This is a genomic window from Psychrobacter sp. 1U1 (assembly GCF_051847535.1).
In the GTDB taxonomy this organism is placed as follows: Bacteria; Pseudomonadota; Gammaproteobacteria; order Pseudomonadales; family Moraxellaceae; genus Psychrobacter; species Psychrobacter saeujeotis.
In genome coordinates this window covers 57,672-115,342 of sequence record NZ_JBPYDD010000006.1, presented here as the reverse complement: position 1 = coordinate 115,342, position 57,671 = coordinate 57,672, and the positions used below count along the sequence as shown (strand labels likewise).

Annotated in this window: 44 protein-coding genes, 1 tRNA gene and 1 other RNA gene (2 of these 46 cut by a window edge); 33 read left to right on the top strand and 13 right to left on the bottom strand. The window is 42.7% G+C overall.

From position 1 onward, the window contains the following. Positions 1-98, bottom strand: the beginning of a protein-coding gene (locus ACS8FB_RS10545; RefSeq protein ID WP_439262782.1) for a DUF4298 domain-containing protein. Its footprint begins 202 nt before the window's first position; the window shows 98 of its 300 coding nt (coding positions 1-98); it begins with the start codon at positions 96-98; the stop codon falls past the left edge of the window. A 139-nt stretch (positions 99-237) separates the two neighbouring features. Here ACS8FB_RS10545 and ACS8FB_RS10540 point away from each other — a divergent pair, with 139 nt between their 5' ends. The 4 genes from ACS8FB_RS10540 (at position 238) to ACS8FB_RS10525 (ending at position 8,921) form a co-directional block, all read left to right on the top strand. Then, a complete protein-coding gene (locus tag ACS8FB_RS10540; protein WP_439262780.1) occupies positions 238-4,194 on the top strand; it encodes an AAA family ATPase in 3,957 nt (1,318 codons plus the stop codon). Between the two features lie 216 nt (positions 4,195-4,410). Next, positions 4,411-5,430: a cell division protein ZipA gene (locus tag ACS8FB_RS10535; RefSeq protein ID WP_439262779.1), complete on the top strand. Its 1,020-nt coding sequence runs from the start codon at positions 4,411-4,413 to the stop codon at positions 5,428-5,430. 180 nt (positions 5,431-5,610) lie between these two features. Beyond that, positions 5,611-7,716, top strand: a complete 2,106-nt coding sequence (gene ligA / locus ACS8FB_RS10530; RefSeq protein WP_439262777.1) for an NAD-dependent DNA ligase LigA — start codon at positions 5,611-5,613, stop codon at positions 7,714-7,716. A gap of 341 nt (positions 7,717-8,057) precedes the next feature. Further along, positions 8,058-8,921, top strand: a complete 864-nt coding sequence (locus ACS8FB_RS10525; protein WP_439262775.1) for a MauE/DoxX family redox-associated membrane protein — start codon at positions 8,058-8,060, stop codon at positions 8,919-8,921. A gap of 170 nt (positions 8,922-9,091) precedes the next feature. Here the strand turns inward: ACS8FB_RS10525 and ACS8FB_RS10520 are convergent, their stop codons facing one another. The 3 genes from ACS8FB_RS10520 to ACS8FB_RS10510 all read right to left on the bottom strand — a co-directional run bounded on the left by ACS8FB_RS10520 (position 9,092) and on the right by ACS8FB_RS10510 (position 13,091). Next, positions 9,092-9,631, bottom strand: a complete 540-nt coding sequence (locus ACS8FB_RS10520) for a hypothetical protein (protein ID WP_439262773.1) — start codon at positions 9,629-9,631, stop codon at positions 9,092-9,094. A 260-nt stretch (positions 9,632-9,891) separates the two neighbouring features. After that, the gene (locus ACS8FB_RS10515; RefSeq protein WP_439262771.1) at positions 9,892-10,332 is read right to left on the bottom strand and encodes a hypothetical protein; all 441 of its coding nucleotides are present in this window, start codon (positions 10,330-10,332) and stop codon (positions 9,892-9,894) included. A gap of 320 nt (positions 10,333-10,652) precedes the next feature. Next, positions 10,653-13,091 (bottom strand): YgiQ family radical SAM protein, encoded by a 2,439-nt coding sequence (locus ACS8FB_RS10510; protein WP_439262769.1) that lies wholly within the window; start codon positions 13,089-13,091, stop codon positions 10,653-10,655. A 241-nt stretch (positions 13,092-13,332) separates the two neighbouring features. Between ACS8FB_RS10510 and ACS8FB_RS10505 the strand changes: the two genes are divergently transcribed. After that, the gene (locus ACS8FB_RS10505; protein ID WP_439262767.1) at positions 13,333-13,641 is read left to right on the top strand and encodes a hypothetical protein; all 309 of its coding nucleotides are present in this window, start codon (positions 13,333-13,335) and stop codon (positions 13,639-13,641) included. 8 nt (positions 13,642-13,649) lie between these two features. Here ACS8FB_RS10505 and ACS8FB_RS10500 read toward each other — a convergent pair whose 3' ends face one another. Next, positions 13,650-14,117 carry an Lrp/AsnC family transcriptional regulator gene (locus ACS8FB_RS10500; RefSeq protein WP_439262765.1) on the bottom strand — a complete coding sequence of 156 codons (468 nt, stop codon included), beginning with the start codon at positions 14,115-14,117 and terminating at the stop codon, positions 13,650-13,652. Positions 14,118-14,385: 268 nt separating this feature from the next. Between ACS8FB_RS10500 and rarD the strand changes: the two genes are divergently transcribed. Continuing rightward, positions 14,386-15,384 carry an EamA family transporter RarD gene (rarD, locus tag ACS8FB_RS10495; protein ID WP_439262763.1) on the top strand — a complete coding sequence of 333 codons (999 nt, stop codon included), beginning with the start codon at positions 14,386-14,388 and terminating at the stop codon, positions 15,382-15,384. A gap of 83 nt (positions 15,385-15,467) precedes the next feature. Here rarD and smpB read toward each other — a convergent pair whose 3' ends face one another. Beyond that, positions 15,468-15,944, bottom strand: coding sequence for an SsrA-binding protein SmpB (smpB, locus tag ACS8FB_RS10490; RefSeq protein ID WP_299218160.1), 477 nt, complete (start codon positions 15,942-15,944; stop codon positions 15,468-15,470). Positions 15,945-16,225: 281 nt separating this feature from the next. Between smpB and coaD the strand changes: the two genes are divergently transcribed. From coaD to ACS8FB_RS10395, 19 genes are all read left to right on the top strand, one after another. Then, positions 16,226-16,816 (top strand): pantetheine-phosphate adenylyltransferase, encoded by a 591-nt coding sequence (gene coaD / locus ACS8FB_RS10485; RefSeq protein WP_439262760.1) that lies wholly within the window; start codon positions 16,226-16,228, stop codon positions 16,814-16,816. A gap of 26 nt (positions 16,817-16,842) precedes the next feature. Continuing rightward, a complete protein-coding gene (locus ACS8FB_RS10480; RefSeq protein WP_439262758.1) occupies positions 16,843-17,091 on the top strand; it encodes a YfhL family 4Fe-4S dicluster ferredoxin in 249 nt (82 codons plus the stop codon). A 281-nt stretch (positions 17,092-17,372) separates the two neighbouring features. Then, positions 17,373-18,677 carry an adenosylmethionine--8-amino-7-oxononanoate transaminase gene (gene bioA / locus ACS8FB_RS10475; protein ID WP_439262756.1) on the top strand — a complete coding sequence of 435 codons (1,305 nt, stop codon included), beginning with the start codon at positions 17,373-17,375 and terminating at the stop codon, positions 18,675-18,677. 43 nt (positions 18,678-18,720) lie between these two features. After that, the gene (gene bioD, locus ACS8FB_RS10470) at positions 18,721-19,458 is read left to right on the top strand and encodes a dethiobiotin synthase (RefSeq protein WP_439262754.1); all 738 of its coding nucleotides are present in this window, start codon (positions 18,721-18,723) and stop codon (positions 19,456-19,458) included. Positions 19,459-19,540: 82 nt separating this feature from the next. Further along, an RNA gene (gene rnpB, locus ACS8FB_RS10465) (RNase P RNA component class A) lies at positions 19,541-19,902 on the top strand. Positions 19,903-20,038: 136 nt separating this feature from the next. Then, positions 20,039-20,115: transfer RNA gene (locus tag ACS8FB_RS10460), tRNA-Met, on the top strand. A gap of 250 nt (positions 20,116-20,365) precedes the next feature. Further along, entirely contained in the window at positions 20,366-21,178 is an 813-nt protein-coding gene (locus tag ACS8FB_RS10455; protein WP_439262752.1) for an ABC transporter permease, read from the top strand. A 62-nt stretch (positions 21,179-21,240) separates the two neighbouring features. Further along, positions 21,241-21,912, top strand: coding sequence for an ABC transporter ATP-binding protein (locus ACS8FB_RS10450; protein ID WP_075103441.1), 672 nt, complete (start codon positions 21,241-21,243; stop codon positions 21,910-21,912). Then, positions 21,890-22,996 (top strand): capsule biosynthesis protein, encoded by a 1,107-nt coding sequence (locus ACS8FB_RS10445; RefSeq protein ID WP_299218151.1) that lies wholly within the window; start codon positions 21,890-21,892, stop codon positions 22,994-22,996. Before ACS8FB_RS10450 ends, ACS8FB_RS10445 begins: the two co-directional genes overlap by 23 nt. Positions 22,997-23,147: 151 nt before the next feature. Further along, positions 23,148-24,929 (top strand): polysaccharide biosynthesis/export family protein, encoded by a 1,782-nt coding sequence (locus tag ACS8FB_RS10440; RefSeq protein WP_439262749.1) that lies wholly within the window; start codon positions 23,148-23,150, stop codon positions 24,927-24,929. A gap of 55 nt (positions 24,930-24,984) precedes the next feature. Continuing rightward, complete coding sequence (locus ACS8FB_RS10435) at positions 24,985-27,420, top strand: capsular polysaccharide biosynthesis protein (RefSeq protein WP_439262747.1); 2,436 nt, start codon at positions 24,985-24,987, stop codon at positions 27,418-27,420. A 131-nt stretch (positions 27,421-27,551) separates the two neighbouring features. Further along, positions 27,552-28,781, top strand: a complete 1,230-nt coding sequence (locus ACS8FB_RS10430; RefSeq protein WP_439262745.1) for a capsule biosynthesis protein — start codon at positions 27,552-27,554, stop codon at positions 28,779-28,781. A gap of 439 nt (positions 28,782-29,220) precedes the next feature. Then, positions 29,221-31,020, top strand: a complete 1,800-nt coding sequence (lepA, locus tag ACS8FB_RS10425; RefSeq protein WP_439262743.1) for a translation elongation factor 4 — start codon at positions 29,221-29,223, stop codon at positions 31,018-31,020. 103 nt (positions 31,021-31,123) lie between these two features. After that, positions 31,124-32,026, top strand: a complete 903-nt coding sequence (gene lepB / locus ACS8FB_RS10420; RefSeq protein ID WP_439262741.1) for a signal peptidase I — start codon at positions 31,124-31,126, stop codon at positions 32,024-32,026. A 176-nt stretch (positions 32,027-32,202) separates the two neighbouring features. After that, positions 32,203-32,598 (top strand): DUF4845 domain-containing protein, encoded by a 396-nt coding sequence (locus ACS8FB_RS10415; RefSeq protein WP_439262739.1) that lies wholly within the window; start codon positions 32,203-32,205, stop codon positions 32,596-32,598. A 54-nt stretch (positions 32,599-32,652) separates the two neighbouring features. Next, positions 32,653-33,447: a ribonuclease III gene (rnc, locus tag ACS8FB_RS10410; protein WP_439262737.1), complete on the top strand. Its 795-nt coding sequence runs from the start codon at positions 32,653-32,655 to the stop codon at positions 33,445-33,447. A 291-nt stretch (positions 33,448-33,738) separates the two neighbouring features. Further along, on the top strand, positions 33,739-34,806 hold the full coding sequence (gene era / locus ACS8FB_RS10405; protein ID WP_439262911.1) for a GTPase Era: 1,068 nt from the start codon (positions 33,739-33,741) through the stop codon (positions 34,804-34,806). Positions 34,807-34,852: 46 nt separating this feature from the next. Then, positions 34,853-35,599: a DNA repair protein RecO gene (gene recO, locus ACS8FB_RS10400; RefSeq protein WP_439262735.1), complete on the top strand. Its 747-nt coding sequence runs from the start codon at positions 34,853-34,855 to the stop codon at positions 35,597-35,599. 110 nt (positions 35,600-35,709) lie between these two features. Then, on the top strand, positions 35,710-36,483 hold the full coding sequence (locus tag ACS8FB_RS10395) for a pyridoxine 5'-phosphate synthase (RefSeq protein ID WP_439262733.1): 774 nt from the start codon (positions 35,710-35,712) through the stop codon (positions 36,481-36,483). Positions 36,484-36,545: 62 nt separating this feature from the next. On the opposite strand, the gene ACS8FB_RS10390 is transcribed toward ACS8FB_RS10395, so the two are convergent. After that, the gene (locus ACS8FB_RS10390; RefSeq protein ID WP_439262731.1) at positions 36,546-37,088 is read right to left on the bottom strand and encodes a GspH/FimT family pseudopilin; all 543 of its coding nucleotides are present in this window, start codon (positions 37,086-37,088) and stop codon (positions 36,546-36,548) included. 705 nt (positions 37,089-37,793) lie between these two features. Here ACS8FB_RS10390 and ACS8FB_RS10385 point away from each other — a divergent pair. Further along, complete coding sequence (locus ACS8FB_RS10385; protein WP_439262729.1) at positions 37,794-39,089, top strand: OmpA family protein; 1,296 nt, start codon at positions 37,794-37,796, stop codon at positions 39,087-39,089. Between the two features lie 355 nt (positions 39,090-39,444). Next, positions 39,445-41,295, top strand: a complete 1,851-nt coding sequence (gene typA, locus ACS8FB_RS10380) for a translational GTPase TypA (protein WP_299218133.1) — start codon at positions 39,445-39,447, stop codon at positions 41,293-41,295. An 82-nt stretch (positions 41,296-41,377) separates the two neighbouring features. Here the strand turns inward: typA and ACS8FB_RS10375 are convergent, their stop codons facing one another. From ACS8FB_RS10375 to cysM, 6 genes are all read right to left on the bottom strand, one after another. Then, positions 41,378-41,821 carry a hypothetical protein gene (locus tag ACS8FB_RS10375; RefSeq protein WP_439262727.1) on the bottom strand — a complete coding sequence of 148 codons (444 nt, stop codon included), beginning with the start codon at positions 41,819-41,821 and terminating at the stop codon, positions 41,378-41,380. Positions 41,822-42,011: 190 nt separating this feature from the next. Then, positions 42,012-42,920, bottom strand: a complete 909-nt coding sequence (gene mutM, locus ACS8FB_RS10370) for a bifunctional DNA-formamidopyrimidine glycosylase/DNA-(apurinic or apyrimidinic site) lyase (protein WP_439262725.1) — start codon at positions 42,918-42,920, stop codon at positions 42,012-42,014. A gap of 52 nt (positions 42,921-42,972) precedes the next feature. Next, positions 42,973-45,531: a RelA/SpoT family protein gene (locus ACS8FB_RS10365; protein ID WP_439262723.1), complete on the bottom strand. Its 2,559-nt coding sequence runs from the start codon at positions 45,529-45,531 to the stop codon at positions 42,973-42,975. Between the two features lie 364 nt (positions 45,532-45,895). Next, positions 45,896-47,437: a 23S rRNA (uracil(1939)-C(5))-methyltransferase RlmD gene (gene rlmD, locus ACS8FB_RS10360; protein WP_439262721.1), complete on the bottom strand. Its 1,542-nt coding sequence runs from the start codon at positions 47,435-47,437 to the stop codon at positions 45,896-45,898. 71 nt (positions 47,438-47,508) lie between these two features. Further along, the gene (locus ACS8FB_RS10355; protein WP_439262719.1) at positions 47,509-48,333 is read right to left on the bottom strand and encodes a 3'-5' exonuclease; all 825 of its coding nucleotides are present in this window, start codon (positions 48,331-48,333) and stop codon (positions 47,509-47,511) included. A 41-nt stretch (positions 48,334-48,374) separates the two neighbouring features. Beyond that, positions 48,375-49,340, bottom strand: a complete 966-nt coding sequence (gene cysM, locus ACS8FB_RS10350) for a cysteine synthase CysM (RefSeq protein WP_439262717.1) — start codon at positions 49,338-49,340, stop codon at positions 48,375-48,377. Between the two features lie 456 nt (positions 49,341-49,796). Here cysM and ACS8FB_RS10345 point away from each other — a divergent pair, with 456 nt between their 5' ends. From ACS8FB_RS10345 to ACS8FB_RS10320, 6 genes are all read left to right on the top strand, one after another. Then, a complete protein-coding gene (locus ACS8FB_RS10345) occupies positions 49,797-53,360 on the top strand; it encodes a hybrid sensor histidine kinase/response regulator (protein WP_439262715.1) in 3,564 nt (1,187 codons plus the stop codon). Positions 53,361-53,566: 206 nt separating this feature from the next. Then, entirely contained in the window at positions 53,567-54,379 is an 813-nt protein-coding gene (locus ACS8FB_RS10340) for a crotonase/enoyl-CoA hydratase family protein (RefSeq protein ID WP_439262713.1), read from the top strand. Positions 54,380-54,681: 302 nt separating this feature from the next. Then, the gene (locus ACS8FB_RS10335) at positions 54,682-55,905 is read left to right on the top strand and encodes a multidrug effflux MFS transporter (RefSeq protein WP_439262910.1); all 1,224 of its coding nucleotides are present in this window, start codon (positions 54,682-54,684) and stop codon (positions 55,903-55,905) included. 347 nt (positions 55,906-56,252) lie between these two features. After that, a complete protein-coding gene (locus ACS8FB_RS10330; RefSeq protein WP_439262712.1) occupies positions 56,253-56,765 on the top strand; it encodes a substrate-binding periplasmic protein in 513 nt (170 codons plus the stop codon). 81 nt (positions 56,766-56,846) lie between these two features. Beyond that, complete coding sequence (locus tag ACS8FB_RS10325; protein ID WP_439262710.1) at positions 56,847-57,140, top strand: substrate-binding periplasmic protein; 294 nt, start codon at positions 56,847-56,849, stop codon at positions 57,138-57,140. Between the two features lie 505 nt (positions 57,141-57,645). Next, on the top strand, positions 57,646-57,671 hold the start of the coding sequence (locus ACS8FB_RS10320) for a substrate-binding periplasmic protein (RefSeq protein WP_299218112.1). 856 nt of this gene lie beyond the right edge of the window; only the first 26 of its 882 coding nucleotides appear in the window; it begins with the start codon at positions 57,646-57,648; the stop codon falls past the right edge of the window.

Sequence of the window (57,671 nt, the reverse complement as noted above, 5' to 3'; positions counted from 1 at the left end):
GCTTTTAAGAACTGCTGTTGCGCCTCAAGCTGTTGACGATGTAGCTCACACCATTCTTCATATTTTTGTTGTAGTTCTTGCGGGTTATAATCAGTCATCTGAATTTCCTTAATTTTTAGTGTTTATATGAATTATATAGATTTTAAGCCATATTATAGCATTCCTCACAAACCCTAAAAACTCGTCACAATTTCAGGTAGAATAGCCGCCTGTTTTCGCTAAGTTCACTGACCATTCATGCGTTTAAAATCTCTTAAGCTGGCAGGCTTTAAATCCTTTGCCAATCCAACGACTTTTACCTTCCGTCATGGTATCACCGCCATCGTCGGGCCGAACGGCTGTGGCAAATCCAACGTCATCGATGCCATTCGCTGGGTGCTGGGTGAGACCTCTGCCAAGCAGTTACGCGGCGGGGCAATGAGTGATGTCATCTTTGCTGGTACGCAGGATAAATCTGCCAAAAGTGTCGCCAGTGTCGAGCTGACTTTTGAGCACACCCAAGATGAGCAGACGGGCATTCGCCATGAGTTTAACCTCTATCAAGAACTGTCTGTACGCCGGCAAGTAAATAAAGAGGGACGTTCAGACTATTTCATCAATGGCACGCGCTGTCGCCGCCGTGATGTGGTCGATGTGTTCTTGGGCACGGGGCTTGGCGCGCGCAGTTATGCAGTCATTGAGCAAGGTATGATTGGGCGAATTGTAGATTCTAATCCGATGCAGCTGCGTGAGTTTATAGAAGAGGCGGCAGGGGTGTCGCGCTATCAAGCGCGCCGAATAGAGACGCAAAAAAAGCTCGAGAAAACCAAAGACAATCTTGCACGCCTGCACGATATGCAAAGCGAGCTGGTCAGCCAACAAAGGCGCTTATCTAAGCAAGCTGCTAGCGCTGAGCGTTATGAAGAGTTAGCCTTAACGCTTGCTGATATCAAGCAACAACTAGCGATTCAGCAACTGTATCAAGCTAAGCATACTCAGCAGCAGCAAAAAATCGCCCATGAGCGTAGCGCTAATGAGGTCATCACACTACAAGCAAGTTATGACGCGCTAAAAGTCAAGCAAGATAAGCTTGCTGCGCATATCAATCAAGAACAGTGGCTAAAAGACGATGCGCAAAGCAGCCATTATCAGCAGCAGCTAAGCTACCAGCAAGCCGAGCACCAGCTAAGTGATGCCAAGTCACAGCTAACCGTTATTGAACAGCAACGAGTCGGCTCAGAGCAGCAGCGTGAGCAAGCAGTCGATGAGATTGAGCGTTTAAAAGCTGAGCAAGCCACGCAGCAGAATGTGCTAGAAGAACTGCGTCCGCAGCTCGATGAGCTGAGCAGTAAGCGTGAAGCACATAAACGCAATGAGCAACCCTTGCAGCGCGCCTACCATGATGCGCAAAATAAGCTATCACGACTGCAAGATAGTCATCGTGCGCTTGAGCAGCAGCAAGCTATTAATGCTCAAGCGCAAAAACGGCATCAGCAAAACCATGATAAGTGGCAGCGCCGCCAGCAAAACTGGCAGAATCTATGGCAGCAGCTACAGCAGTCATTATCACCAGTTGCCAATACTGACAGAGCTAATGGTAATGGGCAAGAGCAGACTGATGCGAATAATTTGCAGCGCACGTTAGACACGCAAGTTGCTAAGCTAAACAAACAGTTGCAGCAAATTGAGCGCCAATACGATAGCGTCGATGAGCGGCTGTCTGAGCTACAACCACAAGCGCATGATTTACAGCAACTTTTAAACAAGCAGCAGCGCGAGTTGAGCGAGCATGAAAAACGTCACGCAGTTTTAGCAAGTGAGTACGATACTCTACACCAGATATTACATCCTAAGCCTACGCCAAAATCGCAACAGCAAGCATCTATTTCAGGAACTGACAATTTAAAAACTGATTTAGAAAGTGAAATAGCCAACGACTATAATAACTTAGCTATCACCACCTTGCGTGAGCACATTGAGCTCAGCACCAAAGGTCAGCAGTACGCAGAGCTACTCGATAGCGTATTGGCATTATGGCTGGATAGTCATGTGCTGGTCTCTAAGCAGTCAAGTACTAAAAAAGTTAACGTCGACGTTCAAGAAGCGAATAACTTATGGCAAGCGCTTGAGCATGACTTAACGGATTTGTTTACTTATCAGAATGTGCAAAACGAACAGATTAATAAACAGGACAATTCTTCAATAGAAAATGGCCATAGCTTGTGGCTATCTACTAAACAAAATGATGTAAACGCAAAGCCAATTATCAACGAAGTGCCAAGCACTTTGATTAATAAAGTATTGCCTTTATCACAGCTGATTAGCGCCCCCAAATTAGCACTTTGGCAGCACTGCTATTTATATAGCGCTCAACCTGAAATTAATACTCAGCAAACGTTAGAAGACTTGACTGAGATTTTAAAAGTGTTGCCATCATCCGCTATTTTACTAACCTCGGACGGCTGGCTTATCAGTCGCCAAGGTACGATGAATCTTAGTAAATTTATTGGTGCGCAAGATGGTCAAAATGATAGCAATAGTCAATTCTTAAGCCAGCGTTTACAGCAGCGCAGCCGTCTACAAGCGTTAGAAGATTTGCTTGATGAGTTTGAAAGCAAAATACAAGCGCAGCAAAAGACCATCGCTAATAACCAGCGCAACTATGATGCGTTAACGGTCAGCTTAGAAGAAACCCGCGCGCAAGCGGAGCAATTAACGCGTGATAAATACAACTATCAGCAGCAGCTCACCACGCAGCGTGCTACTGCTGAGCGCTTGCAAGCGGATAGCCTGAGGCTAAATGCGGATAAAGTTTCCCTTGAGCAGGAACAACAAGAGCTGGCACAAGAGCAGCAAACCCTCAATCATGAACAGCAGCATATCCAAAGTGAGATAGCGGCGCTGACACCAAAAATAGCGGATGCTCGGGCATTGAGTCAGCAATTGCAGTCCGAACGCAGTGAGCTAAATCGGACGCGTCAAGCAGACGAGGACGCTTGGCAAGCCTTGCAGCTGCGTATTCAACAAAACGAGATGCGCTTAGAGCATAGCGTTAGTAGCCTTAACCGTGTAAGTGCGCAACATAACAAGTCGCTACAAAGTGAACAACGTCTAAAGGTAAGTTACGAGCAGCAGCAAAATAAACTGCCAGTACTACAATCGGCATTACAAACTGCGCAGACAGCACGCGATGAGCAGCAAGCAGTATTAGCAGAGCGTGAGTTGGCATTAACGGCGCTTAAAGAGGCATATAGTCAGCAGCAGGCAGAGCTAGAGACGCTACAGCAGACATTGCAGACTCAGCAAAGCGAGCTTGCACATCACGCCACTGAGCTGGCATTAAGTGCAGCGCGGTTAGACGATTCCAGTACTCATACGCAAGAGGCTTTAGAAGCTTATTATAGCGTGAGTCACAAATATAAGGCCGATGAGAACTTATCACAGCAGCCCCAGTTAATGACGAGTGTCTCAAATTTATTAGCGGATTTTATCGCGCATGATCGCCGCGTGCGCCCTGACAAAATCGCTGAGCTTGAGCGTGAAAAGACGAAACTTGAGCAGCAACTGAGTAAGATTGGTGCGGTCAATCTCGCGGCAGTGGCAGAGTTGGCGGAAGTCAATGAGCGCTTAGAGCCACTCGCGCAGCAGACAGTAGATATCACAGCCAGTATGGAGACATTGAGCAAGGCAATTGCCTCTATCGATGAGACCACTAAGACCTTGTTTATACAAACGCTTGACGCGGTCAATAACGAGCTTGCCAATTTATTTGCCAAAGTCTTTGGCGGTGGGCAAGCCAGCCTAACGTTAAATACTGATGATATGCCTGCCAATGCACCAAAATCAGAGCAGTGGCGGGCTGGATTAACCTTAATGGCGCAGCCAAAGGGCAAGCGTAATAGTCGCCTTGCCGTACTTTCGGGCGGTGAAAAAACCCTAACCGCGCTGAGTTTAATCTTTGCGATATTCAAGCAGCATCCAGCACCGTTTTGTGTGCTTGATGAAGTTGATGCGCCACTTGATGATGCCAACGTCGCTCGTTTTACTAGCCTCATTCATGAGCTGGCAGACGATTTGCAGTTTATCTTTATTAGTCATAATAAGCTTGCAATGCAAATTGCCGATGAGCTGAAGGGTATTACCATGCCAAATGCTGGTATCTCTACTTTAGTGAGTGTTTCACTCAATGAAGCGGCCAGCTATATCGACAATTAGTATAAATAATCGATATTAATCATTGATAACTGGTATCGGATTTTATACAGACTTTAGTATTATAGTGAGTGCTGAGAGTGTAACGTAACGCAACTATGTCGCGCTGACCATAAACAATTACTATATGGTGACGAGGTTAGTCAGCCATGCTAGACTATTGCCATTTATTCCATTTTGTGTATTCCCTTTTATCATAGTTATTAGGATGTATTTCTCATGACCGCTATTCAGTTTGTTTTGATTGCCGTTGCTGCATTTGTTGTGCTTGCAGGCCTGTTTATGGTCATTCGTAGCTTTAAGCGTCGGAATGGTACGGAGGTTGCGGTAGTCAATTATGATAAAAATGGTATACCTATCATACCGCGTCACGAGCGTAATATTGTCGATCAACCAGATTTTGATGATACAGTTCCAGGTGAGACCACCATTGCGCCCAATCGTGACTATCTCGATGCGGTTATCGAAGATGAGCCGTTGACCGAGACCCATACCACTGTCGATGCACAATTGACTCAAGGTCGCGGTGAGATTGGCGTGGATACTGATGACAACAATGATGAAGACTATACGCGCTGGCAAGCTGAGCAGCAACGTGCAGATAATGCTGAGTTTTCAGAAGCAGCTCGCCACATGCAAGCTGGTAATGAGCAAGAGCTTGATGCGTTTTCTAGCCTTATGTCAGCGACGGATAGCTTGATGCCAGTGATTGATACGGCTGAAGAGCCAAGCTTTGATGACAACAGCCCGATACTAGATCAGCATCTGTTAGAGCCTGTCGATGAAGCGCAAAATGGCCCACTTATCAATGCCAAAGACAATATCAACATTTCTATCTTGCCGCGTCAGTACCGTGATCGCCCTGTAGAAATCATTCGTGGCCGCGATTTATTGGCTTTGATTGATAAATATGGCCTACGCTTTGGGGCCATGAATATGTTCCACCGCTATGAGCAAAAAGACGGCACCGGCATGCTGTGGTTTAGTATGATGGGTATCACCGATAGTGGTATCGCGCCGTTTGATCCGCATAGTGTGGCGACTAACACTTATAATGGGGTGGTAGTATTTTTATCACTGCCGCATCCACAAGCGCTGCGTAGCTTTGATAGTATGATGAGCATTGCTTATATGATGGCGGATGATTTAAATGCGCTGATACTTGATGAAAACAATGAATCGATCACTCCTGAATATAAACAACAATTGCGTAATCAAGTTCGCGACTATGAAATCTAATAAATATTGAAAATCAAACCGTACCAGTAGTATCTCAACAGGCAAATAAGGTAACGCAGATAGTATATTGATGTTACGTTATTTGCCTTTTTCAATCGTCCTCATTTTCTGTAAAACTCTATCCGAGTAACCTGCAAAATTGTTATCATATCGGCATCTTGAATTGTAAAGACGCCGACTATGACTGACCCTATCGCACCGACCACCTCTCAAACCCAAACCAATCAAAAAGTAGCTTCACAACCTTCGATTAATTCTGATGCTCATCACGACATCATCACTCAAATGCGCACGCTTATTGATGCCATCAAGACGCACAATTATGCCTATTACGTGCTTGATAACCCTGTTTTAGACGATAGTGAATACGATCAGTTACGTCGCTCTTTGCTTGAGCTTGAAGAAGAATATCCAGATTTGGTGCAGCCGGACAGTCCTATCAATCAAGTCGGTGATACGCCGCTGTCGGCATTTACTCAAGTGACCCATGACATTCCAATGCTGTCGCTTGGCAACGTATTTGATTATGACGAGCTGCATGCTTTCATGCGCAGGATCAACGACCGTCTGAGCGATGCACAGCAAAATCCTGAATACGAGATGGAGCTTAAGCTTGATGGGCTTGCAGTCTCACTAAAATATGAGCACGGTAAGTTTGTGCAAGCAGTCACGCGCGGTGATGGGCAAACGGGTGAAGACATCACTCAAAATACTAAAACGATTCGTAACTTGCCACTTTGGCTCGCTGATGCCGCTGATATCCCACTATTAGAAGTACGTGGTGAGGTGCTGATGCCTAAGGCAGGCTTTGAGCGTCTTAATCGCCTTGCCGAAGAGAAGGGCGACAAAACTTTTGCCAATCCGCGCAATGCCGCGGCTGGTAGCTTGAGGCAACTTGATCCAAGCATAGCCGCCAGTCGTCCGCTAGCTTTTTATTGCTACTCGGTAAATCAAGGTCTACCTGAAACTATTGAGACGCAATCGGCCGCGTTGGCTTGGCTTGGTGACATTGGCTTTAGTGTCAGTGCCGTACGAGTGGTAAAAAACCCACGCGAAACTCAAGAGTACTATGAGTCTGTGATTGAAAAGCGTGCCAAGCTACCGTTTGAAATCGATGGTGTGGTAATTAAAGTCAATAGCTTAGCCTTACAACAGCAGCTTGGATTTTTGTCACGTGAGCCGCGCTGGGCAACTGCCTATAAATTCCCCGCCGAAACCGTCATGACCCGTCTGCATACTATCGAATGGCAGGTCGGGCGTACGGGACAGATTACCCCAGTTGGTAAATTAGAACCCATCAAGGTTGGCGGCGTCACCGTTAGTAATGTGACTTTGCATAATTTTGGTGAAATTCAGCGCTTAGATGTGCGTGCAGGCGATATGGTCAGCGTACACCGGGCAGGCGACGTCATTCCAAAAGTCACGCGCGTCTGGCATGATCAGCGTCCAGAAGACTCTGAGCCAGTTAAGCTACCCTCTACTTGTCCTGTCTGCGACTCACCTGTCATCCTGCCAGAAGATGAAGCGTTGGCGCGTTGTACTGGCGGACTGTTTTGTCCCGCGCAGCAGACCGAGGCATTGATTCATTTTGTCTCGCGTCGGGCGATGGATATTGATGGTTTAGGCGAGCGTTGGCTTATTAGCTTTTTTGAGCATGGACTTATCAAAACCGTCGCTGATATCTATCAATTGCATAACCATCAAGAAGAGTTGATTACCCTTGAAAAGTTGGGTGAAAAATCCGTACAAAACATCATCAGCGCTATCGAGGCCAGTAAAAAGACCACCTTAGCCAGATTTATTTATGCGCTGGGTATTCGCGGTGTGGGTGAAGGTACAGCACAAAACCTCGCCCAACAATTTGGTGATCTTGATAGCCTGATGACAGCCGATATGGACGCGCTTATTGAAACTCCTGACGTTGGCGCGATTACCGCTGAGCTTGCCCATGAGTTCTTCCGTGCCCCGCACAATATCGAAGTCATCACTGCACTACGTGAGGCTGGCGTCCATTGGGATAAAGTTGAGCAAGTCGCATCAGAAGGGCTACCACTCGATGGGCAAACGTGGGTCATCACCGGCGCGCTCGATAGCATGGCGCGTGATGAAGCTAAAGCAAAACTACAAGCACTCGGAGCAAAGGTTGTTGGTAGCGTTTCTGCTAAAACCACGGCGCTACTGGCAGGGGAGAAGGCCGGCTCGAAATTAACTAAGGCGGAAAAATTAGAGGTTAAGGTGGTGGATGAGGATGAGTTTTTGAAGATGGTTGGGGATGAGAACCGTTAAAAAATTGCACTGCTAACTGCGAGCATGGCTCTTGTCTTGCGTCGGGCAAAACAGTGTTTTGCTTATTCCTCCTCAGGTTCGCAAGTGCAAATCCCTTAGAGGGGATTTGCTGGTTAGGTCATACTTTAATAACATGCTCGTCCCTCGCACACCAATTATAAATTAGAAACGTAGGGTGATTTAGGCTTTAGCTAACTCACCCTATAAAACTCTAAAAGCCAACCAATCTCTCACCACTAACCCCAATGTTATTACCCTCTAAAAATCAATAACATACGCTTACCCGCAAGCATTGCGCTCTTTTTTATAATGGATTGTACAATTGTAAAAAGGAGTAAATCATGCCCGCAGACAACGATAATAATAACGACGCTGAAAAAACCAACACCAACTCTATCAGCCAAGACAAGCTTGATTTTCTCATCAATAAATTGCCCGGTGAGCATGTCAACGGTGACGGCAAACGCGCCATCATCTTCCGGATGGTAATGGAAGATCATCTATGTCCGTTCGGATTAAAGTCGCTGGACGCGCTCAAGCATGCTGGCTACGACATTGTCGATCGCCATATCACCACACAAGACCAAAACAGTTTAGTCAAAGATACATTGGGAGTTGAAACCACACCGCAAACCTTTATTGAGGGCAAGCGTATTGGCGGCAATGAGGAACTACAAGTATTCTTAGGCAATAGCGAAGCCAAAAGCAATGATGACACTACCTATGCGCCCATTATCGCCATATTTTCTGTTACCGCTTTAATGAGCTTGGCTTTATGTTGGGCACTATCAATTAGTGTATTGTCCATGCAAGCTTTGATGTGGTTTGTTGCCTTATCTATGTGTGTGCTGGCCATCAAAAAACTTGAAGATTTAGAAAGCTTTACGACTGGGTTTTTGGGTTACGATTTATTGGCCAGAAGAGTCGTGCGTTATGCTTATGTCTATCCGTTTTTAGAAGCCATTGCTGGTATTGCCATGCTTGCTGATCAGCCTTGGCTCAATCCGATAGCGGGTATTATAGCGTTAACGATTGGTTTGATCGGCGGCGCCTCAGTGATCAAAGCGGTTTATATTGATAAGCGAGAGCTAAAATGTGCCTGCGTAGGCGGAGATAGTAATGTGCCATTAGGGGCTATCTCATTAACTGAAAACGTGATGATGGTAGGTATGGGTAGCTATATGCTTATTCGTGCTTTGCTTTAGTAAGTAGTTTTTAGGAGGGTGCGCTTTGCGTACCCTCCAATATTAGAAAATCCTTAAACTTTTATATCAGCCTGCCAGATAAATAAGTACTTTGCTCGACATAAAAATGAAAAACTTGCTTCAGTAAAACTTATGGCGGATAGAGCTTACTAGTGACCATTCTAAACCTCTTATTGTGGCATCTCTCCATGCACCTCAACATCACCTTTCTCACCATCCGGCTGAATCACGATGGGTAACACCAGCCCTTTAGCAAAGTCATCGGATAGCACATAATCATAGCTACTGGCAGCGACATCGGGCGTAGTATGAATGATAAGCTTCATATCTTTACCATCAGTCAGCTCATGAGAAGTATAACTATCGCTGACTTGATCAAGCACCTTTGACAGTGCTTCGTTACTTGCCATGCTCACGGTTAGGTTATGCTGAGCGGTCGCAGCGTCCACTTTAAAGTAGTCCGCATAATCAAGGACGTTTTGACTATCGATTGCAAACGGATACTTATAATTGGCGCGATCAGCAGGCTTTTCACCGCTATCTATTAATGACCAGTCTATCGTATCGACTTCTGATGCTGATGAGTTTGCCGTGGCTGTTTGCGTGGTTTGGTCGGTAGTATCAACAGAGTCGGTGGCGTTATCGCAGCCTGTTAGCGCCCATATACTTGTAGTAGCGATTATCATCATACTTATTAGGCGCTTCGTCATCGACGTATCCTCTTTATTAATCATAAATTTTTATATAAGCGCTATTTTGACAGCTTTCTTTTGGCTTCTCTAGCGGAATAAAGCAAAATATCTTTTCTTATCTTAAAAATATGGAACACAGCATAGTGCCATCTATCAAACCATCTAGACCTAGACGCATAAAAAAACAGCCATCTTTCGATGACTGCTCTCGGTTCGCTGTTTCTTATTTTGTTTTTATATCGTTTAAATGCGCAAGGTTAACGATTCAACCTTAACCATTATCTACCGATCTGGCAGTTTACTTGATATTCTTTACCATCAGCCCATTTCATGGCTAGGATACCTTTATCGCCTTTCATATGCCATGCATAGACAACTTCTGGGTTTGACTCATTGACATAACTTGCCGTATCGCCCTCTACGCCGCCATTTAAAATAATTGGCTGCTCTGACCAGTTCACTTTAGGTAGGGTGGCAGTCAACATCACTTGTTTTTTATTGATAGATTGTTTTGCAAGGATTTGACTATCATCAGTACAAGTATAAGGTGCCGGTGCCATACGATCATAGGCTGCATCAGTTACGCTTTCTGAAGTAGGCGTTGTCGTACTTGGCGTGGTAGGAGTGTTTGGTGCGGTAGGCGTAGGCGCGGTAGTAGCACAAGCGCTAAGTAAAGCAAGGGCAGGTAGAGCAGTCGCAATCTTAGTTAAGGTGTTCATAATTTTCTCCAAAGAATCAAATCATATCGTTTATTTGTATTTAACAATGCATTAAGCATATAGCGCACATATTAGCGAAAGTAGAGCTTGTAGATTGTTAGAAATTGTTTGCTAGCTGTTATTCACGTTACGTAATCGCTGGTTAATGTAATTTTACTCTCAGAGTATTTTAATTGGCCAATTCTGTACAACAGACGTATGTACTGCATGAACTACTTTGATCAAAAAAGCACTTATCGACTGGGAAGCCAATAAGTGCTGCTAATGGTATTAATCCGATGAGCCAATAATATTCCGCTCATCGTTTTATACATTCAATACTATTTGGTTTTACGCGGTGGCAACCCGGTATGCTGGGTTTGGAAGTTACCACGGCTGACTTTTTTGCGCGCGCTATTAGGCTGGTTTTTGCGGTTTTGGCTCGCTGATTTGCCACTGCGTTTGACGGAGTCATTACCCATACGGCTATTCTTTTTACGTGCCGATTGATAGCTGTCCTGACTGGCATCACGGCCCTCTAAATGCGCATTAAATGGCGGTATTAGACAACCACGGTTTTTGCCAATTAGGTCGCTACGTCCCATGTCTTGCAAAGCGCGGCGCAGTAAGGCCCAGTTTTTCGGGTCATGATAGCGCAAAAACGCCTTGTGCAGTTTGCGCTGCTTGCCGGATTTGACGATATCAATATCACCGCCCTCGCGGTTGACCTTGTGTAGCGGGTCTTTATGGGTATGATACATGGTCGTTGCCGTCGCCATGGGGCTAGGGTAAAAGGCTTGCACTTGGTCGGCGCGGTAGTCGTGAGATTTTAGCCACAGCGCCAGATTCATCATGTCCTCATCTTTGGTACCCGGATGCGCGGCGATAAAGTAGGGTATAAGATACTGCTCTTTGCCAGCCTCTTGGCTGTACTGCTCAAACATGGCTTTGAATTTATCGTAGCTGCCCATGCCAGGCTTCATCATTTTAGATAAGACATTTTCTTCAGAATGCTCTGGGGCAATCTTTAGATAGCCACCGACATGATGGCTGACCAATTCTTTGACATATTCGGGGTCTTTGACCGCCAAATCATAACGCAGACCGGAGGCGATAAGGATTTTTTTCACACCTTTGATATCACGCGCCTTACGGTATAGCTGGGTTAAATTGCTGTGATCGGTGATGAGGTTTTCACAGACATCGGGATAGACGCAGGACGGCTTACGGCAGTTTTTCTCAATAGTCTCGTCCTTACAGTTGAGACGGTACATATTGGCCGTCGGCCCGCCCAAGTCGGAGATGACGCCAGTGAACGCAGGCGCAGTATCGCGGATGGCCTCGACTTCACGCAGGATAGAGTCCTCAGAGCGGTTTTGGATGATGCGCCCTTCATGCTCCGTGATCGAGCAAAACGTACAACCACCAAAGCAGCCACGCATGATATTGACGGAGAATTTAATCATATCAAAAGCCGGAATACGCGCATCGCCATAGCTTGGGTGCGGCAGGCGCGCATAGGGCAAGTCAAAGACGTAGTCCATCTCTTCGGTAGACAGTGGAATCGGCGGCGGATTGAGCCAGACATCGATGGAGGTAAACGAGTTGCCCGCGCCGCTACTGTGGCGCTGCACCAAGGCGCGCGCGTTACCAGGATTAGTCTCTAAATGCAGAATTCGACTGGCATGCGCGTAAAGTACAGGGTCTGATTTGACATGGTCATAATCAGGTAGGCGAATGACGGTCTTATCACGTGGCGGCATTTTAAATTTGTGCTTACGCGCAGTGAGTCTTTTATTATCAAAGCCGCGCATCTGTACCACTTGCGTGTCATCATCGACTTGATCGGCGTTCAGTACTTTATTGGTGACGGGTTCTGCGACAAAGCCCTTGTACTGGGCTGACATGCCAGTCATGGCTTGCCCAACTGGCGAGTCGCTAGGCTTTTCTTGTTCAATCTTGCAGCTATCAACGTCTTCGGTCATCACATACGGATTGATGATAGGGTCAACGCGGCCGACCGTATCGACATCGTTGCTCGCGACTTCCGTCATATGCGCTTGCCAATGGCGGCGGCTTGGGGTTAATAAATACGCCGTACCGCGCAAGCTGCTCATTTGCTCAAACGTATAGCCTTTAGACAAGCCATGTACTACATCGACGATGGCACGTTCCGCGTTACCATATAATAAGACATCGGCACGGCTATCCAATAAAATACTGCGGCGTACTTTATCTGACCAGTAGTCATAGTGGGCGATACGGCGCAAGCTGCCTTCAATACCGCCTAAGATAATTGGCACATCAGGATAGGCTTCACGGCAGCGCTGGCTATAGACGATGGCGGCGCGATCAGGGCGCTTGTCCGCGACATTGCCAGGCGAGTAGGCGTCATCGCTACGAATCTTGCGATCGGCGGTATAGCGATTGATCATGCTGTCCATGTTACCTGCAGTCACGCCATAGGCGTAGACCGGTTTGCCAAGCTCCATAAAGGCGTCTTTGCTCTTCCAATCTGGCTGCGCGATGATGCCGACGCGAAAGCCTTGCGATTCTAATAATCGCCCGATAATTGCCATACCAAAGCTTGGATGATCGACATAGGCATCACCTGAGATGATAATCACATCGCACGCATCCCAGCCCAGCGTGTCCATCTCAGCACGCGTCATCGGCAAATAAGGCGCAGGCTCATAGCAGCTTGCCCAATGCTTATCGTAGTCATATAGTGGCTTGACGCCTTGTTTGAAGGCGGTGCGAGCGATGGTATCGGCAGACATGAGGTGACCCTATTAATAGCGTGTTGGCAATCGCGACAGATGGACAATGTATTGCCGCAGTCGCTGATGCATAAAAAGGCGCTCATCTTACCATGAATTGCACTCATGGTGTGAATGCTGATTTATAGTAAGTCTTCGATAAGTGATTGATAGCATAAGGTAAAATGATGGATTAAATGGGGTATAGTGAACCATAAAGGCCTATTTTATTGATAGTGCGGTTTACTTAATGGAATCGAAAATGCTCTCGATGATTTTACTTGTGTACTTTATGCCAGTTGTCGTGCTTATTTATCTAATAACGACGGTTTATTATTATCAAAAAGGTCGTTTTTGCCGCAAATTCTTTACTTATAAATATTTAATGATAGCGATGCTGGTGCCCATAGCGGGCATGGCGCTGATCACTTTTGAATATTGGATAAATATGACGCATGGCGGCATTCATGTCGGTACATGGTTGTCTGTCTTATTTGTTTACGCCTTTATAGCGATTATTTTTGCCATCCCTTTTCTGCTATATCTGATAACGCCAAACAAGCAGCCTTAGCATATGGATCAATCTAAATAAATCTTCGTGCCACTTTTGGTAAAGTTCATCACAAACTGACTTTTAAAGTTGCGCACGTTGTTCTCATACGTCAGTAGATTGCGCGTAAATTGATGATAATCGCTCATGTTTTTGGCACTCACCATCAGCATAAAGTCGGCATCGCCCGACACCTCATAGCAGCTCATCACTTGCGCCTGCGCGTTCATTAAGCGCTCAAATCGGTGCTGCATCGAGTTATTTGAGCGCGCCATCTCAACCATCACAATCGCCGTCAAACTATAGCCGACCTTATTAGGATCTACGATGGCGACTTGCTTGGTGATCACGCCTGTGTCTGTCAGTGTTTGAATGCGGCGCTGGGCGGTAGCGATGGACACATGGACGTGTTCGGCGATCGTCTTTAGCGGCAGCGTGGCATCGTCTTGAAGGAGGTTTAAAATGGCTTTGTCGGTGGCGTCTAAAGACTGGCTCATAGGATCATACTCTGTTAAATCGTAATGGTTATTAGCGCATGCTTAAATCATAAATATGAAAAATGTAGTTATTATCACTATTATAGAGGATATGATAATAAGTATAGAAAATATCGAAAATTATGATAAATAAAGTTATAAACGAGGTTTTATAGAGATTTTTTATTGGAGGACGTCTGTATGATAGTCGTTAACCATTTCAGAGTGGTTAACCGATAAACCCTATAACCGATCTTCTTCTACTCACTCGCTAAATCAAGGTGCTTTTATGTCAACGTCTACTTTATCCGGTGCGCTTCACGCGACCTTGTCACGGCTGCCGATGCCTGCGGTATGGGCGTCGGGTAGCGCACAGGAGCGAACGCTGATGATGGGCGCAGCATTAGCTATTTTATCCAATGTTTTATTTGGGGTGCTATATGCTTACAGTAGCTTTTTGGCACCATTATCAGGTACGCAGGTATTTATCTGGCGCATGCTGGCGATGTGGGCGGCACTGGTTGGTTTTTTAACTTTTAGCGGTCAGCTGACAGGGCACATTGATAAATTAAAATCGCTTGGCAGCCTCAAGCAATGGGCGTGGCTATTATTGCCAACGCCAATATTTTTAAGTCAGTTTTGGCTATTTATGTGGGCACCGGTCAATGGCCAAGGCGTACAAACCGCGATGGGATATTTTTTATTTCCGCTGATGATGGTGGTGTTTGGCTGTGTCTTATTTGGTGAAAAATTAAGCCGCTTGCAGTGGCTAGCGGTGGGCTTTGCCGCGTTAGGCGTTGGCAGTGAAATCATTCGCACCCAAAGCATCTCATGGGCAACCCTTTGGGTGTGCGGCACGTATCCGTTATATTATATTTTGCGCCGCTTGCAGGGGGTTGGTGCGGTTACTGGGCTTTTGGTAGATTTGACGATATTTGCGCCATTTGCTTTGGGGTATTTATTTTTTATGGCGCCGGATAGCTTAAGTTTGGTTGGCGGCTCGGGCTTTTTTATTATGATGCTGATTGGCTTGGGTGTTTTAAGCGTGCTGGCGATGAAAACCAATGTTGATGCCAGTCAAATGCTGCCCGTCAATGTCTATGGCATGATGAGTTATTTGGAGCCGGCATTGCTCTTTATCCTTGCCATCACCATTTTGGGCAATCCGTTTGAGTCAGGCATGCTCTTTAGCTATGGTTTGATTTGGACAGGGATTGCATTTTTAATTGCGCACGGGGTCAAGCAGTTGCGAGCGACCAAACGCAAGCAAGTCGCGGCGTCAGCGTAGCGGGTTTACATAGCTCTAAGCACATTAACGTAAAAACGGCTATCATAACGATAGCCGTTTTTTATTGCATGGTGACAAATTTTTTAATCTAAATGCTGCTTAAAGCCGCGCTGCTTATCACGCTCCCAGTCACGATCTTTAAGAGTTTTGCGTTTGTCATGTTGTTTTTTACCCACCGCCAGTGCAATTTGACACTTGACCATAGAGCGCTTCCAGTAGCATGATAATGGCACGCAAGCATAACCTTTTTGGTTAACCGCGCCCATCAACTTTTCGATTTCGCGACGATTAAGCAGCAGCTTACGGGTACGAATGCTATCAGGGCTCACGTGCGTTGAGCTACTGAGCAGCGGCTGAATATGCGCGCCAAAAAGAAAAGCCTCATTATTACGAAAGATAATATAAGCTTCGGTAATGGTCATTTTACCGGCACGAATAGCCTTAACTTCCCAACCTTGTAGCGACAATCCTGCCTCAAACGTCTCCTCAATGAAATATTCATGCCGCGCTTTTTTATTTGAGCAAATTTGATTGTCCGGTTTTCTTGATTTTTTTGACATAATCTCTCCATAAGGACTACAACATACCGTGTCCTTGTCTAACTGTTCCTCACCCTAACCCTAATACGGATTATATTTTTGTCATGCTAAGATGGATGAGTCGAACCAACTATTGTAGCAAAGCTACTACTAAAAATGTTAGGGCAAATGTAGTCGTGCGTTATCGATATTCAGTAGATTTGGATTAAAAGTTATACTAAGTACTGACCATAGATAAGTATTATGTTTAACCAAAATTTGTTAGCATAAGCGCTATTATTAACCAATAAATTAGCCTTGCCATGAATCCAGCAACTTCTTCTAACGATTTAGATTCTAACCTTCCAAATTCTAATGCGTCAAAGCTTTCAAACGCTACCAAACCTCTAGAATCTTCAAAATCTTCAAAGCTACATACCAAAATTTTATACCCAGGTACTTTTGATCCCATCACAAATGGACATGTCGATTTGGTCACCCGTGCGACCAAGTTGTTTGATGAAGTGGTGATCGCTGTTGCCTCAGGTCATCATAAAAAGCCGTTGTTTAGTTTTGAGGAGCGCGTTGCTCTGGTAGAGACGGTATTTGCTGATTTACCGCAAGTATCAGTCGTGGGCTTTGAAGGGTTGCTGGTCGATTTTATGCGTGAAAAAAATGCCACCGCGGTATTACGTGGTTTGCGCGCCATGTCAGATTTTGAGTATGAGTTTCAGCTCGCCAATATGAACCGTGAGCTTGATGAGCGCTTTGAAGCGGTATTTTTGACCCCATCTCAGCATTATTCATTTATCTCATCGACGATGATTCGTGAGATTGCCAAGCTTGATGGTGATGTGAGTAAGTTTGTGCCCAAGTGCGTCTCACAAGCTTTTATTAACAAACTTGGCTCATAACCCTACTTATTTAATAGGAGCAGTTTATGGCGTTATTAATCACTGACGAATGTATCAACTGTGACGTATGCGAGCCAGCTTGTCCAAATGAAGCGATCTCAGAAGGGGACGATATTTATGTTATCGACCCCGATCTATGTACGGAATGTGTCGGTCATTTTGATGAGCCGCAATGTGTGGTCATCTGTCCTGTGGACTGTATACCCAAGGATCCAAATCACGTTGAGACTGAAGGCGATTTACTGGCTAAATATAAACGTATCACCGGTCAGTGATGCGTTGTAGATTATGCTATTGATAAATGCTCAGCGCAAAATAAAATCGATACGTTAATAGTTGTACGCGACTGGTATAAATTTTCCTTACTTGCTGCTATCACAGCGGCTACGAAAAAATCATCCCAGTCGCACTTTATCTATTTTAAATTGAGTTCACTATCTATACGAAAGTACTAACTGTAGGGAAATACTAACTGTATGAAAGTGCTAAAAACTAGGAATAATATGATGAAAATGGACACTCAATTTGCCACACGTTTGATGTTTAAGAGTGTGCTATGACAAATACTTCTACCAGCGATTTTGACCACCATTATCTTTGGCATCCTTATGCCAGTCTACCGCCCACTTATTCTAATATCGTTATTGATCATGCAGAGGGTATCTACATCGTCACTGAAGATGGTACGCGCCTTATCGATGGCATGTCGTCGTGGTGGGCGAGCGTACATGGATATAATCATCCCAAACTAAATACTGCTATCACAAAGCAGCTGGGCAAAATGGCGCATGTCATGTTTGGAGGCTTGACGCACAAGCCAGCAATCGATCTGGGTGAAAGACTACTAAACATTGTCCCCAAAGGACTTGATGCGATATTCTATGCTGATAGTGGCAGCATCGCTGTGGAAGTGGCGCTAAAAATGGCGCTGCAATACCAAATCGCGGTTGGACGTACTGATAAAAACCAATTTGCCTCGACCCATTCAGGCTACTATGGCGATACCTGGCATGCGATGAGTATTTGCGATCCGGTCAATGGCATGCACAGCTTATATGGCACGCAATTACCGACGCAGCATTTTGTTTCTGCGCCGCCTATGGGGTTTGAGCATAAGTTAACGCAAGACGTGCGCGATGAATTAACCCAGCTTTTTGCCAACAACAGCGATAAGCTTGCCGGATTTATTATTGAGCCTATTATTCAAGGCGCAGGTGGTATGCGCTTTTATAGTCCTGAATACCTGCAACTGTTACGTAAGCTATGTGATGAGTATGACGTGTTGTTAATCGCTGACGAGATTGCCACAGGCTTTGGACGCAGCGGTAAGCTGTTTGCGTGTGAACATGCAAATATCTGTCCTGATATTATGACCATTGGTAAGGCGCTAACAGGTGGTTATATGACATTTGCTGCCACCTTATGTACAAGACAAATCGCGGATACTATTCATCACAGTGATTATCCAGCGCTGATGCATGGGCCGACCTTTATGGGTAACCCGCTGGCATGCGCGGCCGCTTGTGCATCGATTGATTTAATCATGTCTTATGATATCGAGGCGCGTACGGCAAATATGCAAGCTGTGATGCAGCAGCAGCTTGCGCCTGCTACGGCGTTAGATGGTGTGAAAGAGGTCAGGTGTTTGGGGGCAGTTGCCGTAATCGAGCTAGAGATGGCCGTTGATATGCCCACTTTTCAAGCGTTATTGATTGACAATGGTATTTGGGTCAGACCTTTTGGAAAATTGGTCTATATTATGCCGCCTTATGTGATTACAGATAGTGAACTTAACACATTGTGCCAAGCGTTGTTAAAGGTAGTGACAAGCTATCTGCAAACCTTACAACTGGCGCAATAAAAATTGAAAATACGCAAAAATAAGTTTCTTATTAAGGTAGATAATGAGCGTCCTATTTGTATCTGGTATTGATACCGACATCGGTAAAACTTACGCGACTGGAATGATTGCTAAAGCGTTAATGACACAAGGCATCAGTGTCATTACCCAAAAGCTGGTACAGACCGGCGTGACGATCGATAATAACGGCACAATGAGTATCGCTGATGACATCATCACTCATCGTAGGTTAATGGGTATTCCTCTACAGTCTTATGATTTGGATTTTACAACTTGTCCTTATCGTTATCAAAAGCCTGCTTCACCGCATTTGGCTGTAAAACTTGCCAACGCAGTCTTAGACCCCAAAGTCGTTGACAATGCTACGCGCTGTTTGCAAGCCGATTATGATGTGGTGCTATTAGAAGGCGCAGGTGGTTTGCTCGTACCTATTACAGAGCAACTATTAACCTTAGATTTTATTGCTACTCAAGGCTATCCTATAGTATTAGTCACTTCTGGTCGCCTCGGCAGTATCAATCATACGCTGCTTAGTCTAGAGGCGATAAAAGCGCGTGGATTGTCTGTGCATAGTATTGTTTATAATCCCATACATGATACGAGTCTTAATACCGATAACGAGATAGCTACTAGTACAATTGAGTTTTTAAAAAATCACATACAACAGTATTATCCAACCACATATTGGTTACAGTTGCCTTATCTAAACGATACAACACTGCCTGACAACCAAACAGCGTCAGTAGATAAAGCGTGGGTTTTACCATCGAATTTTATTTAAAAAGTCTTAATCTGGTCTTAAAAGTGCAAATAAGCGTAAAACTTATTCCTAGTCTGTGATTAGATTTGCTATACTAGCGCCCTTGGTAGACTAGGCGATCGCCGCTGCATACTGTTTAACAGACTTGCAGGGGAGGAAAGTCCGGGCTACATAGGGCAGCGTGCCAGCTAACGGCTGGGCGGGGTAACCCGACGACCAGTGCAGCAGAGAGTAGACCGCCTCGCGTCAGCACGTGAGGTAAGGGTGAAAGGGTGCGGTAAGAGCGCACCGCGTGGATGGTAACATCTCACGGCATGGTAAACTCCACGCGTAGCAAGACCAAATAGGCATCGGCATGGCGCGGCCCGCGTTCGATGCGGGTAGGTTGCTTGAGCGTATCAGCGATGATACGCCTAGAGGAATGATCGTCCACGACAGAACCCGGCTTATCGGTTTACCAAACCTTTTTTATTGTTCGTGCTTTATTACTAATAGTGATAACAATTACAACTAATTTGAATTAAATTTAGATTTTTTGCAAAAAAAGCCAATTAGGGGTTGACGATATTCACCTCTATCGGTATTATACCGAGCCTTAAATGGCGATGTAGCTCAGCTGGTTAGAGCGCACGACTCATAATCGTGAGGTCGAGAGTTCAAGTCTCTCCATCGCCACCATCTATATAGCAGTAATGCGTAGTATGAATAAATCCAATCCTTTGTGGTTGGTTTTTTTTTGTCTAAAATAAGTCGTTAGACAGTGTCTGTATTAATGATACAAGCTCAATAAACAATCATTACTACTGCTATTTACTTGCCAATTTCTTGCTAAATCATAGCTTTATCTACCTACTCACAGATTATTTCTTGTAACTTATGCCCCTCTTACTTATCATAGGGGCTGTTTTTGGTGAAGTCCTGTAACGCTATGTCTGTACAATTGCCTCCTTATCGTCCTATTAAGCATCGCAGTGGCCTCAAAGTCATGGGCGCCGCATTCCATGCTTTACTGATGCGTGAGCTACAAACACGCTTTGGTGGTTATCGTTTGGGCTACCTGTGGGCACCGCTGGAAATCATATTCCAAGTTGCTATCTATTTAGTAATTTTTGGCGCTGTTATGACGCGTGTGCTACCAGGGATAGATTACATGCTATTTTTGGTTGCAGGTTTGGTGCCGTTTCGGATGATGAGTACGATAGCGACACGGTCTTTAGGAGCGGTAGAGGCCAACCAAGGCCTCTTAATGTACCGCTCTGTACGTCATATTGATGTTATCATTGCGCGCTCGTTTTTAGAGCTGGTTATTTACTTTTTTACCTTTGTACTTTTATTAGCAATATTGCTTTTTATTGGTATTCCTATTAGTTTTGCGCAGCTACATATAGTGCTGTTTTGTTGGATAACCTTATTTTTATTTGGTTTTGGTCTAGCAATGATTATGATGGTCGTCGGTTATTATGGTGGCGAAATTAGTAAAATTATCAGTTTAATTTTCACTATTTTATATTTTGCTTCTGGGATTATCTATTCTATTCATATTATTCCAGAACCTTACTTTAGCTATCTACTTTATAACCCTTTTATCCATAATATTGAATTAATGAGGCATGCTTTTGCGCCTAATTATCCAGCTTATCATATCGACATAACGTATTTTTTAAAGTGGACTGTCGTAGTCAATTTCTTAGGTTTATTGATGTATAAAGCAGTAGAAAGAGATTTGATACGGTCAAAGTAAAACATCTAATAACTCCTAAATATAGTGTTTTATAGGGATTAGTTCTAACTCATGGTAAGTAAATGATCGAGATAAAAAACGTTTCCAAGTCGTTTATGACTAAGCAAGGTCGGCATTATCTATTTAAAGACTTAAACCTGACCATTGGTGATAAACAAAGTGTGGGTTTGCTAGGCCGTAACGGTGCTGGTAAGTCTACCTTGCTACGCATTATATGCGGACTTGATGAGCCGGACCACGGTGAAATTATTACTGACTCAACGATTTCATGGCCAGTCGGCGTTGCAGGTGGCTTTCAGGGTAGCTTGACTGGACGTCAAAACGTACGTTTTGTTTGTCGATTATATTCAAGCGGTCCTTATATTGATGAAAAAATTCGTTTTGTTGAAGAGTTTGCTGATATCGGTAATTATTTTGATATGCCGGTCAAAAGCTACTCATCGGGAATGAAGTCACGTCTAACTTTTGGTTTAAGTCTAGCGTTTGATTTTGATTATTATATGCTCGATGAAGCAGGTGCTGTTGGTGACGCCGCTTTTCGTAAACGTAGTGAGGATATCTTGGCGGCTCGCCGTGCGCAAGCAGGATTTTTAATAGTGTCGCATAATATTGGTGATATTAAGCGTAACTGCGATATTGGTATTGTGTTAATGGATCAAACAGCACTCGTGTTTAACGATACAAAAGAAGCGATTGAGGTATATGAAGAGCATGTCCACAAAGCGAAAAAATAAGATTATTGACTTCTCGCTGTTTATCGGCTTGGTAATCCTTCCATGGGTCTTGGTGATTTTTTATGTCATGACGCTCGCACATCCGCGCTTTATTTCGACTTCTGACGTAGTGGTCAAACAAGTGAGTGATGCAAGCGTACCCTCTGGCGGCGGTTTATCAGCGCTACTGGGCGTTAATAGCACCAGTAAGGAAGATGCCACTTATCTGACCGAATATATCCTGTCCAATGACATGATCAAACGTCTTGATAATAAATTTCAGTTTCGAGAAGCTTATTATGTCGATGGCTCAGACCCTATCTACGAGATAAATCCTGAAGCGTCACAAGAGGAGCTACTTGAGTACTTCAAAAAGCGCGTTCATATCGACTTAGATGAGCAAAGTTACATCCTTAGTGTCTCAACAGAAGCCTTTGATTCAGATTATGCTCATGAGCTCAATAAAGCCATCTTGGGTGAGTCTGAGCAGTTCGTCAACCGTATCTCACAAGAAGTCGCTCGTGACCAGCTCGTATTTGCTGAAACTCAGCTAGATGAGTCGCAAGATCGTCTAAATGAAGCTAAAGAGCAGCTGCTTACTTATCAAAATACTAATGAGATCTATGATCCGCAAGCCAATGCGCAGATAGTAAATCAACTGATTGGTAGTTTACAAGCGCAGTTAAGCTCACTACGCACTGAAGAGCGGCAACTGCTTAGTTACTTGAACCCTGATGCGCCGCAAGTGGTGTCGATAAGAAGTCAGATTAGAGCGGTAGAAGAACAAATCACTCAAGAACAAACCAAGCTGACCTCCCCAAGTACGACCAAATTAAATCGTCAAGCAGTACAGTTTGAAACGATTAAAGCGGATGTCGATTTTGCGACTGAGCTTTATAAATTGTCGCTATCTTCACTTGAAAAAGCACGTCTAGAAGCCTTTAAAAAGATGAAGAACCTGATCGTCATCTCAACCCCTTATGAGGCTGAAGATGCGTTGTATCCGCGCCGTGCCTACATTATCTGGACATCGCTGGCGTTATTAATAATGCTTTATGGCTTTGTACGATTAGTCATGGCAGTCATACGTGATCATCGTAGCTAGTTTGGCATTGGTGGTTAGAAAAAACACTGGTTGTTAGTACTACAAGTCGTTAGCAACTTAATGTATCTAACAACTATAAACGATTTGATCAATTTGACTTATATAATTAGATATCAGCAATGATCGACAGATCAGCAAAGGAATACCGCTCATGAACATGAAACCACGCCCAATCGTGATGATGATTAAAGTGATCAGTTTGACGATGGCTGCTACTAGTCTTCCAGCAATGGCTGCAACCAGCTATGCAGAACAGATGGCAGGGTCTAGCTTTGGAACCAGTGCCAACAATACCAGTCAGGATCAAAACCGTAATAATATCAATGTCTCGACTCAAGCATTCGCAGGCGGTGTTCCTGGTCAGGCTACGACACAAGAGGCAGTCAATGCAGCCAGTTTACCAAGTCAATCAGTCATTAATACCACGCGTCCTTATCAAGACATCAATACGCAAGACCTGATGTTCGGTGAGCAATTGTTTCGCGGTGCGTTTTCTACCACATCAGGTTCTACTTTTAATGACAGCTACGTCATCAATCCTGGTGATAATGTACAAGTACGTATGTGGGGTGCTTATCAGTTTGCATCGACTATGACTGTTGATCCGCAAGGCAATATATTCTTACCCAACGTGGGTCCAGTACGGGTATCTGGTGTACAAAATGGCAACCTACAGAATGTCGTCAAAAGTGCTGTTAACCGTATTTATCGCTCAAACGTCGGTGTTTATGCTTCATTAGAGCAAGCCCAGCCTGTTAAAGTGTTTGTTACAGGTTTTGTTAAACAACCAGGGTATTATGGCGGGCTCGCAGCAGACTCAGTGCTCTCATATTTAGATCGGGCAGGCGGCGTTGACCCAACACGTGGCAGTTATATTGATATTCAAATCAAGCGTAATGGTCAGCTATTACAGCAAGTCAATTTATATGATTTTTTATTAGCAGGTAAGCTGCAGCCATTCTCTTTTCGCGATGGCGATGTGATCACGGCTGCACCGCAGAAAAAAACTTTCGCTGTGAGCGGACAGGTTCAAAACGAATACACTTTTGAGTTTGATGTCAATGACTTGACCATTGGTGATGTATTACAAGTTGCTAACCCAGCTGCCAATGCAACCAACGTCAGCATTACTCGCAGTGCAGGACGCGCACAAACAGCAGAATATTACTCGCTTGCCGATGCACAAAATGTGTCCGTCTATAATGGCGATCAACTGGTTGTTACCTCAGATCGTTATGCTGGCACTATCGCGGTACAAGTCAAAGGTGCTCATACGGGTAATGGTGCTATGGTTGTGCCTTATGGCGCTCGTCTAAAAGACATCGTACCGCAATTACAACCCAGTCCACTAGCGAAGCTGACGCATTTGACGATTTATCGTCAGTCGGTGGCTGAGCAGCAAAAACGCATGATTAATGAGTCGCTTGATCGCTTAGAAGAATTGACGCTAGCTACTCAATCAACGACGCGTGAGGAAGCAGCGCTACGTCAAGACGATGCCAACTTGGTCAAACAATTTGTAGCCAAGGCACGTACTGTTAGACCTGATGGGCAGATAGTAGTCGTACCAAATTCTTGGCAGGATATTATCCTTCAGCAAGGTGATGTCATTGAAATACCTGCGCAAACATCAGTGATAACCGTTAATGGTCAAGTACGGTCGCAAGGCGCGCTCACTTTTAATCCAGACTTTACGGTTGGCGATTACATTGCCAATTCAGGCGGCTTTGGAGACAACGCTGATACTAAAGAGATCTTAGTGATTCATCAAAATGGGGCGAATGAAGTGGTCAATACCGCTTATCGTATCCAGCAGGGTGATGAGATTATGGTTTTACCAAAGGTCAAAACCAAGCGCGTTGAGATTACCCGCGGAATATCACAAATCGTTTATCAATTGGCAGTTGCAGCCAAAGTTATTTTAGACTTATAACGGTTGATGTCAAAAGTATATTGACGCCAATACAGCATTGAAAAGGATGATTAAAATGACAAAAAGTGCAGCAAACGAAGATAAGGTGCCAACGACGTCTACTTCTAAGGCTGTACCATCCTTGTCATCAGCTCAGCATTTGGTCCCCAATCGTTTGGCGGTCATTGGTAAAGGGATGCGCCGTAATAATTTGCTGCTGCCCAATGTCTTGGACGCTGATATTCAACGCTGGTACCTATGGTCAAGCGTGCAGCAGCGTTTTAATCCAAATCTACAAACGCCTAACGCTTTTATCGGTTGGGGACACAAAAAAAGCTATCAACGTGCTAAGAGAGCAGCAGATCGTCAACAACTAACAACTTTAAGTATCGAAGATGGCTTTTTACGCTCATTAGATTCTGGTATCGGCAGTCGTCATGGACTGAGCGTGGTTGTTGATGACATCGGTATTTATTTTGATTTAACACAAAGCTCACGCCTTGAGCAATTAATCGTTGCGCGCGCTAAAGAATACGCTAACTCTGATAGTGATATATTAAATAAAGTACATGCTCGCCAGTTAATGACATATATTTGCGATAAACAGTTGAGTAAATATAATGCTGTGATTACCTGTCCCTCATTAGACAAACTGGTTATTGAAGAAAATACCAATCTAAAAGAAGACTCGGTAAAGTCGCATGTACTCCTAATTGATCAGGTCGCTGGCGATGCTTCTATTAAAGGCGCTGGTGCAAGTAAAGGTCAGTTTAAGCGTATGCTAAAGACTGCCTGTCGCAATCATCCTGATGCCTACATATGGATTAAAGCTCATCCTGCCGCCAAGTCAGGTTACCTGACCAGTCTCAAGCTACCTAAAAACGTTCGACTATTAACGCAAGCACTCAATCCAATTGCCCTACTGGCACAGGTAGATCATGTCTATACGGTCAGCTCACATATGGGATTTGAGGCGTTGATGCTAGGCAAAGCTGTACATTGCTTTGGGGTAAATTGGTATAGCGGCTGGGGGCTTACTGATGACAGCGGCGCACCAAAACGGTTGCTAAAAGCAGTTAAAAAGCGCCGTCAAACCTCAACAGCAACGTTAGAGACATTATTTTATAGCGCCTATATTGATTATAGTCGCTATGTCGATCCAGCAACGAAGCAGGCATGTGATATTGATACGGCGATTACTTGGTTGGTAACCAATCGCCATTGGCAATCGCGTCTTGAAGGTAATTTGACGGTATATGAGTTTAGCCGTTGGAAACTGCCTTTCGTTAGGGCCTTTACCAATCTGCCGCGTACGACATTGTTTGTCAAACCAAAACCGCGTCTAAAAAACTTACTACATCCGGATCATTTCAAGGTCAATTATCACCAGCCTTTATTGGTATGGGGCTTAGCTAAACGTCAACAAGTCCATAAACGACTACAGTGTAAACTTGCAAAGCCGTCAAGATCAGATATGCCAGCTATTTATTGTATGGAAGATGGTTTTATCCGCTCAAATGGTCTGGGTGCAACATTACTCGCACCATTGTCGGTAGTAATAGACAAACAAGGTATTTATTATGATGCCACTCAGCCCTCAGATTTAGAAACCTTATTACGCAACTGTGATACCTTGACACCACAGCAATATGCACGAGTGCAGAGGCTGCAAACCAAATTGCTTACTCAGCGAGTAAGCAAATACAACGTTGGTACGGAAGTTAATGCTGCCGATAAAACCGGCGTTATCGATCAAAAAATGCAATGGATGCAGGATGCAAAGGTATCTGGTAGACCACGTTTGCTTATCATTGGGCAAGTAGAAGATGATCTGTCAGTGCAGTATTGCGGCTCAGATATTAAGACCAATCAAGGTCTGATTGAGCGTGTCAGACAAGACAATCCTGATGCCTATCTAATTTATAAACCGCATCCAGATGTAGAAGCTGGTCTACGAGCAGGCAAAGTTGATGAGGCGTGCTTAGCAAAAGTACAAGCAGTTGCCTATGATACAGCGATGCCTGATTGTTTAGAGTGCGTCGATGAGGTACATACGATTAGCTCATTGACTGGCTTTGAAGCACTATTGCGGGGGCTAAAAGTGACTTGTTACGGTTTGCCGTTTTATGCAGGGTGGGGCTTGACGACCGATATAGATGCACAGTTATCACCAAAAACAGATTATCTACAGAGGCGAAAGCGGGACACAGCATTATCGCTTGAGCAACTACTGTACTGTGCACTCATACACTATCCACTATATCGCTTACCTGAGGGTTATGGACTTGCACAAGTAGAGCAAGTGGTTGATTACTTATATCCTGCTAAGCACCAAAATCAACAAGTGTCTCAAAATAAATCATATGATAGTGTGGCTCAAACAAACACTATTTTACCAGTAAAGTTGTCTACGCTATCAAAGCTTACTAATCAGTTGAAACGTCATACTACTACGCGCTTTATGCAGCAGCGTCATACATGGCAACAGCATTTGCACAAAAAAAACCAGTAGGTTTAAAACAAATCCATTACGACAATTATGTTTTTTTTGGTATAATTTGTGTACAATTTAGCAGTCGTTACAACATTGCTTTATTTGTTCAACGTTAATTTTTAACTTTCTAACCGACGGTACCTAATCTTATGGCAGCTTCGATGCATCAATTGCTTACTCATCGACACGTCTTGCTGCTACAAGGAAAGATGGGTGGTTTTTTCAATCGTTTTACAACATTTTTGCAAACTCAAGATATTCAAGTAAGTAAAATTAACTTCAATGCTGGTGATGCGTTTTTTTATCGTCATCCTAATGCTCATGATTATGTAGGGACTTTAGGGCAGTTTTCCTCTTGGTTACAAGCTTTTATTGAAGAGCACAGCATTGATGCGATTGTCTGCTTTGGTGATTGTCGCCCGCATCATACGCAAGCTGCCTGCTTGAGTGAAAAGTTAGGCATATCCTTTTTTGTGTTTGAAGAAGGCTATTTACGACCTGATTATATTACCCTACAAGAGCATGGTATCAATGGCTACTCACGCTTAAACATTGCCGATATTAAAGCACTCAAAAAAGCCAATGATAAACCGTTATACACGCACAATCGATTTTATCGATTAAGTGTTGCTGCTATCGTTTATTATATCGTTACCCGCCTATACAAGTCGCGTTATCCGCACTATTCACATTATCGCGGAATGACCGCATGGCAAGAAGCAATCGCTTGGTTAAAAGCGCCTTGGCGTAAATTGCGTGGGTATTTACCAGATAAGAAGCTACAAAACCATCTCGTCACTCACGCAGATAACAATTATTTTTTGGTCAGCTTGCAAGTACATAATGATTCGCAGATTACCCATCATAGTGGTTATCGTGATGTCGTGCAGTTCATAGACGAAGTTATTGCAAGCTTTGCAGACCATGCTGATACAAAGCAGATGCTCGTATTTAAGCATCATCCCTTAGACCGTGGCCATCGGGATTATCGCGAATTGGTAGCAAGCTTAGCAGCCCTTTATCAAATCAAATCAAGAGTATTTTATGGTTGTGACATGCATCTGCCAACGCTCATGAAGCACAGCATTGGCATGGTCACCATCAATAGTACAACGGGTCTACAGTCGGTATATCACAAAAAACCCACTAAGGTTATGGGACGCGCTATCTATGACACGCCTAAGCTAACAGATCCTAAGGCGCTTGCACAATTTTGGCAGCAACCCAAACATCCAGACAATGAGTTCTATTTGAGGTTCCGTGAGTATTTGATCGAACAAACACAGATCAATGGGGCATTCTATGGTAAGTCGCCGTGGATGTATAAATACTTGCAACGACCAGTTAGCACAGACGCAGTATCTGATACAGTCAAATAATGTCTTATACATATCGAGTAACTCATTTAATGCAACCACTTATAGTCACTGATTTGCTACCGTAACTCTAAACTATTATGCCTTATACAATTAAGGCTTATGCAACTGGCAATGCTGATCAGTTATAGTGTTAAATTTCAACCAGATTGCTCCTAATAAAATCTTCTTACTTTATAGTGGAAAACTGCTAGAATACGCTCATATGTCTATGTAGGTTAGCAAGTGTCGTCCGTCGTGATTTTAATAGTTAATATTATTAATTCAGTTCAATCAGACGCACTTTGGCGACAACCATTGACAACACTTATCTTTATTGTTAATTCTGTTTTACAACATTTTTATCATAATTAATATCTAATAACCGTTCGCTTTTTACTATTGTTCAGGCATCGTTGTTCAATAGCGGTTATCCAATCACCTTTTATTTAGTAGGCGCTTTGTGACTGCATTAGCCAATATTCGTAACTTTTCTATTATCGCCCATATTGATCATGGCAAATCAACGCTTGCCGATCGATTTATTCAAATGTGTGGTGCCTTGCAAGATCGTGAAATGCAAGCACAAGTACTTGATTCCATGGATATCGAGCGCGAGCGCGGTATTACCATCAAAGCACAATCAGTAACCCTGTTCTATGATCATCCAAATGGCGAGCGCTATCAGCTCAACTTTATTGATACGCCGGGACACGTCGATTTTTCATACGAAGTTTCTCGGTCATTAGCCGCTTGTGAAGGTGCACTACTGGTGGTAGATGCCGCGCAGGGCGTAGAAGCGCAGTCCGTTGCCAATTGCTATACTGCAGTTGATCAAGGCTTGGAGGTAATGGCGGTTTTAAATAAAATTGATCTGCCTCAAGTTGAGCCTGAGCGTGTGATTCAAGAGATTGAAGATATCATTGGTATTGAAGCCATTGATGCACCGCGTGTGTCTGCCAAATCAGGGCTTGGTGTTGACAAACTATTAGAAACCTTAGTTGAAGTTATTCCTGCACCGACGGGTGACCGCGAAGCACCGCTACAAGCTTTGATTATAGACTCATGGTTTGACAGTTATTTAGGCGTGGTTTCATTGGTGCGTGTGCGTGAAGGAACCGTAAAAAAAGGCGATAAGATTTATATTAAATCGACCAAAGAGGCGCATCCGGTCAGCTCTATTGGTGTGTTTACGCCCAAGCCTGTCGATACAGGTATTTTAGAAGCTGGGGAAGTGGGTTTTATTATTGCCGGTATCAAAGACATTGCAGGGGCTCCCGTCGGTGATACGATCACCCATGCTAAAACACCAGACGTTGATCGCATTCCAGGCTTTAAGCAAGTGACCCCGCAAGTTTATGCAGGCATGTTTCCTGTTGATGCCAATGATTTCGAAAAGTTTCGTGAAGCACTACAAAAGTTGCAAATTAATGATGCCTCACTGTTTTTTGAACCTGATACTTCTGATGCGCTAGGCTTTGGCTTTCGTTGCGGCTTTTTAGGTATGCTGCATATGGAGATTATCCAAGAGCGTCTAGAGCGTGAATACGACTTGGACTTGATCACCACTGCGCCATCTGTTATCTATGAGATCGAAAAGAAAGATGGTGAAGTCATTTATGTCGACAATCCTTCGCATTTGCCTGAGCCTAACAATATTGAAGAGTTCCGCGAACCGATTGCCCGTTGTCAAATCTTAGTACCGCAAGATTATTTGGGTAACGTTATGACCTTGTGCATTGAGCGTCGCGGCGTGCAAGTTGATATGCGCTTTATGGGTAAGCAAGTTCAGCTGATTTTTGATATCCCAATGGGTGAGGTGGTCATGGATTTCTTTGACCGTCTAAAATCAGTCTCTCGTGGATTTGCATCGCTTGATTATAATTTTGAGCGTTATCAAGTAGACAAGCTGGTCAAAGTTGATGTATTGATCAATGGTGATAAGGTAGATGCCTTGGCGATGATCGTACATCAAGACCAAGCACGTTTCCGCGGGAATCAATTGGTGACCAAGATGAAAGAGCTTATCCCGCGCCAGATGTTCGATGTGGCCATTCAAGCAGCGATTGGCAGTCAGATTATCGGTCGTAGTACGGTCAAAGCCATGCGTAAAGACGTCCTTGCCAAATGCTACGGCGGGGACGTGTCACGTAAGAAAAAGCTGTTATCTAAGCAAAAAGCAGGTAAGAAGCGTATGAAGCAAGTCGGGAATGTTGAGATTCCTCAAGAGGCATTCTTGGCGGTACTGCAAGTAGATAGTTGATGGTTTACACTGTCTTACTTTGGTTTTACACACAATACGTCAAATGTCGTTGTTCTTACCGTTAAAGCCGTGAGATAAACAGCTTTTTAATAGGCAAATTAGTATGGATTTTGATTTTAACTTGATTTTAGTGCCATTAACGATAGGTTTAGGGCTAATATGGCTACTAGATAAGTTGGCACTAAAACAGCGTAAAACACGTGGCCATGGTAAAGAGAGCTTATTGGTACGCTGGGCTTATGACTTTTTCCCCGTCTTAGCAGTGGTTTTGGTCGTACGCTCGTTCTTAATTGAACCTTTCAATATTCCATCATCGTCTATGGTGCCAACTTTATATACTGGCGACTTTATTGCAGTCAACAAATACGCTTATGGAGTGCGATTGCCTCTGACTTATAATAAAGTATTAGAAACGGGTAATCCTGAGCATGGCGATGTGATGGTGTTTCGCTATCCTGAAAACCCTAGCATTTATTATATTAAGCGTGTCATTGGTTTACCTGGTGATACTGTCAGCTATAGTCAAGGACAGCTTGCGATCAATGACGTACCAGTCGATACTAAGCCTGTAGACTTTAATGCCAATAATGATCTAACTGCACAGCTTTATCCTGCTGGTCAAGTGACACCTGGTCAAGTATTGACAGAGTCTGAGGCTACGCAAATGGGCCAGCAAGAAGAAGAACAAGCTCAGTATTTTCAAGAAACACAAGGTGAGAATAAGCATTTAGTACGTTATCTATCAGATATGAACAGCTCACAATATGCGCCATTTTTGCAACAGCAATCTCCTGAAGTGGTCAGTTCCGCAGGGACAGAATGGCGTGTCACAGTGCCCGATGATGAATACTTTGTGATGGGTGATAACCGTGATCGTAGTGCTGATGGCAGATTCTGGGGGTTTGTACCTGATGAGAATTTAGCCGGTAAAGCTGTGTATATTTGGATGCACAAACCACCTGGTCTGAATCTTCCAACTTTTGCACGTAATGGTTCAATTGATTAGTCGCTACTCTATTGATTGATTATTGTGCTAATATCAATATTAACCCTAATTAAATTAATATATATACTGTATGTAATTCATCAACCTAGCTGTGTAAGAGCACAGAAAGGTTAGAAAATATTAAGATATAAATCATAGAGTATGAAATACAATTATATTAAATATTAGGAGAATTTATGCTGCAGCAGTTAACAGGGTTGTCGTCGCAACGTGGGGCGAGTGTGACTAGCATAGTTTTATTGCTTATTATTATTGTTATTGCTGGCAAATTGGTGATTGCCATTATGCCAGCTCAAGTTGGTGATTATCAACTGAGTAAAACATTAGGTACTCAGCTAAAAGAGGCGAACAATAATGGCGAGACTGCAAAACAATTCGTTGAGCGTGTTAATCGTCAACTGTCTATCAACGCTGATTACGATACGACCGCTGAAGAGGTGTTTACTTTTACCAATAAAAAACCAGGTGAGCTTGCTCTTTATAAAGATTATGACAAAACCAGTAATTTTTTCGGTAACGTTGATATCGTTAATCGTTTTGAAGGTGAGATAAATGCCGCTCCAGTAGATTAATCGACTATTTAACTGTACAGATCACTAACATTAAAGGATAGCCAAAAGCCACGCATGAAATCAACTTCACAACCATACAAAGCGCTGCCTACCGCCAAAAAAAATAGCGCATCTATGGAGACTTTACCAAAAGGCTCAGATTTTGTTCAGCGTCTGGCAGTATTGACCCGAAAATTAGGCTACGAGTTTAATGATTTGAGTTTACCAAATTTGGCCTTGACGCATCGTTCATTTGATAGCAAGAAGAACTACGAACGTTTGGAGTTTTTGGGAGATGCGCTTCTTGGTATGATCATCGGTGAAGCTTTATATCATCGTTATCCAAATCAAAACGAAGGGCGTCTGACGCGTATGCGTGCTACGTTAGTACGTCAAGAATCATTGGTGACTATTGCGCAAAATTTAGAATTGTCTAACCATTTGATTCTAGGTGTTGGTGAGCGTAAAGGTGGCGGTCGTAACCGCGCCTCGATATTGGCTGATGCTGTGGAGTCATTGATTGGGGCTATTTATTTAGACAGTCAAGATATGGAGGTTACTCGTCATTGCGTATTAGCATGGTATGGTGACCTTATTGATAACGTCAATGACCAAAAAGCTTTGAAAGATGCCAAAAGTCGTTTGCAAGAATGGCTACAATCTAAACAGTTTGATTTGCCTCATTACGAGTTGGTCGAAACACGGGGCAATGCTCCTTATCAAATATTTGTAGTACGCTGTCAGGTCAATATTAATAATTGTCCTGATATTACTGAGTCTGGTGAGAGTCGTCGTATAGCCGAGCAAAAAGCAGCTGAATTAATGATTAATCAATTACATAAGTTGCCAGGTGCTTTTAAAAAACGTTGATAGCTTTTTCTTTATATGATGTTCGGTTTTATAAGCCCTAAATCATTGATTACATTACCAATTTATAGTGTCTCAGCAGATGGCATCAGACTTCAAATATCTTTACATTAACATTAGCTTTGTAGATGTTCTTAAAATATAGAACGTGCTACTAAGATTATTATCAAAACCCCACAGGATTACCCTATGAGCAATCATAATGACTTGCCATTCACTCCCAAAAATAATGCCCATAATATGACAGAAAATGCTGACACCAATCAAAATGAAGCTGTAGAAAACGTTGAAAATATGCAAGAAAATAGACAAATAGGCGATTCATTAACCGCCGTTCAGCCGCACGACACTAGTGATGCTGATGAACATGATAAGAGTATTACTCTTGAAAATAATGCTGCGATTGATGGGTTTTTTGCGCCAAGTAATAAGGCTGGGGTTGCTAACGACTTTAAAGCAGGTTATGTGGCGATCATTGGTCGTCCAAACGTTGGTAAGTCGACTCTGATGAATCATCTATTGGGTCAAAAGCTATCAATCACTTCCCGCAAGCCGCAAACGACGCGCCATCGCATTCATGGTATTTTGAGTACCAATGAGATGCAGGCGGTGTTCGTAGATACGCCAGGTATTCATCACAATGAAGTACGTGCTATCAATGAGCGTATGAATAAAGCTGCCGTATCAGCTTTGGTAGACGTGGACTTAGTATTATTTGTAGTCGACTCAGACCAGTGGCGTGAAGATGATTTACTGACGTTACAAAAGCTTGGTGAAACTGATTTGACGGTCGTATTGGTCATCAATAAAGCAGATACGTTAAAAGATAAAGGTACGCTGCTTCCATTGATTGAAACATTTGATGAGAGCTTCGACTTTGCTGACATCGTACCTGTTTCGGCTTTAAAAAACCAAAACTTAGACCGTCTTGAAGAAGTAATTGCGTCACATCTACCGAATGCCACGCCTATCTACGATACTGAGCAAATTACTGACCGCTCAGAGCGTTTTTTAGCCAGTGAAATTATTCGCGAAAAAATCATGCGTAGTGCAGGCGACGAAGTACCCTATGATCTCACCGTCCAAATCGATGAGTTTAAAGATGAAGCAGCTCATACAGACCCAAAAACTGGTCGTCCACGTAAAGCCTGTACTTTTATTGATGCCACGATATATGTAGAGCGCAATGGGCAAAAAGCCATTGTGATTGGCGAAAAAGGTCAACGTATCAAGCAAGTTGGGATGGATGCACGCAAAGATATGGAACAGTTATTTGGCAAAAAGGTCATGCTAACTTTGTGGGTAAAAGTTAAGCGTGGCTGGTCTGATGACGAACGCGCACTCACCAGCCTAGGTTATTGATTTAAAATAAATATTTGATCTACACATGATGCTGAGGTAATAGCCAATGCGTAATGAAGCATTAACAGGATATTTATTACATCAGCGTCCTTACCAAGAAAAACGGGCGCTTTACTATTTATTTTCTTGGCAACATGGCGTAGTACACGGTATTGGTAAAAAAGGTGCGCCTTTGTTTGAGCCGCTACAACTGTTTGCAACAGGTAAGCGCGATCTAAAAACTTTTAGTCAGATTGGTTTATTACCCGTAGAAGATAGTTTTACAAAAGATGCTACAACGCCTAGGCCGACACGTTATCAGCAAATAAGCGGTCAGCAGCAGTATGCAGCTTTGTATTTGAATGAGATACTGTGGAAGTTATTGCCTAGCGAAGACCCAATGCCAGTATTGTGGCAGCATTATCAAGACAGCTTAACGCAATTAAAGCAGCCATTAACAGCGACTGCTCTTAGGTTATGCTTACGTCAGTTTGAGGCTGATTTGTTTCAAGAGTTAGGCTTTTCTTTGACGCTAGACCATGACAATTTATTAACGCCTATCGAACCTGATACGGATTATCGATTTTTATCTGATGTAGGTTTTGTGGCTACTAACCAACCTGATAAAACGACGATCAATACGCTACAAACACTTTTTATCGGTGCAGATATTATTGATATGGCACATCTAGGAATAGTTGAGGCCACACTAAATAATTGGTCACGTCTTCATAAACATCTGATTGATCACTTGCTTGATTATCAGCCGTTGCAAAGTCGATTACTGTGGCAGCAGCAACAACGTTACCAATGATGGCGTCAATCTTTAGACAAAGTATGGTCGTTCAAAAATTATTTGAGGTAGTACTACTGTAGCCCTATCATCTGTATGTTACTTGGAACTCGTTATCAAAAGGATTTCTTATGACCACATCTTTACAGCACTCATCGAAGAATACAATAAAAACCCCTTTATTGGGTGTCAACGTTGATCACGTAGCAACCTTGCGTCAAGCACGCGGGGTTGGCTATCCCAGTCCTTTAGAAGCAGTGCTATTATGTGAAAAAGCGGGAGCAGATGGTATCACCATACATTTGCGTGAAGATCGTCGTCATATTCAAGATTCAGACGTCTATGAGATAGCAAAACAGTTAACAACCAGATTAAATTTAGAGATGGCAGCAACGTCTGAGATGTTATCTATCGCTCATAAAGTTAAGCCATATTGGGTTTGCTTAGTGCCTGAAAAACGTGCGGAGCTAACGACCGAAGGTGGTTTGGATGTAGCAGGGCAGATCAGTCATCTAAAACCTTATATTAAAGACTTACAAGCAGAAGGAATTAACGTTTCTTTATTTATAGATCCGGACGAGGACCAGATTGCAGCAGCAGTTGACTGCCATGCTAATGCTATCGAGCTACATACTGGTACTTATGCTGAGTTAGGTCTGGCTGGAAATACGAATGATCAAAAGGACGAATTAGAGCGTATCAAACAGGCAGTGAGCATTGCAAAAAATCTAGACAGCGAGTTACTTGTTAACGCAGGTCATGGTTTGACTCGTGACAATGTAAATGCTATTGCTCAGATAGTTGATATTTATGAGCTTAATATTGGACATGCCTTGATCGCTGATGCTGTATTCGTAGGCTTAGAGCAAGCAGTGGTTATGATGAAAGCTGCGATGCATAAGTAACTTTGTAGATCAGGTATAAGCTAATAGCGCCTCTAATAATATTGCTACAACAAATAATGCATTTATGTACAACCAGTAGGGTGTCTATCATTAGGTTTGTATTTGATATTACCATTTTGATTAAAAGAAATTTGATACATAGCCTGACTATAGGTTGGGCTTGGACAGTATTTTATGTGGCCAAAGTGTCCTCGGGGTTTGCCTGTATCACCATAGAATTTAACATAATGCCGTTTTCCAGCTCGTAAATGTAGTGTGCCATATTTAGGATTTAAGCCTTGCTTACTAAGTAAATAATCCGTACTAATATCAAAAACTTTATTATTATTTTTATCAACAAATAACAAAAGGTTTTTATCGCTATTCTTATTACACCGTCCACCTGCATCAGATAAACATACTAATAGATTCTGCCGTCGAATAAAACTTTCAGCTTTCGCTATTTTGAGAGTGCTTTCTAGTTGATTTTTGATACGTTTGGCTTCCATACTTGCCAATTGATCTACGATCGCTGGCGCTGCGATCGTTGCGATAATAGCTAAAATTGCCACTGTTACCATAAGCTCTACAAGAGTAAACCCTTTTTGTTGATAAGATTTCGACAAGTATGGGACTCTTAAGCATACAGCTAGATTCAGATAAGATAGAGTAAGGTTCGATATGGTGTGACATATTCTAATCATATATAGTCATCGCTTACGCTATAGATTTAATTATATAGGCCAAATTCATCAGCTTTATACATTTGAGTGAAGCCCTACATTGATACCTTTTCTAGTACAAGACTTTAACTTTTAAAAATACCTTGGACTTTTAAATTCACAAACCTTAACAACAACGTTTTTAACGCAACAATCACATATCAGCTCATTACTTTAAAAGTATATACTAGAATAATGTTTGCTATTTAATATATATGAATTATAGTGCAACTGTCAAAATTTGTTTCAATTAGTGAAGACTAATCTTTATTAATAGAGAAAAAAATTCGATTGTATTAAACTAGTTGCAGACAATAGGTAAAATCTAATTTGCTTCTATTGCGAATTAACATTCAAAAGACTAAAATTGCAACGTATGTTAGTTCTTAGTAAAATAAGCAGGCTATTGTGTTTGTGTTGCAACACTATCGTGTAATAATGTGTAGCTGCCTAACGAAAAAAGTTGTAAACTTAATAGATAGTCGATAAGCTACTTCCTAATTAGTTTTGTTGTATAATTATGCATTCGTAAAAGATGTCTACTTTTATTACATCTTAGGAAGCGGTTTTGCTTAATGCATCACTCAAATCATCCTTTGGAGGAAGTCCATGAAATTGAATAAAATTGCTCTAGCTCTGGTTGCCGTAGCAGCTGCACCTTTAGCAGCTAATGCTGGCGTTACTATTAGCCCGCTATTACTAGGTTATCACTACACTGATGAAGCGCATGATGAGCAGCGTGAAATCTTACGTACTGGTAAAAACCTTTATGTAAATGCTGATGGCCAACAAATTGGCGATGGCAGCCGTGGCAATGACAACGGTGGCGTAGCTAAAGAAAGTGGTCTATATACTGGTGCTGCTTTAGGTATCGAGCTGACTCCTTCTACTCAGTTCCAAGTAGAGTATGGCGTATCAAACACTAATGGTGAAGCGTCTGAAGATTCTGCAGATGCTGGTATTAACCGTTTTGACGTTGAACAAACGATGATCTCTGGTAACTTCTTAATCGGTACTGAAGAATTTACTGGTTATACTGATAGCGCGTTCAAACCATATGTATTAGTTGGTGCTGGTCAATCTAAAATTGAAGTAGAAAACCAAGAAACTTATAATGAAGAACAAGGTTCTTCTGTAGGTGAAGTTCCAGCTGGTACTGAAGTATCATCATCAAAAGATACTATCGGTAACCTAGGTCTAGGTGCTATGTATCGCATCAACGACGCGCTAAGCCTACGTGGTGAAGCTCGTGCGATTCACAACTTTGATAACAACTGGTGGGAAGGCATGGCATTGGCCGGTCTAGAAGTTGTACTTGGTGGCCATTTATCACCAACAGTAGCTGTACCACCACAAGTTGAGCCAGAAGTGTCTGTTCCACCAGTAGTAGTGGTTGAGCAAGATGTTGATTCAGACGGCGACGGTGTACCTGATAGCATCGACGAATGCCCAGGCACTCCTATGAACGTCGTAGTTGATGAGCGCGGTTGCCCAGTAGCAGTAGATATTACTGATGAGCTAAAAATGGAGCTACGTGTATTCTTTGATAACGACAAATCAGCTATCAAAGACCAGTACAAAACTGAAATCGCTAAAGTAGCAGAGAAGATGCGTGAGTATCCTAACTCTAGCGCTCGCGTAGAAGGTCATGCTTCTAAAACTGGTCCTTCAGCACGTTACAACCAACGTCTATCTGAAGCTCGTGCTGTGGCTGTGAAATCTATGTTGACTAACGAATTTGGTATCGCTCCAAACCGTCTATCAACAGTTGGTTACGGTTATGACCGCCCAATCGCACCAAACGATACTGAAGAAGGTCGTGCAATGAACCGTCGTGTTTATGCCATCATCACTGGTGACAAAACAATGACTGTTGAACAAACTAAAGACATGGTTATTCAATAATATATAGCCAATTAGTTATGTTCTAGATTGTATAGTTACAAAAAAAGCTGCCTATTAGGTGGCTTTTTTTTGTTTATACTGTGAGATAAATAACTTATTGCATAAATTTATAATCTAATAATGTTATACTAGCCGCCCAAACACTTTGTAAATTGACAAAGTGTACATTAGCATAGCTATCTGTATGATGGATTTATCAGTAGAAAATCTTACTTTGCCAGTATTTTTTATTTCACTACCCCTCTTGCGTAGTCACTCTATAGTAAAGTAAAAACAACTATCTGCTTTATGATAAAAGATTCTCCAGCGGCGCTTACTGCTACTGCATTTTATTAAGACGAAACGAGCATTTTATATGGCGAACGATATCAAACACCTGCGTAATATTGCAATTATTGCCCACGTTGATCATGGTAAAACAACTCTAGTTGATAAACTATTACATCAATCTGGTACTTTTGGCGATCGTGCAAACATTGCTGAACGTGCAATGGATTCAGGTGATATTGAGCAAGAACGTGGTATTACTATTTTGGCCAAAAACACGGCCATTCGTTGGACAGACAGCTCTGACGATACAGAATACCGTATTAATATTGTGGATACTCCAGGCCACGCTGATTTCGGTGGTGAAGTTGAGCGTGTGATGTCAATGGTTGACTGTGTACTTTTGGTCGTTGACGCTGTTGATGGACCGATGCCCCAAACCCGTTTTGTGACCCAAAAGGCGTTTGAGCAAGGTCTAAAACCGATTGTTGTTATCAACAAAATTGACCGTCCAGGTGCACGTCCTGATTGGGTCATGGATCAGATCTTTGATCTATTTGATAACTTAGGTGCCACTGACGAGCAGTTAGATTTTCCAGTGGTTTATGCATCAGCATTGAATGGTATTGCCGGTTTAGACGCTGATGATTTGGCTGATGATATGACGCCATTATTTAAGACCATTGTTGATGTGGTACAGCCTCCGCAAGTAGATGCAGATGCCCCGTTCCGTATGCAAATTTCAAGTCTTGACTATAATAGCTTCGTTGGTGTTATCGGTATCGGTCGTATCCAACGCGGTAAAGTTAAAACTAATACCCAGGTTACAGTCATTGATAAAAACGGTAATACTCGTAATGGCCGTATTTTGAAGATTATGGGTTATCACGGTCTTGATCGTATTGAAGTAGAAGACGCACAAGCTGGTGATATTGTTTGTATTACTGGTATTGATGCACTTAATATCTCTGATACTATTTGTGACCCTAATCACGTCGAAGCATTGCCAGCTCTGACGGTTGATGAGCCGACTGTATCAATGAACTTTCAAGTAAACAATTCACCGTTTGCTGGTCGCGACGGTAAGTTTGTGACTTCACGTAACATTCGTGAGCGTCTTGAGCGTGAACTGATTCATAACGTAGCATTACGTGTAGAAGATACCGAGTCTCCTGACAAATTCAAAGTATCGGGTCGCGGTGAGCTACACTTATCTGTACTAATTGAAAACATGCGCCGTGAAGGTTTCGAGATGGGTGTTTCAGGCCCAGAAGTTATCGTTAAAGAAGTTGACGGTAAGCTACAAGAGCCTTATGAAAACGTTGTGTTCGATATTGAAGAAGAGCATCAAGGTTCTATTATGGAACAGGTCGGTTTGCGTAAAGGCGAGATGACCAATATGGAGCTTGATGGTAAAGGTCGTATGCGTATTGAGGCGACCATACCCGCTCGCGGTTTGATTGGTTTCCGTTCTGAGTTTTTAACACTAACTTCAGGTACTGGTATCATGACGTCAAGCTTCTCACATTATGGCCCACAGAAACTTGGTGATGTTGGTGGGCGTTCTAATGGCGTACTGGTGTCTATGGCAAACGGTACTTGCTTAGGTTTTGCACTCTTTAATCTACAAAAGCGTGGCAAACTATTCGCTGAGCCACAGCTTGAAGTATATGAAGGTATGATCGTTGGTTTGAACTCACGTAACGACGATATGGCTGTTAATCCAACGACCGCTAAACAGCTTACTAACGTACGTGCCAGTGGTACTGATGAAGCGCTGACGTTGACGCCAGCGGTTAAGTTTACCCTTGAGCAAGCGCTTGAATTTATTCAAGATGATGAGCTGGTAGAGGTGACGCCAAAAGCTGTCCGTATTCGTAAACGCTACTTGACTGAAAGTGAGCGCAAACGTCATGGTCGTAGTAAGAAAGGTGCTTAATATTGTAGTATAGAATGATTGAAAAAAGGCTAACGCAATGTTAGCCTTTTTTTATGTTTGCTCATCAATTTTTTATAGTTGGTTATTTTGTTACTACGACATGATCGTTAGTATCAATAAGGATTTCTGAAGGTTGGTCAACGACAATACGTACGATATTGTCGTTAGCGTCTTGTGACTTATAAAAATTGTCTTCAGCGACTGTACAACCCAAGCAGCGCCCCATCGCACTCCAAGGCTCAACGAACAGTTTTTGTTGTGCTTGATCAGCGTTACCACCGATAAGAGAAAAAGGCAGACTGACGAGATAAGCGGCAGTACCAGTGACAGCGGTGACTAATTGTAAGGGCTTTCCAACGACTGTATCAACAATCATCGTGTCATATGATGGACCAAAATCACGCTCATCTATCTCTATTGCAGCCGAGGCTGGCTGCGTAAAAGCTATCATAAAGCCTATGCTTAAGGCCATCGTAAGAATCTTACTTTTATTGAAGCGTGGGTTATCGGCATTAGCAGTCATCATTATTTCCTAAAACATGTAAGCGGTATAAGTAATAAACACTGCTATTGAAGATATTTACAAACAAAGGTACTTATAAACAAAGGTACTTACAAAGCAGCGTTGACTCTTTATTAAAGCAAGATGTGTGCCGATAAGCAATATAAAAACATATTATATCGACTTTATCTCATATATATTAGTAAATATTTGTTTATAAAATTGGCTGACAGAGTGGGCAAAACACGCTAGCACGACCATTGAGTTTGATATTGTCGAGTACAGTATCGCAATGCGGACAAGACTCACCTTGTCTACCATAGACATTTAAGGTTTGTTGAAAGTATCCCGTTTGTCCGCTGGCGACTGTAAAATCACGTAGTGTCGAACCCCCAAGCTCGATTGCTCGTTGTAGTATGACTTTAATATGTTTGACCAATATACTTATTTGTTCGTAAGACAATTGATGTGCTGGGGTAGCAGGATGAATAGCAGACAAGTATAGACTCTCTGTTGCATATATATTGCCTACACCAACCACGACCTGCTGCTCCATAATGACTGACTTGATAGCACGAGTAATAGGGCGTTGCTTGGTTGTCTTATCCGACATACTATTGACATTGCTACGCTGAATCAGGCGATACAGATAGTCAGTATCGAAATCTTCTGATAGTGGTTCAGGTCCTAGATGATCTAAAAGCTTGGTACTATAATCCTTATACCATAATACTGCGCCAAAACGTCTGGGATCATGATAATGCAGTTGCGACTGAATACCGTCATTGTCAAAAGTTATTATCAAATGGTCGTGCTTACGTTTATCAGTACCTAAAGAATGCTGTTGTAGACTACCTGACATGCCTAAATGTATGATCAGTTGACGTCGATGTTCAATGGTGTTTTGGCCATTTTCTATCAATTTTACTCTAGGTATAAAAGTCAGTATTAAATACTTTGCTCGGCGCTCTACGTCTTGCAACGTATAGTCAATTAATATACCTAAGTCATCTGGCATCGGCCAACGTAGTTTTGGTTGAAATACTTGTATGGCGGTAACTCTTTGTTTTAATAAAGGGGCAAGACTGGTTTTTGTGGTTTCAACTTCGGGTAATTCAGGCATAAGGGCTTTCTACAAAATTTATAAAATATAAAGTTAAGTTATCGATTAACGGTTAGACAATAGTACGACGTGCATGCAAAATCCCTGGCTGCAGTTCAAGCTTGGCAAGCAGTTTGGATAGATGGGCCAATCCCGAGACTTCGATATGAAATTTTAGCGAGGCTATATTGTCATCAGTGCTCAAGGTCTCAACCTTGCGTATATTGACACTTTCTTTGTCAATGACTTGGGTTAAATCACGCAATAATCCACGTCTATCATAAGCTTCAATATGGATATCAACAGGCTGATAACGACCGGATTTAGACTTCCAAGCTGCACTGATCTTTCTCTCAGGGTCACGTTCAATCAGACGCATGTATTCAGGACAGCCACGGTTATGAACACTAACGCCGCGAGATAAAGTAATGTATCCAGAAATTGGCTCACCATGCACAGGATGGCAACAACCTGCCAAATTTATTTCAATATTATCCAAACCATCAATACAGATTTTGTAGGCATCAAGTTTGCCTGTTGTTTTTGGATCAACACTAGGGGTGTAATCTTCCTTTTCTTTTTCAGGCTCTAAATGCAGCTGACGAGAGATGTGACCAGTTAATTGATGGAGTCCAATGTCGCCTGTAACAAGCCCAACGATAATATCGTCCGTATTATTAACATGAAAATGCTGCGTATAGTCATTCAAGTCGATGCTATTGGGATGTACTGAAAGTCGCTCAAGCTCTTTACTTAGCATCTGCTTACCGATTTCGATATTTTTATCACGGTCTTGTTTGTTAAACCATTGACGCAATTTAGAGCGGGCACGATTGGTATGAATATAACCAAGTGACGCAACTAACCAATCACGATTAGGCTCACGTGACGCTTTAGTAATAATCTCAACCTGTTCGCCTGTTTTTAGCTGGTAAGTCAATGGCACGTAACGCTGATTGACTCGCGCTGCTTGAGCGCGGTTGCCTACTTGCGTGTGTACATAATAAGCAAAGTCAAGTACGGTAGCCCCTTTTGGTAGTTCAGTGATGTCACCATCTCGACTAAAAATGTAAATCCTCTCAAGCTCATCAAAATCAACGATTGGCTCGTCATCTTCTAGTTCACCTAACTCACGGTCATTAAACTCACCCTCTGCTATGAGCCCTAAACGATTTTGACTCCGAGTTTCGTTATTAATAGAAAGCAGATGACGTAATGAGCTGATCTTTTGAGTGAGGTAGCTGTCTTTTTTCTTTTTGAGACCTTCCTTATAATTTACGTGAGCACACATACCAAGCTCGGCCTCAAAATGCATGCCTTGGGTGCGTATCTGTACTTCAAGTGACTTGTTCTCAGCGATAACCGCAGTATGCAACGAGCGATAGCCATTAGGCTTTGGGTTGGTAATGTAATCATCAAACTGTTCAGGAATGTACCGCCATAAGCCATGTACCAAACCTAACACATGATAACAATCCGCTGGGTTTTCCACCAATACTCGTAGTGCTCGAATGTCATAGAGTTGATCAAACGATAAGCGTTTTAGCTTCATTTTGCGATAGATAGAATAAATATGCTTGACTCGTCCTGAGACATCGGCAGTAATATCAGCTTCTGCTAACGCATCATTTAGCTTGTTTTGCACTCGCTGAATATAGTCTTCACGCTCGCTGCGTTTTTCGGATAATAACTTGGCAATCTCTTTGTAACGCTCAGGGGCAAGATAACGAAAAGCCAGGTCTTCAAGCTCCCACTTTAACTGAGCAATACCTAATCGATGAGCGAGCGGTGCATAAATGGTCATCACTTCGCGGGCCACACGCTGTTGACGTTCAGGTTTGGAGAATGATAACTCACGCATGGCAAAGGTACGCTCGGCAAGCTTAATAAGTACCACGCGCACGTCGTTAGTGACAGAAATAAGCATGCTGTAGATGTTAGATAGCTGATCACGTTGATTGTTGACGAAATGGTCTTCTAGGCGCTTGTTGCTTTCTATAATGGCAGACAGCTTTCCCATAGCTAAGGCGTCTTTAACTAAACTTGCAATCTCTACCCCAAAGCTTTGCTCAATATCAGTCAAACTCACCAACGATTTGCGTGCGCTACGGTATAACATAGCAGCCACCAAAGCGTCTTCGTCTTGATATAAATAAGTCAGGATATCTGCCATACCAATACCCGTCACATAAGCACCAGAACGTTCAGACTCGCTAGTATTCATACGACTACGAATAAACTCGCAAGCAGCAGCTAAATTAGGGACAGTTTCTTGGTCGATACGTTTTGCAACATTATCTAGCCATACGGGTACATCAATATTGGCTTGACCTGAATCATCAGCGATAGATGCTTCTGCAAGCATCTGCATATCGTCTAGAAGAATGTGATCCGAATATTCGTTTTTTAATTTGGGATCATGACTATGATAAGAGTAGTAGGCAGAGCGATCAAAAGTGGTATGTAGCTTATGCGTTGCTAGTTGTTGTTTAATATCAGATGGTACTTGGGCGTAGCTATTAGCAGATTGATGAGAGCGCTGGCTTGCCACCAACTGTGCTGCTAAAGCTGCACTATCAGCTTGTGTTGTTTGCCCATCAATAAGCGGTAAACCTTCTCGAATTTTTACCATAGCCGACTCCTCTTAGCTATTTTCAAAATTTCTTATCGTCTTACCTGCTATGCAAAAACGCTTGATCTACCCCATAATTCATGATTATCAGATATGATCAACACAGCTACAAAAATCCATTTTTTAGCAGCTGTTATAAAGAGTTTATGCCCAGTATTTTAAGACGATAAGCGCAAATATGCACAATGTGTAGATAAACACATACAGCTTGTATGGGTATTATTATGTCACTTTAGAAGGCTAATTCAAGCAAGGCTCTGTAGTGATAATGCATACAAGCGTAACGGTATTCCGACGAAATTTCATTTATGCAAAACAGTTCAATTTAAATCAGTAATAAGCCCAATGATACAATCAATAAAAATTAAGTTGTTATTTTCTCAAAGCGAGCAATGGATTCGACATGACCAGTATGACAGAACATGTCCATTACTCCAGCATGGGTGAGACGGTAGCCTTGCTCTAACAAAGCTTTTGTATCACGTGCAAGGGTAGCAGGATTACAAGAGACGTAGACAATCCGCTCAGCATTAAATTTAGGCAAGTATTGCATGATTTCCCAAGCACCAGAACGTGGCGGATCAATGAGTAACGCATCAAAACCTTCGTTAGCCCAAGGTTTATCAGTACAGTCGTGAGTCAAATCTTGGTTATAAAATTTGGTATTATGAATACCGTTACGACGTGCATTGTCTGCTGAGCGTGCTGTCATTGCGTCGCTGCCTTCCACACCTACAACTGCGCCAGTTTCACCAACAAGACGAGCTAGAGGCAAACTAAAGTTGCCTAAACCACTAAACAAGTCGAGTACCCGCTCGCCCGCTTTTAGATCTAACAAATCGCAAGCAAGCTTGGTCATCTGACGATTGACAGAAAGGTTTACTTGCGTAAAGTCAGTTGGGATAAATTCGAAAGTAAGGTCATATTCTGGCAGTTGGTAATATAAACGTCCAAATTGTTGGCTCAGATCATCTTTGTCAGTCAAGGCAACGCGTTGGATACTATCAGCGCCTTTAGACTGTAAATATAGCTGCCAATGACGCGCTGCAAAAAACGCTTTAAGCTTTTCGATATCAGAGTCTGATAATGGAGCTAGATGACGTACGATAAGAGCAACAGGCTGATCGCCATCAGGTAGCTCTGGTAGGTATTCACCCATTGCTAGCTCTAGCTGAGCAATCTTATCGCGGCTCTCAAGTGTACTCATAAGTGCTTTGAGGTTTTCAATCTCAAAGCCAATACGTGGATCTAAAATATGACATTCGTTTAATTCGGCTAAAAAGTTACTTGAGCGCTCACGAAAGCCGACCAATGCAGTTTCTTTTTTGGCGACATAGCGTACGCCAAGTCGTGCTTTGGTACGATAGCCGAGACGATCACCAACTATCGGTGCAAGCCAGTTGTCCGGCTCAGCATTGGCTTGATGTATAAGCATCTCAGCAAGTACCGATTGCTTAAAGTTGATTTGACCATCTGGCTGCCAGTGTTGTAAGCTGCAACCACCGCAAACGCCAAAATGCGGGCAGGGCGGTACAGCACGTTCAGGATTTGGGTTGGATGTGATATCAATCGCGTCTCCCTCTTCAAAGCTGGCACGACTATTGGTTAGTTTGACCAAAGCACTTTCACCCGGTAAAGCAAAGCTGACGAAAACTTTTTTGCCATGCTTGTCTGCTACATGTCCCTCTTTTTCATCAAAGCCATTACCATATACGGCAACCCCGCGCCCATCGTGCGACAATCCATCAATATTGAAGGGAAGTGGCTCTGCCTCTTTTAGACGCCGACGTGTCTTGGATGAAGGTTTAGATTTTTTCTTATTAGGCGGGATAGTGATCGTTTGGGTATCGTTGGCTTGTGACATAGTATCAGTTGCTGTAGACGTTTTTGAATCGGTGGGTTGCATAAACCTGCCTTAATAATAAATAACTAAAAATGAGAGTAGGTGCTATTGTCGATAATACTGTGTTTGGTCTTTTATGGTTCAGGTACGGATGTCCAATCGGCAAGAAACTCATGATGGCGCGCTTGACCATCTGCTTGAGTAAAGTTTGCTAAATAGTCACGGCTTTGTTGTTGCCAATGATTATAAGACGGAGACGACAGCTTACCGGTTAGACGCAGCCAGCGTAGATATATCAGCCACGTATTCATGACATCAGATTCGCAATAGATCGATAGTGTTTGCCAATCATTATCATTAACCAGAGCGCCTACCATGCTGCCATCCACATCGGTCTTACCAGGTAGCCCATACAGGCTTGCAACCACATCCATCGCTTCACGGCGACTCGCACCATATTGGCTAAATCTGTCCATTAAATCTAGATGCTTGGTTTGAAAGCGATTGACATAATTATCAAAACGCATGTTTTTAATACGCTCGCCCTCTTCAAACAGCGATGGGGCAGACAGATCATACTGCATAGCGCGGTAAATGAGTACGGGTATATCAAAGCCTGAACCATTCCAGCTAATCAGCTGTGGCAAGGTTTCGATATCGCTGAAGGCGCGGAAAAACTTGGCAAGAATATCTTTTTCGCTAAACTTATCTGCCGTCAAAGAAAATAAAGAAAACTGCCCATCTTTGATGTATAGCGCTGAGATGCACACTATGCGCTGTAATGGTAAGCGCATAAAGTCATGGCCAGCTTCTTGTATTCGAATGGCAGTCAAGGCACTGAGCGCATCAGCGTCGCTTAAGTCAGCCAGTTTTGGATAAATACGACGTGCAGCATCTGTATCCGCCACAGTCTCAATATCAAAGACCAGTACAGGATTGGCAGGTAGGGCATGTGACATAAATAGTCCTAGTTACTTATTGTGCAAGCATTGGTCAGGCATTACGACTGAGTATTATCATCGACAGGAGTGTCATCGACATTGTATAGACCAGTTGATAGATAGCGATCACCGCGATCACAGACGATAAAGGCAATAACAGCATCAGGGTTCTCTTTGGCGACTTGTATAGCCGCCCACGCTGCTGCGCCTGATGAGACACCAGCAAAGATACCTTCAGTCTTCGCCAGTTTGCGCATATAGATTTCAGCGATATGTTGGTCAATATCCATGATTTCATCGACTAAATCTGCCTCAAAGATACCTGGCATATAAGCTGCAGGCCAGCGGCGAATACCGGCGATAGACGCCTCTTCATCAGGTTGCAGGCCGACAACTTTAATCGCTGGGTTTTGTTCTTTAAGGTATTGCGATACGCCTGTAATGGTACCTGTAGTGCCCATTGAGCTGATAAAGTGGGTAATTTTGCCTTCGGTCTGCGCCCACAGTTCAGGGCCTGTCGTCAAATAATGTGCTTGCTTATTATCAATATTATTAAATTGATCAAGCACAACCCCCTGACCATCAGCTTGCATCTGTAATGCCAAATCACGTGCAGCCTCCATCCCTTCATCGACTTCGATTAAGGTTGCGCCATAAGCTTTCATGGCGTCTTTACGCTCTTGAGTTGAGTTTGTTGGCATTAACAAAGTCATCGGATAGCCACGCATCGCGGCAACCATGGCTAAGGCAATGCCCGTATTGCCGCTAGTTGCTTCAATCAAGGTGTCACCAGGCTGAATATCTCCGCGCTGTTCTGCTTGATAAATCATATTAAAAGCAGGGCGATCTTTTACAGAGCCTGCAGGATTATTACCTTCGAGCTTTGCCAGCAACGTCGCTCCATTGGTAATACTTTCTTCTACAGGCAAACGATGTAATTTTACGAGTGGCGTTTGGCCAACACAATCAGCAAGTTCGGTAACTTGATTGATAAAATTGGCGTTTGGCGTAGTGGTGGAGGACATAGGGCACCTTTGTCTATTTTGGAATAATAGTATTGTAAATACAGTTCTAATCTTTGTTCTAGTCAATTTTGTACTGGTCACATCTCATAATGTCGTGTAACCATTTTATTTGGTATCGACTATAACCGAAAGTTATGACAAATTGAAAATGGCATCATTATATCATTTTGTTTTTAGCTACGCTGATAGCATCAAGATATTTTGGTAAATGAATAAGATTAAAAAGTCAGTCAACTAGGGTCTGTTGGGTATCTAAGTATGAGGACAGCGAATAGTCATGACAGTATAAAATAATTGTTGATATTTATGATAAGTTGATATGAATGGCCAAGATGATACCGACACTTCTAAATGCTGCTAAAATAATGAAAGTATTTAACATATTGATGGCTGGATAAAATCATTTATAGTGGTTATTGATAGATAGCACAGAAACCTGTAGGGATAAGTTTTAACATGGCATACAAAAAACGCTTTGATACCAGTAGCGCCTATGGTCAGTTGATCATATTGGTGTTTTTACCGATTTGTGTGTTAGCAGCAGTCGGCGGTATTCTTGTTTTTCATGAGACGATGCGTGCTAGTGAGTCAGAACAAGAAGCGTTAGCCGAGGCTGTGTTGATTCGTTACAAGCCTATGGTTACTGAGCTGATCCCTGCTTTGTTAGTGCAAGAACGTCAGCAGTCAAAAGCCAATGAAAAAAATTCGCAGGATATGATTGATGATATGGCGGCAGCCAGCCAAGCAGCACTTGAAAACAATATCCGACCTGAGTATCTGCCGTTGTCGCAAGTACATTCGGACCATTATATTAGTGCTCGTGGTGGACGATTGAGTAGTACGGTACTGTCAGAAGAAGCGCTTGGAGGTATGTCCACCTCTCGTCTATCGTCTGCTACAGTTATTGATGAAAGTCTCAACGAGACAGCCGATGCTCCTCAAGGGGCGATGGCCACATTGGTATCGATTCGCGATAGACTCAGCCGTATGCAGTCGGAGCAGCATGTACAACGCATTGCCATTATCAACGAAAATAATCAGGTACTTGCAACAGTCGGTTATGGTGTGAGCGAAAGTTGGCCTTTAATTGATGCATCACAAAGTTTTTTGTCCCAGCAATCGACGCCTATCGGTACAGCTTATGGCACTGTATTGGGTAATTTTGAAGGGCACAGATTGTGGTTGCTTGTCGATATGGATAACGAGCCACTTTACATCGCGCGTTACCGTATCGCGATGGCGCTCGTTATTACCGGTCTTTTTACGATTTTAATTTTGCTATTAAGTCTCAATATTTATGCCAAACGCTGGATTGCGCCTATTTATGAGCTGCGTTTGCAGCTACAGCGTACTCATGTGGACAATTTATACAAGCCTATTCCGGTTGAGTCTGATGGAGAGTTAAACTTATTACAACAAGACTTGGTTAAGACGTTACGGCGCTTGCACAGCAGCTTTCAGGATTTAAAAGACCACGCGGAACAAACCGAGGACGATCTACGCCTGGCTTTTGATGAGATGGAGATGCAAAACATTTCTATCAGAAATGCTCGTGATGATGCCATCTCAACCAGTCAGGCTAAGTCTGCATTCTTAGCCAATATCAGTCACGAGCTGCGCACACCTCTAAACAGTATTGATGGATTTATTAATTTGCTGGCGCGTCACGGTGAGCTCAATCCTGAACAAGACTTATACGTACATACCATTCGTAAGTCGTCTGCACATCTGCTGGCATTGGTAAATGATGTGTTGGATTTCTCCAAAATTGAAGCAGGCAAGTTGGTGCTTGATCGTCACGAGTTTGATCTTTATGACACTATTTATGACGTGGTCGATATGCTCTCTCCTGTATCGGCAGAGAAAGGTCTACGTATGGCCGTACTGTTTTATAACGATGTGCCGATGCGAATCGTGGGTGATGCCCTACGCCTCAAACAAGTTTTAACCAATCTTGTCGGTAATGCCATTAAGTTCACCGATAGCGGTGATGTCGTGGTGCGCGTAAGCTTAGATGATCATCGCGATAATCATCTGATGATTAGCGTCCAAGATAGTGGCAAAGGGATATCTCTTGCAGACCAAAAGATGCTGTTTCAAAGCTTTAGCCAAGGTGATCCTTCTATCACGCGTCAGTATGGTGGCACAGGATTGGGCCTTGTCATATCTAAGCAACTAACACGGCTTATGGGCGGTGATATTGGGTTTTATGACAATGCACAAGAAAATATAGCCAATCAAGGAGCGACGTTTTGGTTTCGTATGCCAACTCATATCGATGTATTGGAAGCTGCCACTGGTCAAACCATTGCCTTGCCAGTACTTGCACCACTGGCTAGTGCGAATGATGAGTTCAATGTATTGGTCTGGATCAATCACATTGCGTCAAGACAAGTTTTAAAAGCTAGCCTGCAAGTCCTGCCTATCAAACTTACTCAAGCCAACTCGTTACCTGGTGTGCTTGAGTCACTAAAAGAGCATGGCAATTATTGGGACTGGGTAATCGTCGACAACGACACACAAGATGACATGACAGCACTGCTTAAGCAAATTCGTTTGCACTATCAAGGCAAGCTTGCTGTGTTTGGCTATCAAGTTGCTGCTGACCAAGCGTTATTAAACCGCTATCATGCCAATGTCTTATATGAGCCGTTAGATAAGAGGCAGTTATATGCCATGCTCGACACTCAAAAGAAAAGCGAACCGGTCGCAGCGCAAGCACCGCGCTGGCATGGCATAACTGTGCTGGCAGTAGACGATCATCTGCCCAACCTTTTAGTATTAGATGCGCTTCTTAGTGAGCTTGGTATTCATGTCATCACTGCCAATAGTGGCTTTGATGCCATCGAATTGATCAGCAAGCAGCAGGCCAAAAATATAAGAAATGCTAAATCGTCGCAACAAAGCTTATCCAAAAAAACACAGATATCAAAAGCTCAGGCCCGTGCGCAAACCCATAAGGTGTCGGCCAATGCTGCCTCAACCATAGACATAGATACCGAAGAAAATTCGTTGGCCCATTCAAAAAACAACCCAGAAGATAAAGACAGCATCGATCTTATTTTTATGGATATTCAAATGCCACGTATGTCGGGTCGTGAAGCGGCGCAGCAAATCCGTAAAATAGAGGTTGGTGATAGCCATATTCCTATTATTGCACTAACGGCTCACGGATTGTCTGATGAGCGCGATAAGCTACTCGCAAGTGGTATTGATGACTACGTTGGCAAACCAATTAGCCAACCGCAATTGTTACAAGTGCTACAAAAATGGTTAGGGCGTACATCAACGTCGCAGCATTTACTACCAGTTGCGCCTACTGACGCTACCCATAGCATGGCGTCCAATGTCGTAGACAATACCAAAATCAAAAGTCTGTCTGTAGATAAAACTGTGCGACGTCCACTATCTCTGAAAAAAATCCGTGATGACTATATGCGAGATATTCACCCTCGTGATGAGTATAGGCGAGAGCCCCAACGGGCGACTCAGCCTCGTTATCAAAGCTTACAATATCAAGATACTCTCATTGAACAAGATGAGCAATCACAACACCCTTCACCGGAACAAACACAACAGGATCATGGCTCAAAAAGTAGCAGCATCGTTGGGATGGAGATATTGGACTGGCAAGATGCGCTGACACGTTCGGCAAACAAGCCGGATTTGGCTGCTAAGCTCATTATTATGATGATCGATACAATAGCGGATGAAAAAGAGGCCTTATCTCAAGCGTGGCAAGCGCGTGATCGAAATATGCTGGCGCAAGTTGCACACCGCATTTTGGGTGCCAGTCGCTATACTGGTGTCCCGCAACTGCGTAAAGCCAGCCAAGACTTGGAAGATAAGTGTCTATTAAATGTTCAACATACTACGCCGGTGCAGTTTGCCATGCTCAAGCCGTACTATGAGAACTTATTGCTTGCGCTCAACAATCTACAGGCGCTTGATCTATCACCATATCCGCAACTGAACTATCATCGCTTGAGCGAAAATGATATGACTTGGAAAATGATCTAGTGTGGTTGTCGTCAAAATAACTATCTGGTCAACTGTCACTAAAGTAATGCGTCAGATATTATAAAACGATATAGCCAATAAAATATCGATACCTCTGCAGTCAGTTATTCGCGCGCTACAGCAGATATAAGCCTGTTAAGATTAATAAAGTATAACTGCTAAAACGAACATCAACTTATCATCCAAATTGCTTATTAAGGATTGTTATGCATGCTATCGCCGCTCATCAATATAAAACCCTACAAGTTAGCGTTACCGAAAATATTGCCACCGTTACTATAAATCGTCCTCAAAAAAAGAACGCCATGAGTTTTCAAGTGGTTGATGAGCTGATCGCTGCTGCTAGACATATTAGTAAGGATAAAACGTTACGTGCCGTCATTCTTAATGGTGCTGAGGGGACGTTTTGTGCTGGTATAGATTTGGGTGATTTGAATCATCCCAAAAATCAAGCGTACGCTTTTTGGGAATTAATTAAACCTAACCAAAGCCTATTTCAGCAGGTCTGCTTGGTCTGGCGCGAAGTACCAGTTCCTGTGATTGCTGTATTAGAAGGGTATTGCATTGGGGCAGGATTACAGCTGGCTCTGGCGTGCGATGTGCGCATTAGTCATCCTGATTGCAAACTGTCCATTATGGAAGCCAAGTGGGGATTAGTGCCAGACATGGGATTGACGCAATCGGCACTAGGGGTCGTGCGTGCAGACGTGCTAAAAGAGCTAGCAATGAGTGCGCGTACCATTGATGCGGAGGAGGGGCGAACACTAGGGTTGGTTAGTCATTGTAGTGAATCACCATTACAACAAGCACAGTTGCTGGCCGCTGAGTTTGCCGAGCGTTCTCCTGATGCGGTGCTCGCAAGTAAGCGTGTCATCAATGCCATGTATCAGCAGTCGCATACGACGCTATATAAAGAAAAAATGTGGCAGTTAAAACTTATGTTAGGACGAAATCGTAAGCTTGCGCTCAAAAAAGCCAAAGAGGTCAGTACAGTGTTTAGCAAACGCCAGTTTCGTTAATTTAACCCTCAGCTTATAGCAGTGTTGTAGGTGCTGTTTAATTATTGAGGTTTGTTCTATTAAGGTTATATCTCTATTGAAATACAAGCAGATAGTACGATATAGGACTGTCTGCTTGCATATTTGTAACGATAATAAATTAGATATGCACCATTGTTTTTATCAGTAATGCTTGTCAATAAACAGGAATATTTTATTGATAACGTTTATATTGAATAAAAGCAATCGAAGTATCAACAGCAATCTCTGTATAAAATGGTCCCGCTATGTCTGCTCCAAAATCCTCTTTGCCCAATAAACCTATGACTGCTGAACGTGTGCGCGCTGCTGATCTGCCTGTTGCATGGATTATGATGCTTGGGCTGATTGTGGCGATAGGACCTTTATCTATCGATATGTATCTGCCTGCATTACCATCGATGGCAGATGATTTTGAGGTATCTACAGCATTTATGGCCAACTCCGTACCAGCTTACTTTTTTGGTTTGGTATTTGGGCAGCTATTTTATGGTCCTTTTAGTGACCGTGTTGGTCGGGTCAAACCTTTATATATAGGTATGACCTTGTATGTCATTGCATCGATTGTCTGTGCTACGACCAGTAACGAGTATATTTTGTTCGCTGGGCGGACATTACAGGCACTTGGCGCCTGCGTAGGTGCGGTCGTCACCCGCGCAGCGATACGTGATCGACTCACCGCCAAACAAACGGCTAAAGCTTTTTCTATTATGATTTTGGTAATGGGATTGGCGCCTATTTTAGCGCCATCACTTGGTGCACTATTCCTACAGTTCTTTGATTGGCATTCGATTTTTTGGTTTTTAGCAGCTTTTGGGGTGCTTAATTTACTATTAACTAAGTTTTTCTTTTTTGAAACCCTTACAGCAGAAAACCGTAATGTTCGCCCTGCTAAAGAAGTGCTCAGCCAATATTGGAGCTTATTAAAAGATCCAAGTTTCAACTATCCGGCAATTGGTGGCGGGCTGTTGATGGGGGCGATGTTTGTCTATATTAGCTCGGCTTCTGAGCTAATTATGGACACGTATGGTGTGTCAGCGACGCATTTTGGTTGGCTCTTTGGTATGAACGCTGCAGGGTTTGTGGCGTTAACTCAGCTTAATCAATGGCTCACCAATCGCTTTCGTATTTTGAGTATCTTACGTTTTGGTGCGATGATGCAGGTGATTTCGGCAGGCGTACTGTTTGTGGTTGGAATACTACTTGGTACAGATGCTTGGCTGCCGCTAGTTTTAAGCTGTATTTTCTTTTGTATTGCAGGTCTTGGTCTGACTCAGCCAAACGCTTCTGCCATTGCGTTGGCATTTCAAAAACACCGTGCTGGGATGGCAAGTGCCTTACAAGGCTCTTTGATGTTTTCAGTCGGTATTTTTGGTGGGCTATTGTTGAACCTATTTCCAGTTAATCCTGTACTTAAGATTGGTATTGCAATGTTTGCCTTAATGAGTCTGGGCTGTTTTTTAATTTGGAAAATAGATCGCAACTTAAATCTTGAAGATACGGATTAAAAATTTTGTTATTAGCTTCTATTTAAAAAGCATTCAGTTATCTAATAGATAATGAATGCTTTTTTTATACCTTTAACAAAAGATATATTACAATAATTTATATATAACCCAAAAATTTATTTCATTCAAATAGATGGGTAAAACTTTCAAATAACTTCTGTTATCTACCTTTTATCATACTATTCATCCACTTATCTAGTTTTTTCTATGTTTCTAGCTATCCTAAAATCACTGAATTAATATCAAATGTAACGGTTTGTATTTTTTATTACAAAAAAGTTATATACAAATTTGTTGGTTTGTTAAGAAAAAAGTTACTAATATTTTCCAATTTTCAAGGATGAGTTATGAAGACATTGTATAAAGTACTCCCGATAATACTAGGCGTAGGATTGTTTGGTTGTAGTAATTCTGGTTCCTCTAATAATGCCGTCACTCAAGATAGCGCTAGTACCTCCACTACCAAAGGTAAAGACGACTTTGTTAGTCAGTTGCCTGATACTGCCCCCGTGATTAAAGTGGGTACCGAAGCAAACTATGCACCATATGAGTTTAAAGACGAATACGGTAATGTTACTGGATTCGATATAGAACTGATGAATCATATTGGTGAATCACAAGGCTTTAAGGTTGAGGTCTATAACGACCCTTGGAAAAAGCTGTTTGATAATTTAGATAGTAAGAATAGAGATATGGTGGCCGCTGGTCTTACTTACAGTGACGAGAGAAATAGCAAATATTTATTGTCGGATGCTTATGCACCCTTGCCTACTAGCCTAGTGTACTTAGATAGTGAATTGAATATTAAGTCATTAGATAATTTGGACGATGTAAGTATTGGTGTATTAAGCGACTCTTAACCTTATCAATTTTTTGCAAAAGGCAATTATGCAGTAGGTGCTCTAGAACAGTATCCAACTACATTTGCGGCAGTGCAAGCTATGGCACAAGGCGAAGTTGATGCGGTTGCAGATGATTCTGGTGTTATACGTTATTTATTAAACGATTTATCAAGTTTAGACCCAATATATTTTGACTATGAAGGTATTGGCGCCGATGGTGCTCGAAAAGTTTTCCTTATCGATAAAAACCAACCTGAACTACTTGAAAAGGTAAATGTAGGGTTAGAAGGATTAAAAAAGGATGGTACTTATGCTGTGCTAACGACAAAATGGTTTGGTGAAGACTTGACTGAAACTGCTTTAAAACAGCAAAAAATGTTAGGAACAAGCTAGATTTCGATAAGAGCAAAGTCATCTGACCTTTTATTCTATTTCTTACAAAAAAGCATTCGTACGCACGACACGTATGAATGCTTTTTTTGTCAATATGTAAAGTTATTCTACGACCCTTTCGAGGGTAGAGCGACTGTACTGTACGATTCTATCCTATTAAATAGTAATGATTATCATTTACTACTCGTTTACCTTGATTGCTTTTATAAAGTTACTTAAGTATTATTCATTGTAAATTTGTGTAATAAATGTACTAGTCGTGCAGCATGTTATTTACCTAGATATTATATGTCTTTCTATGTAAATACCATGAGCTTAATATTAGTTTTTTGAATATTTTTGGTCAAAATGTAGTTAAGTTAATGCCAGTTCATTAATTTAAAAACACCAAATATATTTATGTATAGGTATGTTGTATTGAGTCAATAAGCAACTATTGAAAGCAAAAAACGATAAGTACAATTTATTAAACTGTAAAAACCTCCCAATTTTTCAAGGATAGATTATGAAACAGTTATATCGTGTACTTCC

Excerpts from the sequence above, each read along its gene's own strand:
- ACS8FB_RS10540 (WP_439262780.1), top strand. The coding sequence starts at position 238 with ATGCGTTTAAAATCTCTTAAGCTGGCAGGCTTTAAATCCTTTGCCAAT.
- ACS8FB_RS10535 (WP_439262779.1), top strand. The coding sequence starts at position 4,411 with ATGACCGCTATTCAGTTTGTTTTGATTGCCGTTGCTGCATTTGTTGTG.
- ligA (WP_439262777.1), top strand. The coding sequence starts at position 5,611 with ATGACTGACCCTATCGCACCGACCACCTCTCAAACCCAAACCAATCAA.
- ACS8FB_RS10525 (WP_439262775.1), top strand. The coding sequence starts at position 8,058 with ATGCCCGCAGACAACGATAATAATAACGACGCTGAAAAAACCAACACC.
- ACS8FB_RS10520 (WP_439262773.1), bottom strand. The coding sequence starts at position 9,631 with ATGACGAAGCGCCTAATAAGTATGATGATAATCGCTACTACAAGTATA.
- ACS8FB_RS10515 (WP_439262771.1), bottom strand. The coding sequence starts at position 10,332 with ATGAACACCTTAACTAAGATTGCGACTGCTCTACCTGCCCTTGCTTTA.
- ACS8FB_RS10510 (WP_439262769.1), bottom strand. The coding sequence starts at position 13,091 with ATGTCTGCCGATACCATCGCTCGCACCGCCTTCAAACAAGGCGTCAAG.
- ACS8FB_RS10505 (WP_439262767.1), top strand. The coding sequence starts at position 13,333 with ATGCTCTCGATGATTTTACTTGTGTACTTTATGCCAGTTGTCGTGCTT.
- ACS8FB_RS10500 (WP_439262765.1), bottom strand. The coding sequence starts at position 14,117 with ATGAGCCAGTCTTTAGACGCCACCGACAAAGCCATTTTAAACCTCCTT.
- rarD (WP_439262763.1), top strand. The coding sequence starts at position 14,386 with ATGTCAACGTCTACTTTATCCGGTGCGCTTCACGCGACCTTGTCACGG.
- smpB (WP_299218160.1), bottom strand. The coding sequence starts at position 15,944 with ATGTCAAAAAAATCAAGAAAACCGGACAATCAAATTTGCTCAAATAAA.
- coaD (WP_439262760.1), top strand. The coding sequence starts at position 16,226 with ATGAATCCAGCAACTTCTTCTAACGATTTAGATTCTAACCTTCCAAAT.
- ACS8FB_RS10480 (WP_439262758.1), top strand. The coding sequence starts at position 16,843 with ATGGCGTTATTAATCACTGACGAATGTATCAACTGTGACGTATGCGAG.
- bioA (WP_439262756.1), top strand. The coding sequence starts at position 17,373 with ATGACAAATACTTCTACCAGCGATTTTGACCACCATTATCTTTGGCAT.
- bioD (WP_439262754.1), top strand. The coding sequence starts at position 18,721 with ATGAGCGTCCTATTTGTATCTGGTATTGATACCGACATCGGTAAAACT.
- ACS8FB_RS10455 (WP_439262752.1), top strand. The coding sequence starts at position 20,366 with ATGTCTGTACAATTGCCTCCTTATCGTCCTATTAAGCATCGCAGTGGC.
- ACS8FB_RS10450 (WP_075103441.1), top strand. The coding sequence starts at position 21,241 with ATGATCGAGATAAAAAACGTTTCCAAGTCGTTTATGACTAAGCAAGGT.
- ACS8FB_RS10445 (WP_299218151.1), top strand. The coding sequence starts at position 21,890 with ATGTCCACAAAGCGAAAAAATAAGATTATTGACTTCTCGCTGTTTATC.
- ACS8FB_RS10440 (WP_439262749.1), top strand. The coding sequence starts at position 23,148 with ATGAACATGAAACCACGCCCAATCGTGATGATGATTAAAGTGATCAGT.
- ACS8FB_RS10435 (WP_439262747.1), top strand. The coding sequence starts at position 24,985 with ATGACAAAAAGTGCAGCAAACGAAGATAAGGTGCCAACGACGTCTACT.
- ACS8FB_RS10430 (WP_439262745.1), top strand. The coding sequence starts at position 27,552 with ATGGCAGCTTCGATGCATCAATTGCTTACTCATCGACACGTCTTGCTG.
- lepB (WP_439262741.1), top strand. The coding sequence starts at position 31,124 with ATGGATTTTGATTTTAACTTGATTTTAGTGCCATTAACGATAGGTTTA.
- ACS8FB_RS10415 (WP_439262739.1), top strand. The coding sequence starts at position 32,203 with ATGCTGCAGCAGTTAACAGGGTTGTCGTCGCAACGTGGGGCGAGTGTG.
- rnc (WP_439262737.1), top strand. The coding sequence starts at position 32,653 with ATGAAATCAACTTCACAACCATACAAAGCGCTGCCTACCGCCAAAAAA.
- era (WP_439262911.1), top strand. The coding sequence starts at position 33,739 with ATGCAAGAAAATAGACAAATAGGCGATTCATTAACCGCCGTTCAGCCG.
- recO (WP_439262735.1), top strand. The coding sequence starts at position 34,853 with ATGCGTAATGAAGCATTAACAGGATATTTATTACATCAGCGTCCTTAC.
- ACS8FB_RS10395 (WP_439262733.1), top strand. The coding sequence starts at position 35,710 with ATGACCACATCTTTACAGCACTCATCGAAGAATACAATAAAAACCCCT.
- ACS8FB_RS10385 (WP_439262729.1), top strand. The coding sequence starts at position 37,794 with ATGAAATTGAATAAAATTGCTCTAGCTCTGGTTGCCGTAGCAGCTGCA.
- typA (WP_299218133.1), top strand. The coding sequence starts at position 39,445 with ATGGCGAACGATATCAAACACCTGCGTAATATTGCAATTATTGCCCAC.
- ACS8FB_RS10375 (WP_439262727.1), bottom strand. The coding sequence starts at position 41,821 with ATGATGACTGCTAATGCCGATAACCCACGCTTCAATAAAAGTAAGATT.
- mutM (WP_439262725.1), bottom strand. The coding sequence starts at position 42,920 with ATGCCTGAATTACCCGAAGTTGAAACCACAAAAACCAGTCTTGCCCCT.
- ACS8FB_RS10365 (WP_439262723.1), bottom strand. The coding sequence starts at position 45,531 with ATGGTAAAAATTCGAGAAGGTTTACCGCTTATTGATGGGCAAACAACA.
- rlmD (WP_439262721.1), bottom strand. The coding sequence starts at position 47,437 with ATGCAACCCACCGATTCAAAAACGTCTACAGCAACTGATACTATGTCA.
- ACS8FB_RS10355 (WP_439262719.1), bottom strand. The coding sequence starts at position 48,333 with ATGTCACATGCCCTACCTGCCAATCCTGTACTGGTCTTTGATATTGAG.
- cysM (WP_439262717.1), bottom strand. The coding sequence starts at position 49,340 with ATGTCCTCCACCACTACGCCAAACGCCAATTTTATCAATCAAGTTACC.
- ACS8FB_RS10345 (WP_439262715.1), top strand. The coding sequence starts at position 49,797 with ATGGCATACAAAAAACGCTTTGATACCAGTAGCGCCTATGGTCAGTTG.
- ACS8FB_RS10340 (WP_439262713.1), top strand. The coding sequence starts at position 53,567 with ATGCATGCTATCGCCGCTCATCAATATAAAACCCTACAAGTTAGCGTT.
- ACS8FB_RS10335 (WP_439262910.1), top strand. The coding sequence starts at position 54,682 with ATGACTGCTGAACGTGTGCGCGCTGCTGATCTGCCTGTTGCATGGATT.
- ACS8FB_RS10330 (WP_439262712.1), top strand. The coding sequence starts at position 56,253 with ATGAAGACATTGTATAAAGTACTCCCGATAATACTAGGCGTAGGATTG.
- ACS8FB_RS10325 (WP_439262710.1), top strand. The coding sequence starts at position 56,847 with ATGGCACAAGGCGAAGTTGATGCGGTTGCAGATGATTCTGGTGTTATA.